The organism is Mesorhizobium sp. 01N446 (genome assembly GCF_056399285.1).
This window is the reverse complement of record NZ_JBFTRA010000001.1, coordinates 1-56002: the sequence shown is the minus strand read 5'-3', so window position 1 is coordinate 56002 and position 56002 is coordinate 1. Positions and strand designations below refer to the sequence as shown.

Below are 56002 nucleotides of genomic sequence, written 5' to 3'. Positions count from 1 at the left end.
GGCCGCACGAAATCGTCGAAATAGCGGATCGCATGGCCGACCAGCTGGTCGAGCTCCGGGTGCGTCTTCGGCGTAACATCCTTGGTATGGCGCGAGATGAAGCCCCACAGCACGTCCTTGTTCTGAGCATTGGAGGCGCTGACCAGGTTGAGCAGCAGCGAGAACGGCACCGGCATGTCGATATCAGGCGGATTGCCGTCATGCATGTGCCAGACCGGATTGCCCAGCCGCTCCTTCCAGTTCTGCCTGGGGTAGGCGGCGAGGAAGGTGTAATACTCGTCCACCGCCCTCGGGATGACGTCGAAATAGAGCTTCTTGGCCTGCCGCGGCCGCTGGTACATGTAGAGCCCGAGGCTCTCGGTCGGGGCATAGGTCAGCCATTCGTCGATAGTCAGGCCGTTGCCCTTCGACTTCGAGATCTTCTGGCCGTTTTCGTCGAGGAACAGCTCGTAGACGAAATGCTCGGGCGCGCGCCCGCCCAGTATGTTGCAGATGCGGTCATAGACCACCGCATTGGTCTGGTGGTCCTTGCCGAACATTTCGAAATCGACGCCGAGCGCTGCCCAGCGCATGCCGAAGTCCGGCTTCCACTGCAGCTTCACCCGGCCGCCAGTGATCGAAAGCGTGGTCTCGGTGCCCTCGTCGTCGAAGGTGATGGTGCCGGCCTTGGCGTCGACATGCTTCATCGGCACGTAAAGCACCCGGCCGCTCTTCGGGGAAATCGGCAGGAACGGGCTGTAGGTCGCCTGCCGCTCGGCCCCAAGCGTCGGCAGCATCACCGCCATGATCTTGTCGTAGCGTTCGGCGGCCCGCAGCAGCATCGCGTCGAAACGGCCCGATTTGTAATACTGCGTCGCGCTGGCGAATTCGTAGTCGAAGCCGAACGTGTCGAGGAAGCGGCAGAGCATCGCATTGTTGTGGTCGGCGAAGCTCGCATAGTCGCCGCCGAACGGATTGGGAACCGAAGACAGCGGCTTGTGCAGATGCTGTTCAAGTGCTGCGCGATCCGGCACGTTGTCGGGTATCTTGCGCATGCCGTCCATGTCGTCGGAGAAGCACAAGAGCTTGGTCGCGACCTTGTCCTGCGTGAGCACGCGGAACGCATGGCGCACCATCGAGGTGCGCGCCACCTCGCCGAACGTGCCGATATGCGGCAGGCCGGATGGACCGTAGCCGGTCTCGAACAGGATCGTTTCGGGAAAGTCGCTGCCCTTGTAACGTTCGATGATCTTTTTGGCTTCCTCGAACGGCCACGCCTTGCTCTCGGCCGCGGCCGCCAGCAGTTCGGGGTTGAGATCGATTATGTTTGATCCCGCCATGTCCTGTTTTCCAAATTGTTCGCCGGCCGGATTGCTTGCTGGCACGGCCGCAGGTGTCGATTTTCAATCGGTCCTCTAGGCGCGCATGGCCGGAGCGTCAACGCGTGCAGCGCTTTTTCCTTGCGGCCTTCTACCGCCGTTCCTACCTTCGAAACCCGTTCAAGGAGTAAAGAATGCCGTTGCCGACCCCGCATGAAGCCCTGATCTACCTGATGGTCATCACCTCTGCCTCCGACCGCGACATGACCGACGTCGAACTGGCCAGGATCGGCGACGTTGTCCGCTCATGGCCGGTGTTCGAGGATTTCAAGCAGGATCGGCTGGTTCCAGTCGCCCAGGCCTGTCAAAAGCAGTTGCACGAGAAGGATGGCCTGGAGGGTGTGCTGGCCCAGGTGGCGGAAGCCCTGCCGGAGCGCCTGCGCGACACCGCCTATGCCGCGGCCTTCGAAGTTGCCGCCGTCGATCTCGAAATGCGGCTGGAGGAAGTGCGGGTGCTGCAGTTGATCCGCCGCCAGCTCGATCTCGACACGCTGACCGTCGCCGCCATCGGCCGCGCGGCCAAGGCGCGGCTGCGTACGCTGACCTGAGAAAATCTGCTTGGCCGGGGTTGTTGAGATTCAGGTCAGGCCGGCATCACCTGAATATCACCAGCCCCTAGAAAAAGCTGACCGGGACCGGATCAAAAAAAACTGACCGGGAAATAGCGCAGGTAGAATTCGGCGAAGGTTCCTTTCATCGAAATCTCCTGCAGCGCGTAATCGATCGCCGCGGCCAGCGTCGGGTTGTCCGCCCTTGTGGCGATGGCCATGCCGGTGCCCAGATATTCGGGCGCCAGATAGGGACCGCCGGCAAAACGGCAGCAGCCGGCCGCATCCGAGCCGCCCAGCCAGAAGGCGAAACGCATGCCGTCACCGAAGGCGGCGTCGATCTTGCCCGCCTTGAGATCGCCGTAGAGGGCTTCCGGTCCGTCGAAGGAGACGATCTGGACCGTGTTGAAATAGTCGCGCAGCATGCGCTCATGCGCCGAGCCGGCGATTACGCCGACGCGTTTGCTGCGCAGCTTGTCGAAGACCGGTTCGGCAAGCGCCTTGTTCTTCGGCGTGATGAAACGCGCCGGAAACTGCAGATACGAGCGCGAGAAGGCGTATGTCTGGCGCGATTGCGGCGTCGCGGCGATGCCGGCGATGATGGCTTCGCCTTCGCCTTTCTCGAGTGCCCCTTCGAGTTCGCCCCAAGGCAAGGCCTGGATCTGGCATTTGTCGGCAATGCCGAGTTCGGCACAGATGGCGCGCGCCAGGTCGATGTGGAAACCGGAAAGCTTTCCCGCGCCGTCGAGGAAGTTGAAGGGTGGAAAATCCGTGGTCGTCAGGAATCGCAGCCGTGGCAATGCCGAAAGGTCGGGCTTCGGCAACCGTTCCTTGGCGTCCCACAACACCGGAACCTGCGGTTCGGCCGCGCGCGCCCCGGGAGCCCATGGCAGCGCCGCGATCAACAGCGACGCCAGGACCGGGAACCTCCATTGGAACGCCACGATAGACTCCGCCGCACTCTTGTTCGCACCGGTTTTGGTACGAAAATGGTACAGGCACAATGGTTTTTGATTTCAACGCGCCAATTTCAGGTTATGCTTTAGCACGTTTGCAAACAGCGGTGGCCGCCTTGGTTGGGGACCGGGGTCGAGAACCACAACCGAGAATGTGCGCGTTGCAATCCGTGGTCGGTGGCCAAATGYAGACAACGCATGGACCATTGATCTCAATGCAAGAGGCAACATGGGGTTGATGTTGCGATGGGTCAATTCGATCGTACGCTGGAATACATAGACCAACTGCAGCACGCCGGAACGGCGGCGGCGGTCTGCGAGAAACTTTTGGGCATAACCTCGGATTTCGGCCTGACCGCACTGATGGCGGGAACCGTTCCGCAGCCAGGCACGCCGACCGGGCAGCAAAAGCAGCATGTGCTGCTTTGCGATTGGCCTGTCGAATGGCTGGAGCGCTACGTGGCGCGCAACTATGTCGACCACGATCCGGTGGTCAGCCACATGAAGCAGCTGCAGGCGCCGTTCCAGTGGCGCGAAGCCGCCCAGGGCATTAGCTTCGACAAGAGCAGCGACGAGGTGATGGGCGATGCCGGCGCCTTCAAGCTGCGCGACGGGCTGGCCTTCCCGCTGATCACGCTCGATGGCCAGATCGTCATGGTGTCGCTGGGTGGCGAGGCCGTGCAGCTGTCGGCGGCCGAGTTCGGCCTTGTGTCGCTGGTCTCGACCTATGCCGTGGGCCGCGCCATGCAAATCCACACCATGGCGACCAAGACCATTGACCATATCGAACTGACCCCGCGCGAGCGCGAATGCCTGCAATGGGCCGCCGTCGGCAAGTCGGAATGGGAGATTTCGCAAATTCTCGGCATCTCCGAACACACGTCGGAGAAACATCTTCTTAACGCCAAAAGCAAACTCGGTGCCGTCAACCGGGTCCAGGCGGTCGCCGAAGCGATAAGGCGCGGCTACATTAGCTAGGTCGGCCGTGCCGACCTAGAATTTCTTGCCTACGTGATCACGCAATTTTCTCGTTGAAGCACGGCCGTATCTTCCTCTTAAACCCAGGAGACGACGGCATGCTTTTTTGTCTTACTACTCAAGAATTGATGGAACGCCCCGACCTTTGGGAGGCCGTCCATCGTCTGCGCTACCAGATATTTGTCGAAGAGATGGGGTGGGAGGACCTGCGGCGCCCGGACGGATTCGAGGTCGATCAGTTCGACCATGACGAGGCGGTGCATCAGATCGTCATCAGAGGCAACGAAGTCGCCGGTTATCAACGGATGTTGCCGACCACGCGGCCCCATCTGCTGACCGAGGTCTTGTCCGACCTTTCCGAAGGAACGCCGCCATCGGGCCCCAACATCTGGGAATTGACCCGGTATGCGGTGGCTGCCGGTTTTCGCGATGGCCGTCGCGGCGTCTCGACCGTCGGCACCGAATTGATCGCCGGCTTCGTCGAGTGGGGGCTGAAGCGCGGCGTCGACAAGGTGATCATCGAGTTCGAGCCGATGTGGGTGTTGCGCGCCTTGCAGCTGCATTTCCTGGCGACGCCGCTGGGTTATCAGCGCACCTACGGCAATCAGCAGGTCGTGGCGACCCTGCTCTCCTTCAACGAGCATACGCTGGACGTGGTGCGTTCGCGCCGCAATCACCATGCTCCTGTCCTGGCCCGGGGATATCCCGACATGTTCGGCCAGAGGAGGGCGTCATGACGTTGGACACCGCCATGAACCCGCACCCGCAACCGGAACTGCGCAACCACACGCTGATCGTCACCGTGTCGTCGAATGACGGCCGGCCGGTGCTCGACAGAAGGGCCTATGAGAGCCTTGCCAGGACATTCCATGAAGCCGCCGACAATGACGAGGTGCGTGTCGTCGTGTTGCGTGGCCTGGCAGGCTGCTTCTGCCTTGGCGGCGACTTTTCCGAATTCCTCGACGCCACCAAGCATCAGAAGCTGATCGCCGCCGTCACCGACATGTTCCGCACGCTGGCGACGTTCCCCAAGCCAATCCTCGCCTGCGTCGACGGCGATGCCGTCGGCGTCGGTTGCACCATCCTGTTCCACTGCGACATGGTGATCGCCTCGAATGAAAGCACGTTCCGGGTGCCGTTCGTCGATTTCGGCCTTGTGCCGGACGCGGCGACCAGCATCCTGGCGCCACAGAAGCTCGGCTATGCCGGCGCCTTCCGCTTCTTTTGTCTCGGCGACACGCTCCACGCCGAGGACGCGAGGGCACTCGGCCTCGTCGCCGAGATCGTGCATGACGGCGTGGAAGAAGCGACACTCGGCCGCGCCAGGCAACTCGCCAAGAAGCCGGTCGCCGCCTTGCTGCAGACCCGCGGCCTGCTCAAGGGCAACACCGGCGCGCTGTGCGACCGCATCGACCAGGAGATATCGCTGTTTCAGCAGGCGTTGCAGGACGACACCACGCTACGTCGCCTGCAGCGGATCGCCCGGCTGGCAGCCTGAACGATCCGGAAGAATCTGCGCCGCGCTGCCCATTGGCCCCGCGGCGCAGTAAGCGTCAGTCTTGCTTGCCGAGGAATGACGGCCCTTCGCCGATGATCTTCTTGTCTTCCTTGCCGACGATATCGAGATCGCGCCCCTCGTAGGGCAGCGACAGCAGGATCCGCCGCATCACCGCCAGCCGGGCGCGGCGCTTGTCATTGGCCCGCACGATGATCCATGGCGCGAACTCCTTGTGGGTGCGCTCGAACATGCTGTCGCGCGCCTTGGTGTAGTCGTCCCATTTGGTGATACCGGCGATATCGATGGGCGAGAACTTCCAGCTCTTCAGCGGGCTGTAGCGGCGATCGTGAAAGCGCTCGAGTTGCGTTTCCCGGCCGATGTTCAGCCAGAATTTGAAGAAGTGGATGTCGTCGTTGACGATCATCCGTTCGAAATGCGGCGTCTCATCGAGAAACTTCTCATGCTGCTCCGGCGTGCAGAAGCCCATCACCGGCTCGACGCCGGCGCGGTTGTACCAGGAACGGTCGAAGGTGACGAATTCGCCTGCCGTGGGGAAATGGTCGACATAACGCTGGTAGTACCATTGTCCCAGTTCGGTCGGGGTTGGCTTGGTCAGCGCCACGTTGCGCGCCGTGCGCGGGTTGAGATACTGGCGCACCACGAAGATCGTGCCGCCCTTGCCGGCGGCGTCGCGGCCCTCGAACAGCGCCATCACCCGCTTGCCGGTCGCCTGCAGCCATGCCTGCGCCTTGACCAGTTCGATCTGCAATTTCTCGAGCGTCTCGTCATACTCGTCGCTCTTCATCTTCTTGTCGTATGGGTAGCCGCCCGCGGTCAGCTTGTTGGCCTCCACCCAGTCCGGAAGCTCGGGATTCTCGATGTCGAACTCCCGCTCCTTGCCGTCGATCTTGATCTTCAACGGACCTGACGTCGGTGTTGCGGGAGTTTCCTTGGCTTTTTTCATCGCGACGAACCCTTTTCAGCTTACGGACTCATGCTATTGGGAGCCTCCATGCCGGTCTAGCAGGAAGTTGCCATACGGCCGGACAGCGCCCGAGAGGGCTATAGGACGCGCGGATGGCTGAGCAAAGCGCAGAGCAGGCAAGTGTGGCGCAAGCCATGGCCATCCGGCTATGGCACAGCCGCTGGCTGCTTGCGGCCGGTGTCGTCGCGGTTCTGACAGCTTTTGCCTTTGCCAATATTTCCGCCTACGTGCTGGTGCCGGCGCTGCTCCTGTTGCTCTTCGCCGCGATGCTGCCGGCCGCGGGCCTGCGCCAGTACGGCGAGAATACCGCGGCGATCGAGGCGATCGGCCTGCAGCGCCTGTCGGGCGAATATCTGGCGGCGGCCGTCGCCGACCCGCTGATCATTTTCGACCGCTCCGCTACCATCGTCCATGCCAACGCCGCCGCCTTTGCGGCTTTCGGCGGCATCGCACCGGGCCTGTCGCTGCCGCTGAAATTCCGGGCGCCGGAAATGCAGTCCCTGCTCGACAGCGTGCTGTCGGGCACGATCGCCTCCGATGTCGTCGACTATACCGAGAAGCTGCCGGTCGAACGGGCCTACCGGGTCAGCGCGTCCTCGGTCGGGCACGGCACCGACCTCTATGTGCTGGTGTTCAAGGATCAGAGCGAAACGCGCAGGATCGACCGCATGCGCGCCGATTTCATCGCCAATGCCAGCCACGAATTGCGCACTCCGCTCGCCTCGATCGCCGGTTTCATCGAAACGCTGCGCGGACCGGCCCGCAACGATCCGGCGGCGCGCGACCAATTCCTGCAGATCATGCAGAACCAGACCGGCCGCATGGCGCGCCTGATCGATGACCTCCTGTCGTTGTCCCGGCTGGAGATGAAGCCCTATCTGAAGCCGGGAACCGAGGTCGACCTGCGCCAGACCGTCGACAGCGTCATCGATTCACTGGCCCCGCTTGCCCGTGAAAACAGCGTCGTCATCGAGCGCGACTTCGCCAAGGGACCTCTCAATGTGCCGGGCGATCGCGACGAGCTGTTCCAGGTGTTCGAGAACTTGCTGGAAAACGCCTGCAAATACGGCCAGTCCGGCGGCCGCGTCGTGGTGTCGATCACACATGCCGATGACGGTTCCGAACCCGGCATCGACGTCACCATCCGGGATTTCGGCCCCGGCATTCCCGAGGAGCACATTCCGCGCATCACCGAGCGCTTCTACCGCATCGACGTCGAAACCAGCCGGACCCAGAAAGGCACCGGCCTTGGCCTGTCGATCGTCAAGCACATCCTGACGCGCCACAATGCCAGGCTGACGATCAAATCCGAGGTCGGCAAGGGCGCTGCCTTCGCGGTTCATTTGCCGACGCACTGATACTGCCCTAGTTTTCCCTGGAACCGTTTCTTTTTTCTGTCATCCGGCTAGCGTATCAGCGGGGATTCGAGGAAACGACTCAAGATCAAGAACCGTGGGAAGGCATTTCATCCATGCAGTCCGTGCACATAATGAGCGCCTATGACGAGGAGCTGAAATACCTGTCGAAGCGTATCGCGGCGATGGGCGGCCATGCCGAGCGCATGGTCGAGCAGGCGGTCGCCGCTCTCGTCAATGCCGATCCGGGGCTGGCCCAGAAGGTCATCAACGACGACGCCGTGCTGGATGACGGCCAGCGCGAGATCGACGACAAGGCGATCATCATCATCGCCAAGCGCCAGCCGATGGCGACGGACCTGCGCGAGATCGTCGGCGCCATCCGCATTTCGGCCGACCTCGAACGGGTCGGCGACCTCGGCAAGAACGTCGCCAAGCGGGTGGTCGCCGTCACCGACGGCCGCCAGCCGACCAGCCTGTTCCGCGGCCTGGAGGCCCTGGCCAATTTGGCGCTGACCCAGCTCAAGGAAGTGCTCGACGTCTACGCCTCGCGCTCGGTCGACAAGATCGGCTTCGTGCGCGACCGTGACGACCAGATCGATGCGATGTACACGTCGCTGTTTCGCGAATTGCTGACCTACATGATGGAAGATCCGCGCAACATCACGCCCTGCACGCATCTGCTGTTCTGCGCCAAGAACATCGAACGCATCGGCGATCATGCCACCAACATCGCCGAGACCATCTACTACATCGTCACCGGCGACCAGATGCCGGCCGAGCGGCCGAAAGGCGACAAGACGGACAAGATCAGCCTTTCGGCGCCGCTTCCGGCGAAATGAACGTTCGTCCACTCGAACGCTAGATCATATTGCGCTAAACTATCCCGGCGTTAAGCTTCTCAGGCCTTGATAAGGTCCTGCGTCCAGGAGGCTGCGATGGAATATGTCCGAGAGTTCAAGCCCGCGGCGCCGACATCAGGCATCATCGCCTCCAGCGTGTACACGGCCGGGCGGCGTATCGCCGACATTCCGATCGAGGAAGCCGGCGAATGGGCCAAGAAATCGGGACACGTCGTCTGGATCGGGCTGCTCGAACCCGATCGCGAGCTCCTGTTGCGCGTCCAGGCGCAGTTCCATCTGCATGAGCTGGCGATCGAGGATGCCGAGCATCCACACCAGCGGCCGAAGATCGAGCAATATGGCGATGCGCTGTTCATCGTCGCCCGCACCGCGCAATTGATCGAAGGACGGGTGACTTTCGGCGAGACGCATCTGTTCGTCGGTTCGGGCTATATCGTCAGCGTCAGGCACGGCCCGTCGACGTCCTACGCCGCTGTGCGCCAGCACTGGGAAAGCTGCCCGCATTCGCTGGCCAAGGGCGAGGATTTCGTCCTTTATGCCATTCTCGATTTCATCGTCGACAACTACATGCCCGTGCTCGAGCAGATCGAGGACGAGGTCGAGGCGATCGAGGACAGGGTTCTTCTGAAGCCGATGACCGGTCCAGACATCGAGCGGCTCTACATGCTGCGCCGCGATCTGCTGCGCCTGCGCAACGCGGCACTTCCGCTGGTGGAAGTCTGCCGCCGGTTGACCAGCGCCGACCTGCCGCAGATCCATTCAGCCATGCATCCGCTGTTCCGCGACGTGACCGACCACATCCGCACCGTCCAGGAAAAGATCGACAGTCTGCGCGAGGTGCTGGCCTTTGCCTTCGAGGCCAGCCTTCTGGTCGGTCAGAGCCAGGAAACGGCGATCTCGAAGAAACTCGCCTCCTGGGCCGCCATCCTGGCCGTGCCGACCGCATTCGCCGGCATCTACGGCATGAACTTCACCGACATGCCGGAACTGAAGATGGAATATGGCTACCCGATTGTGCTCGCCACCATCGCGGGGATCTGCGCGTTTCTCTACTGGCGGTTCCGCAAGAATGGGTGGCTGTGAGGGTAGGCAGTAGGCAGTAGGGCAGTAGGGCAGTAGGGCAGTAGGGCAGTAGGGCAGTAGGGCAGTAGGTTGAGATAAGGCGCTCATCAGCGCGGCTCAAAACATATTGCCCTACTGCCTTACTGCCCTATTCCCTTCAGCGATTGCGTCTCCGCTCCGCCGCCGGCTGGAAGGCCACACGCGCGTGATACTTGCAATAAGGCCCCGTTTCGGCAGCCTCGTTGCCGCAGAAGTTGAAGTCTTCCGACAGCGGATCGCCGTTCGGCCATTTGCAGGTCCGCTCGGTCAGTTCGACGAGCTGCAGGTGCCGTGAGATCGGTACCACGACGTTCTCGACCGGGCGGATATAGTGCCGCACCACCGGCTCGGCGTCGAATTGCGTCTGAAGGGCGGTCGCGCCGATCGATGTCGTGACGTGGCGGGCCGTGCTTGCGGCGCGCGCCACCGACTTCTGGACGGTCGAGCCCTGTGTGGCCTTCTTCTGGCGTGCCGGCGTTGCCGTTGCACGGCCGCGGCCCGACAGCTTCAGCCGATGCACCTTGCCGATGACGGCATTTCGGCTCACCCCTCCAAGCTGGGCAGCAATCTGGCTTGCGCTCAGACCCTCCGACCACAGTTTCCTGAGAAGTTCGACCCGCTCGTCAGTCCAGTTCATGAGACCGCGCTCCTGCTAACCGTGCGCAATCGGAATCCCTTCCCGACCCAGCAACCTTGCTGGGGCAGACACCACATATATCTGGTGATTAGGTCCGCCGCACGAAATCTAGTTATTTCTCGACTACAATTACCTTATGCGCTGACTCGGTGACAAGAGTCCCAAGTGCAACACGAATCGGTTTTTTCGGTTTTCCCCAACTTGCCCGGTCGCTCATGAGCCGGCGTCGAGTTAGGGGGCTTGTCGCGTGCCACTACGCGACGTTTTCGTTGACTTCATGGCCGAAAAACACGATAAGCCGCACAAGGCCGCCGCTTTGGCGGCTTTTTTGATTTTCCGGTACCGGAGACGCATATAATGAGCGGTTCGGCGCTTTACGAGACCTTTGCTCGCGCTCCCCTGGCTTTCGACCATGGGGAAGGAACCTGGCTGGTCACCGACAAAGGCGAGCGATATCTCGATTTTGCCGGCGGCATCGCGGTCAATTCGCTCGGCCACAGCCATCCGCACCTGGTCGCGGCTCTCACCGAGCAGGCGGGAAAACTCTGGCACGTCTCCAATCTCTACGAGATTCCGGGACAGAGCCGGCTGGGCGAGCGCCTGGCCGACGCCACCTTTGCCGACAAGGTGTTCTTCACCAATTCCGGCGCCGAGGCGCTGGAATGCGCGATCAAGACGGCGCGGCGCTACCACTTCGTCAAAGGGCATCCCGAGCGCTTCCGCGTCATCACCTTCGAAGGCGCCTTCCATGGCCGCACGCTGGCGACCATCGCGGCCGGCGGCCAGTACAAATACCTCGAAGGCTTCGGCCCGAAGGTCGAAGGCTTCGACCAGGTCGGCTTCGACGACATCGATGCCGCCGAGAAGGCGATCACGCCGGAGACCGCCGCGATCCTGATCGAACCGGTGCAGGGCGAGGGCGGCATCCGCCCGGTTCCGACGCAGTCGCTGAAGCGGCTGCGGCAGCTTTGCGACCAGCACGGCCTGCTGTTGATCTATGACGAGGTCCAGTGCGGCATCGGCCGCACCGGCAAGCTGTTCGCGCATGAATGGTCAGGCGTGACGCCCGACATCATGGCGATCGCCAAGGGTATTGGCGGCGGCTTCCCGATGGGCGCCTGCCTGGCCACCGACGAGGCCGTGGTCGGTATGACGTCGGGCGTGCACGGCACCACCTTCGGCGGCAATCCGCTGGCCATGGCTGTCGGCAACGCCGTGCTCGATGTGGTGCTGGAGGACGGCTTCCTCGAGGATGTCCAGCGCAAGGCATTGCTGATGAAGCAGGGCCTGGCGGCGATCGCCGACGAATTCCCCGATGTCATTGAAGACATCAGGGGAACCGGGCTGATGCTTGGGCTCAAATGCGCCATGCCCAACACCAAGGTGAACATGGCGCTGCGCGACCAGCATTTGCTGGCGGTTCCGGCTGGTGACAACGTCATTCGCCTGCTACCGCCGCTCACGGTCACCGACGCCGAGATCCACGAAGCGCTCAACCGCATCCGCGCCGGTGCCAAAGGCCTGGCGGATGCCATCGCCGTGGCCGCCGCGAAGTAATTCCGGAAAATTGCCGATGTCAGTTCGCCATTTCACCGATCTGTCCACCGTTTCCGAGGGCGACCTGCGCTTCATGCTGGACGACGCGGTGGTGCGAAAGGCGCGCCTCAAGGCCGGCGAGCGCACCAGGCCGCTCGAAGGCAAGGTTCTGGCGATGATCTTCGACAAGCCGTCGACGCGCACGCGCGTCTCCTTCGACGTCGGCATGCGCCAGCTTGGCGGCGAGACCATCATGCTGACCGGCACCGAAATGCAGCTCGGCCGCTCCGAAACCATTGCCGACACCGCCAAGGTGCTGTCGCGCTATGTCGATGCGATCATGATCCGCACCACTTCGCATGAGCGGCTGCTGGAGCTGACCGAGAATGCCACGGTTCCGGTGATCAACGGGCTGACCGACGACACCCATCCCTGCCAGCTGATGGCCGACATCATGACCTTCGAGGAGCATCGCGGTCCGGTGGCCGGCAAGACCATCGCCTGGACCGGCGACGGCAACAATGTGCTGCATTCGCTGCTCGAAGCCTCGGCGCGGTTCCGCTTCAACCTCAACGTCGCCGTGCCCGAAGGCAGCGAGCCGGCGCAGAAGCACATCGACTGGTCCAAGGCGCATGGCGGCAAGCTGCTCTTCACCCGCTCGCCCGAGGAAGCCGTCGACCAGGCCGACTGCGTCGTCACCGACTGCTGGGTGTCGATGGGCCAGGAGCATCGCGCCCGCGGCCACAACGTCTTCTCGCCCTATCAGGTCAATGCCAAGCTGATGGCGCATGCCAAACCGGACGCGCTGTTCATGCATTGCCTGCCGGCGCATCGCGGCGAGGAAGTGACCGACGAGGTTATCGACGGACCCCATTCGGTGGTCTTCGACGAGGCCGAGAACCGGCTCCACGCCCAGAAGGCGGTGCTTGCCTGGTGTCTTGGGGCTTGAGGTGGCTTGGGCTTTGAAAGGTCTGGGCGCTTGATCTGCGGGGGCGCGATGCCTATCTGCGCCGCATCACGCAAATCAAGCGCGTTTGGACGCATGCACCCCAGGGGGCGGCATGGCCGCGCCCTGGAGCTTTGTCATGTTGGAAACGCATCAAGTGACTGAACATCACCCCAAACTCGGCGAGTTCGGCTATGCCGGCGACGACCATGTCGTGCCGTTCGAGGTCGGCCCGCTCGACGTGCGCGGCCGGACCGTCCAGCTCGGGCCGATGCTCGACGCCATCCTCAGCCGCCACGACTATCCCGAGCCGGTCGCCCGCCTGCTGGCGGAAGCCTGTGTGCTGACGGTGCTGCTCGGCACCTCGCTCAAATTCGAGGGCAAGTTCATCCTGCAGACCCGCACCGACGGGCCGGTCGACATGCTGGTGGCGGATTTTTCGACGCCGTCGGCGCTGCGCGCCTATGCGCGCTTCGATGCCGATCGGCTCGAGGCCTTGATCGCTGCAGGCGAAACGTCCCAGCAGACGCTGCTCGGCAGCGGCGTGCTGGCGCTGACCATCGACCAGGGCGCCCATACACAGCGCTATCAAGGCATCGTCCAGCTCGATGGCGAAACGCTGGAAGATGCGGCGCGCACCTATTTCCGCCAGTCGGAGCAGATCCCGACGGATATCAGGCTGTCCGTGGCCAAGCTGTTGACGCCAGGCCCTGGCGGCGCGCGCGAACAATGGCGCGCCGGCGGCATCCTGGCGCAGTTCCTGCCGCAGTCGCCCGAGCGCATGCGCATTCCGGACCTGCCGGGCGGCGACGGCGATCCGCGCGAGGAGATCCATGATCCGGCGGACAATTCCTGGCAGGAATTGCTGGCGCTGCTCGGCACGATCGAGCCGACCGAACTGATCGACCCGACGATCGGCGCCGAACGGCTGCTCTATCGCCTGTTCCACGAGCATGGCGTGCGCGTCTTCGGCGGCGTTCCCGTCGCCGACCAGTGCTCATGCTCGCGCGACAAGATCCGCGGTATCCTCGAGGGCTTCTCCGCGCAGGAGATCAAGGACTCGACCGAGGACGGCGGCATCCATGTCGCCTGCGAATTCTGCTCGAAGCAGTACGACTTCGACCCGGCGGAATTCGCGGCGCAGTGAAGCTCCTTGCCTTCTCCCCGTTTACGGGGAGAAGGTGCCCGAAGGGCGGATGAGGGGCGGCGCTGACTTTGGCGAATAGCCGTGCGCAGACCCCGTCCTCGACAATCTCATCAGCCCGGCCCTCATTGTCCTGCCGGGCGTTCGTCATTCGAAAAGCCAAGCAGTTGGCTTTTCGTCCGCTGCGCGGACCATTCCTCAACTCCCCGTATAGTGACGGAGAGAAAGACGCTAATTTACCGTCCGCCTGGTTCCCGGCAGATCCAGCGAGAACGCCGGGATGGCGATGTCGAAGGTCTCGCCGCGCTTGTTGCGCATCGTGTAGTGACCCACCATGATGCCTGACGGCGTCGAGAGCGGGCAGCCGGACGTGTACTGATAGCTGTCGCCGGGATTGAGTTCGGGCTGGTCGCCGACGACGCCCGGGCCGCGCACTTCCTCGACCCGGCCGGCGCCGTCTGTGATGTGCCAATAGCGCGACAGAAGCTGCACGAATTCGTCCGACTGGTTGTCGATCGTCATCTGATAGCCCCAGACATAGCGGTTCTCCGAAGGATCCGAGCGATCCTCGAGGTAGAACGGCCTGACCTGCACTTCGATGTTGCGCGTAACGGCGCGGTACATAGGCGGCTCCAAAACAGTCCCATACCTTTCGGCGCTCCCGGCGAGCAGGTCAACGTGCGCGTCTTGTCGCGCCTGGCCTTGAAACGCAGGTGCCGGCAAAGAATGTCATTTAAGTGACACATGACAATGGTGGTGTGCACGAACCGGGCGACTCGCCGCTCTGTCGAACTGTTGAAAACGGCCACATGCAGGCTGTCTCTTCTGGAGTGACCGGATCTCGATGGAACTCACTCTCATAGCCGCCTCGCTTTCGACTGCTCTTATCCTTTCAAACGCCGCGAGCATTCTGCTCGCCGCGTCACAGCTGAAACGGCGCACCGCGATCGCGCGGCCAGCCGGCAAATCGCCGCCCGTGTCGGTCGTCATACCCTGGCGCGGCGTCGAGCCGTTCACGCAGGAGACGCTGGAGCGCGCCTTTTCGCTCGACTGGCCACGCTATGAGTTGATCTTCTGCGTTGCCCATGGAGACGACCCGGTGGTCAGGTTGATCCGCGCCGCCATTGACCGCTTCCCAAAAGTGCCGGCCCGGCTGTTGATCGGCGAAGACCGGTTCAGTGCCAATCCCAAGCTCAACAATTGCGTCAAGGGCTGGGAAGCCGCGCGGCACAACTGGGTCGTCCTGGCCGATTCCAACGTGCTGATGCCGAGAGACTATATCCAGCATTTGATGGCGGCTTGGCGGACGGATACCGGCCTTGTCTGCTCGACGCCGATCGGTTCGCGGCCGGAGGGCTTCTGGGCCGAGGTCGAATGCGCCTTCCTCAACACGCTGCAGGCCCGCTGGCAGTATGCCGGCGAGGCGCTCGGCCTTGGCTTTGCCCAGGGCAAGAGCATGCTATTGAACAAGCCGGTGCTGGATGCCAATGGCGGCATCCGCGCGCTGGCCGCCGAAGCCGCCGAGGACGCCGCCGCGACCAAGCTGGTGAGCGCGATTGGCCTGCGCGTCAATCTTGTCGCGGCACCCTTCGAGCAGCCGCTTGGCAGGCGCACGCTTGGCACGGTCTGGTCGCGCCAGGCCCGCTGGGCGCGTCTGCGCCGCGTCACCTTCCCGCTGTTCTTCACGCCGGAAATCCTGACCGGCGCGGTGGTGCCGCTGGCATTTGCGCTGCTTGCGGCAGCCAGCGCCGGCGTCAGCCTGCCGCTGACGGCCATCGCCGTGCTGGCGGCCTTCTACCTTCCGGAATGCGCCCTGGCCTGGTCCAAGGGCTGGCACCTGTCGCCGCGCACGGTCGCGGCGATGATCGCGCGGGACTTGATGTTGCCAGCCATGTGGGCACGCGGCTGGCTCGGCGGCGCGGTCGACTGGCGCGGCAATGCAATGACCATCGGCACCAAGGCTACGGAGCTGGAAGAGGCTTCGTCGCGCGCCTGAAAGCCAAAGACATCTACTATTTTGCCGCTTTCAGCGCCTGCGCGATGTCTTCCAGCAGGTCGTCGGCGTCCTCCAGGCCGACCGACAGCCTGAGCGTGCCCGGTCCGATGCCGAGTTCGGCGCGCGCCTCTTCGCTCAAATTCTTGTGCGTCGTCGTCGCCGGATGGGTGATCAGGCTCTTGGCGTCGCCGAGATTGTTGGAGATCAGCACGATGTCGAGCGCGTTCTGCAAGGCGAAGGCCGCCTGTTTGCCGCCCTTGACGTCGAGGCAGATCAGCGTCGAGCCGCCCGACATCTGCTTCCTGACGATCTCGGCCTGCGGGTGGTCGGCGCGGCCGGGATAGATGACGCGGGCGATCTGCGGCTGCTCGGCCAGGAAATCGGCGATCTTGCCGGCGCTTTCCGTCTGCTGGCGCACGCGCAGTGGCAGCGTCTCCAGGCCCTTCAGCAGCGTCCAGGCGTTGAAGGGCGACAGGCTGGGGCCGGTGTGGCGGAAATAGTCGTGCAAATTCTCGTCGATCCACTTCTTGTCCGACAGGATCACGCCGCCGAGACAGCGGCCCTGGCCGTCGATGTGCTTGGTCGCCGAATAGACGACGATATGGGCGCCGAGCTGCAACGGCTTCTGCTGCAAGGGCGTGGCGAAGACATTGTCGACGACGAGCCGCGCGCCGATCGAGTTGGCGAGCGACGCGACGGCGGCGATGTCGACCACTTCCAGCGTCGGATTGGTCGGGCTCTCCAGGAAGAACAGCTTGGTGTTGGGCCTGACCGCCTTTTCCCAGTTGGCGATGTCGGTGCCGTCGACCAGCGTCGCCTCGATGCCGTAGCGCGGCGCCAGCGTCTCGACCACCCAGCGGCAGGAGCCGAACAGGGCGCGCGCCGCCACGATGTGGTCACCGGCCTTGACGCTGCACAGAAGCGCCGCCGTCACCGCCGCCATGCCCGACGCCGTGGCGCGTGCGTCCTCGGCGCCTTCCAGCGCGCACATGCGCTTTTCGAACATGTCGACGGTCGGATTGGCGTAGCGCGAATAGATGAAACCGGGTTCCTCGCCCTTGAAACGGGCTTCCGCCGCCTGCGCCGTTTCGTAGACATAGCCCTGGGTCAGGTACATCGCCTCCGAGGTCTCGCCGAAGCCGGAACGCAGGGTTCCGCTATGAACGAGGGCTGTCTGAGGCTTCCAGTTGCGCTTGTTGCTGCTCATCGCTTTTGTTTCCAGACACAAAAAAACCGGTCACGAAAGTCGCAACCGGTCCATACGGCCTCACGGCCAACGGTCCTTTAGCGACTTGTTTAACGTGGCTGCAAGCCGACCGGCCAAATCACCACGGGATAACGATCCTTTAGACCCGTACCACGCTTGCGTCAATTGCCGGCTTCATTAAGAGGTTTGTACCAAGCAGGTTTCGCAAAGGTGTCCCACGGTTTTGCGACAAGACCTGCGCCAAGAAATGGTCGCCCAGGAGCGAAGCTTTGCGGCAGACAGGCATTCTTCCCGATCAGGACATCGCGGCGCTGTTCCAGTCCGGTGCGCTGAAGTCGCGACGTGCTCTTGATCCCGACCAGATCCAGCCGGCCAGCCTTGATCTCAGGCTCGGCGACAAGGCCTGGCGGGTGCGCGCGTCCTTCCTGCCGGGTCCCAACCATAACGTTTCGGAAAAGCTCGACAGGCTGAAGCTGCACGAGATCAATCTGGCCGAAGGCGCGGTGCTGGAGACTGGCTGCGTCTACATCGTGCCGCTGCTCGAAAGCCTTGCCTTGCCGGCAGAGATTTCCGCTTCGGCCAACCCGAAGAGCTCGACCGGGCGGCTCGACATCTTCACCCGTGTCATGACCGACCGCGGCCACGAGTTCGACAAGATCGCCGCCGGCTACAACGGTCCGCTCTATCTCGAGGTCAGCCCGCGCACTTTCCCGATCGTCGTGCGCACCGGCTCGCGCCTGTCGCAGATCCGCTTCCGCACCGGCAACGCGCTGCTCTCGGAAGCTGAACTGCATGAATTGCACCGCGCGCAGACGCTGGTTGCCACCGACCCGCCGAATATTTCAGGCGGCGGCATCGCGTTGTCGATCGATCTCAAGGGCGATGGTGACGGGCTGGTCGGCTATCGCGGCAAGCACCACACCGGTCTTGTCGATGTCGACAAGCGCGCCGCGCAGGATGTCGTCGATTTCTGGGAACCGATCCACAAGAGCGGCGCCGGCGAGCTGGTGCTTGACCCCGACGAATTCTACATCCTCGTCAGCCAGGAAGCGGTGCACGTGCCACCACTCTACGCCGCCGAGATGACGCCTTTCGATCCGCTGGTCGGTGAATTCCGCGTCCACTATGCCGGCTTCTTCGATCCGGGTTTCGGCCATTCGGCGGCTGGTGGCACCGGCAGCCGGGCGGTGCTTGAGGTGCGCAGCCACGAAGTGCCGTTCATCCTCGACCATGGCCAGATCGTCGGCCGGCTGGTGTACGAGCACATGCTGAAACGGCCGCAGTCGCTCTACGGCACGGATCTCGGCTCCAACTACCAGGCACAGGGCCTGAAGCTCTCCAAGCACTTCCGCGCCGCACGCTGAGCGCCGATTGCCGCCGGGCAAGATACTTGCCTGCGCCGGAAGAGGCGATCACCGACCTGACCAACGGCCGGCTTGATGCCGTGATTTCGGACAAGTTCGTGCTGGTGGACTGGCTGAAGAAGTCGAGCGACGGCTGCTGCAAGCTGGTCGGCGACGTCAAGGGCACCGAAACGCAAGCCGGCATTGCCGTGCGCCTCGACGACACCGCCCCTGCGCGACTAGCTAAACGCAGCCATCGATGCGCTCGTCGCCGACGGCACCTACTAGAAGATCCAGGCCAAGTATTTCGACTTCGATATTTATTGAGAAGCTGCCAATATCTCCCCCCTCGTGGGGAGATGCCCGGCAGGGCAGAGGGAGGCGCGAAGGATCGCGACCTCTCCTAAGAGCGTCAGGAATAGCGGAAGGCACAGTTGCTTCCATTGCTACGCTGGCGGGACAACGCCCCCCTCTGGCCTGCCGGCCATCTCCCCAAGAAGCGGGGAGATCACGCTCTCAAAGCGCCTTCACCGCCACCTTCACCGGCTTTTCGATCTCGAGCGGGTTGCGCAGCGGCAGTCCGAAATCGCCGGCCTCGATTTCGAACACATCGCCGGCCTCGGTCTTGACGCCGTCGGCGAAGGACAGCGTCGCGGTGCCGAACATATGCACATGCACGTCACCGGGCTGGCGGAACGCCGAATATTTGAAGTGATGGTGTTCGAGATTGGCGATGGTGTGCGACATGTTCGCTTCGCCCGACAGGAACGGCTTTTCCCACAGCGTCTTGCCGTCGCGCACGATGCGCGAGGTGCCGCGGATGTCGGAAGGCAGGTCGCCGATCAGGATCTCGGGCCCGAACGAGGCGTTGCGCAGCTTGGAATGGGCGAGGAAGAGATAGTTCACCCGCTCGGTCACATGGTCCGAAAACTCGTTCGACAGCGTGAAGCCGACGCGGAAGGCGGCGCCGTCGTCGCCGATGACATAGATGCCGGCGATTTCGGGTTCCTCGCCGGCGTCCTTGGCGAAGGCCGGTGACATGAGCGCGGCACCCGGCGCCACGGCCATCGTGCCGTTGCCCTTGTAGAACCATTCCGGCTGCACGCCGACCTGGCCCTTGGCGGGCTTGCCGCCCTCCAGACCCATGCGGAACATCTTCATGGAATCGGTGAGCTGCTCCTCGCCATCGGCGCTGAGCTTCTTGTGCATGGAATCGCGCGTTGCGGCCGAGCCGAGATGCGTCAGGCCGGTGCCGGTGAGATGCAGGTGCGCCGGATCGGGGTGATTGATCGGCGACAACAGCCGCCCCTTCTTGTAGGCGGCATCGAGATCGACCGTCTCGCCGAGCCCCTTGCGCTCGATCAGGGTGGCGAGGCCGACGCCGGTGCGGGCCGCCTCCATCGCCAGCGAATAGACGCTGCGGGCGCCGTTGATGATCCGGGTCTTGCCGCCATTGCGGGCAACGACGCGGATGGTCTCGGCGTCATCGAGAATCTGCGAGATCAGCATGATCAATCCTCTCTCATGTGCCTTGGCATGGCTGCCGCCGCGGCAAACCTTCCCAAGCGCGGCTGGGACGTCGCCCATGCCACGGGTGAAATTCTCCGTTCGGATTGCGCTCGCGGGGCTTGGTTCCTTGAGGGAACTTCTTCGTGCCTGCTGGTTGCCGGCAGCGCCGCGATGTGACCCGTATGCCTTCCTCGTTGCCTCGCCGGAGCGGTTCGGCCCGCTCCCGGTATTTTGTTTCAGGCCTTGTTCTTGTTGTAGACGTCGAAGATCACGGCGCCGAGCAGCACGAGGCCTTTGACCACCTGCTGCCAGTCGACGTTGACGCCCATGATCGACATGCCGTTGTTCATCACGCCCATGATGAAGCCGCCGACCACGGCGCCGATGACCTGGCCGACGCCGCCCATTGCCGAGGCGCCGCCGATGAAGACGGCGGCGATGACGTCGAGCTCCGAGCCCAGACCCGCCGCCGGCACGGCCTGGCCGAGACGCGCCGCGATGATCAGGCCGCCCAGCGCCGACAGCACACCCATATTGATGAACACCAGCAGCGTCAGCCGCTCGGTGTTGATGCCCGACAGCTGCGCCGCCTTGGGATTGCCGCCCATGGCATAGATGCGACGGCCGATCGTCATGCGCTTGGTGACGAAGACGAACAGCGAGATCAGCACGCCCATGACGAGCAGCACCACCGGCAGGCCCCGGTAGCTGGCGAATTCATAGACAAGGAACAGCGCCAGCGCGCTGGCGACCAGCGTCTTGACGACGAACAGGGGGAACGGCTCGGCCTCATAGCCATGGCGTTCGCGCTTGCGTCGCGTCCTCACCCCGAAATAGGCATAGGCAACCACCGCGATGAGGCCGAGCACGATCGTCGTCATGTGCAGCGTCAGGCCGCTGCCGATGATGGTCTTGCCGGCGGCATTCACCGTCGGCGGGATCAGCGTCAGCGGGCCGATCAAGTCCGGGATGAAGCCGGAGCTCAGTGCCTTGAAGTCGTCGGGAAGTGGGCCCACCGAGGACCCGCCGCCCAGCAGCGCCTGGCAGATGCCGCGGAAGATCAGCATGCCCGCAAGCGTCACGATGAAGCTCGGTATCCGGTGATAGGCGATCCAATAGCCTTGCGCCGCGCCGATCAGGCCGCCCACGATGAGGCAGACGATCGAAACCACCAGCGGATTGCTGAGCGGTCCGAGTTGCCAGATGACCATCATGTTGGCCGCCAGCGCGCCGATGAAACCGGCGACCGACCCGACGCTGAGGTCGATATAGCCGGAAACGATGACCAGCAGCATGCCGAGCGCCATCACGATGATGAACGAATTCTGCTGCACAAGATTGCTGAGGTTGACCGGCTTGAACAGCGTTCCAGACGTGGTGAACTGGAAGAACAGCATGATGACGATCAGCGCGATGATCAGGCCGTATTCGCGCAGGTTCGTCGTCAGCGCCGAGACGGCAATGCGTGGACGCTGTTCTTCGGCGACATTGCCCTGCGGGGCGGGGGCGCTTTCGGTGCTCATGCTGCTTTTCCTTCTCCCCGAACGATGGCACGCATTATTTTTTCCTGGCTTGCGTCCGCCGCGGGCATTTCGCCGACGATGCGGCCTTCGTTCATGACGTAGATGCGGTCGGTGATGCCGAGCAATTCCGGCATTTCCGACGAGATGACCACGATTGCCTTACCCTCCGAGGCCAGACGCGCGATGATCGTGTAGATTTCGTACTTCGCGCCGACATCGATGCCGCGCGTCGGCTCGTCGAGGATCAGAACCTCCGGGTCGGCGAACAGCCATTTCGACAACACCACCTTCTGCTGGTTGCCGCCGGAAAGATTGCCCGTCATCTGATAGACGCTCGAAGCACGGATATTGGTCTTCTTGCGATAATCATTGGCAACGGCGAGTTCCCGCAAATCGTCGATCACGCTGTGACGCGACACGCCACCGAGATTGGCAAGCGTTATGTTGTGCTTGATATGGTCGATCAGGTTGAGACCGTAAGTCTTGCGGTCCTCGGTCACGTAGGCGATGCCATGTTCTACCGCCTTGCTCACGGACGAGACATCGATCGGCTTGCCCTTGAGCTGAACCTCGCCGGTGATGCGACGGCCATAGGAGCGGCCGAACAGGCTCATGGCGAATTCGGTGCGGCCGGCGCCCATCAGCCCGGCAATGCCGACCACCTCGCCCTTGCGCACGTTGATGTCTATGCCTTTGATCACCTGCCGCTCGGCATGGATCGGGTGATAGACCGACCAGTTCTTCACTTCGAATACGACATCGCCAATGTTGGGCTCGCGCGGCGGATAGCGGTCGTCTAGCGAGCGGCCGACCATCGAGGTGATGATCCGGTCCTCCGAAATGTCCTGCCTGGCCAGCGTGTCGATGGTGCGCCCGTCACGGATGACCGTGACCTTGTCGGCGACCCGGTTCACCTCGTTGAGCTTGTGCGAGATCAGGATCGAGGTCATGCCCTGGCGCTTGAATTCGAGCAGAAGGTCGAGCAGAGCCTGGCTGTCCTTCTCGCTGAGCGACGCGGTCGGCTCGTCGAGGATCAGCAGCTTGACTTCCTTGCTCAGCGCCTTGGCGATCTCGACCAGCTGCTGCTTGCCGACGCCGATATTGGTGATCAGCGTCTTGGGGTCCTCCTTGAGGCCCACCTTCTTCAACAGCGCGCTGGTGCGCGCCTCGTTGGCGTCCCAGTCGATCACACCGAATTTGGCGTGTTCGTTGCCGAGGAAGATGTTTTCGGCAATCGACAGCATCGGCACCAGGGCAAGCTCCTGATGGATGATGACGATGCCCTTGTGTTCGCTGTCATGGATGCCTTTGAACTGGCATTCCTGGCCTTGAAAAATGATCTGGCCGTCGTAGGTGCCTGCGGGATAGACGCCCGACAGCACTTTCATCAGCGTCGACTTGCCGGCGCCGTTCTCGCCGACCACGGCGTGGATCTCGCCTTCCTGGACGCTGAGATTGACGTTCGACAACGCCTTCACGCCGGGGAACGTCTTGGTGATGTCGCGCATCTCCAAAATCGTCGATGTCATCAGGGCAAGCTCCTAGACTTTCTTGTTTTTACGCAATTCCCAGGGGCGCTACGCTTTGGAAAACCGCTACGCAATTTTCCTGGAATTGCTCTAGGCCGGCAGAAACAATACCGGGGTCGCTTGTGAACGAAAAGGGGCCCTGCGTCACGCAGGACCCCCAACTTTATAACAGAGATTACTTCAGGTCTTCGGCCTTGATGTAGCCGGAGTCGACGACCAGCTTCTGGTAGTTCGACTTGTCGACTTCATGCGGCGTCAGCAGGATCGAGGGAACGACCTTGACGTCGTTGTTGTAGGTCTTTTCGTCGAGGCCATCCGGCTTGCCGCCCGACAGCACCTTGTCGACCAGGCCGACTGTGGCCTTGGCCAGGTCGCGCGTGTCCTTGAACACGGTCGAGTACTGTTCGCCCGTGATGATCAGCTTGACCGAGGCGGTCTCGGCGTCCTGACCGGTCACGATCGGCCAGGGCTGAGCGGCCGTGCCGTAGCCCACGGCGCGCAGCGAGGCGGTGATGCCGCGCGACAGGCCGTCATAGGGCGACAGAACGCCATCGACGCGGCTGCCGTCCGAGTAGTTGGCCGACAGCAGATTGTCCATGCGCGCCTGGGCGGTGGCGGCGAGCCAGCGCAGCGTGCCGACCTTGTCCATGCCCATCTGGCCGGACTTGATCTTGATCGAGCCGTCGTCGATCAGCGGCTGCAGGACGGAAATCGCGCCGTTGTAGAAGAAGAAGGCGTTGTTGTCGTCGGGCGAGCCGCCGAACAGTTCGACGTTCCACGGCTTGGTGTTCGGGAAGCGTTCCTTGAGGCCCTTGACCAGCGAATTCGCCTGGATCACGCCGACGCCGAAATTGTCGAAGGTGGTGTAGTAGTCGACATTCTTGGTCTTCTTGATCAGGCGGTCATAGGCGACGACGACGACGCCCGCGTCAGCGGCCTTCTGCAGCGCATCCGAGAGCGTGGTGCCGTCGATCGAGGCGATGATCAGCGCCTTCGGGCCTTTGGTGATTTCGTTTTCCAGCTGGCTGAGCTGGTTGGGGATGTCGTCCTGCGCATACTGCAGGTCGACGGTGTAGCCGAGAGCCTCGAGCTGGGACTTGACGGCGTCGCCGTCATTGATCCAGCGCTGCGAAGTCTTGGTCGGCATCAGCACGCCGACGAGACCCTTGTCGGCCGCGTGCGCCGAATAGGTCATGGCAGCGATGCCAAGCGCCGCGACTGCGGCCAGTGTCTTGATGATTTTCACGTAACTCTCCCTGGTTGATGGACGCAGACCCCGGGGGTCGCGGGCCGCGCAATCGTGCAGAAGCGCCAAGGCACTGCTGCCGTCATATCGATCTCCGGTATCCTCCCATGGCCCCGAGCCGCTGATTTCAATCGATACGATTTTATCGTCGGCGACCGTTGCGTCTCGGAACGGGCTGACGTTGCCGCCCTTTTGCCATAACTGTCAAATGCGATCTTTGATGGTTGCTATACCGCAGGTGGTATATGTTATGACGCGTGGCGGGTGGCTGGCAGACGCCAGCGGGGCCGCGAGCAGAGGCAAGGAAAAACCATGGCGGCGTTACGGAATCCGGCTGCGGGTTCAAATGGTTACAACGAGACTCCAGGCGATGGCGAAACCCTGCTGCGCAGCGGTCTCAGCCTGCGCCATATGCGCATGATCGTCGCGCTCGACGATCATGGCCGGGTGAGCGCGGCGGCGCAGGTCATGAACATTTCGCAGCCGGCGGCATCGCGCATGATCGCCGAGATGGAGGCGGTGCTCGAGGTCAAGCTGTGCGAGAGGCTGCCGCGCGGCATCACGCTGACGCCCTACGGCAAGGCGCTGGCCAGGCGTGCGCGTTCGATCCTGCTGGAGATGCGCGAGGTCGATCGCGAGATTTCCGAGCTCAAGGCAGGCAAGGGCGGTTCGGTGTTTCTCGGTGCCGTTACGGCGCCGGCGATCGAACTGGCGGTGCCGGCGATTCGCGAAATCCGCCGCATCTATCCACGCATCGAGATCACCATGCAGGTCGAGACCTCCAATGTGCTGGCGCGCGAGCTGATCGCCACGCGCCACGATTTCATCATTGCGCGCATCCCCGACGATCTCAATCCGCGGCTGTTCGAATCGCGTGTCATCGGTGTCGAGAAAGCCTGCCTGATCGTGCGTCGGGGCCACCCGCTGACCATGGGCAGCGTGGTGCGGCTGGAAGACACCGCCGCCTATGACTGGGTTTTCCAGTCGGGCGGCTCGCCCTTGCGTCAGGCAATGGAGAGCAATTTCCTCAACCGCAACATCGCGCTGCCGGACCGGATCCTCAACACCAGTTCGCTGCTCCTCACGCTGGTCATGGTCGCGCAGTCCGATGCCATCGCGCCGGTCTCGGTGCAGGTGGCGAAATTCATCCAGAATCCCGACGGACTCGCCGGCGCCATCGACGTCGTCCAGACCGAATTCGACATCGAAGTCAGGCCCTACAGCCTGATCACGGTCAGGAATCGCGCGCTGTCGCCCGCCGCCAAGATGCTGCACGACTTCATCCTGCGCGAAGTGGGGTGATGGAACAAGAAGTGCAGTCGCGCGTTCAGCCAAATCGGCATGCTCGCTGGAGCCCGTTTTGGGCGAGGGAACGAGGTGCCGGTGTCAACAACTCGGGAGGTTTTGATGGAACGTCGGTTGTTTCTCACTGGAATGCTAGGCGTTGCGGGGGCCGCGGCGTTTGCGAGCCTAGCCGGACCCGGCCGCGCGGTTGCCGGCGTTCCCCAGGGCAATGGAATTCTCGATGAGCTGGACAAGCAGGATGCGGCTGTCTTGGAAGGCGATGACGGCGTCGAAGTCGAGCAGGTCTCCCACCGTCGTTGGCATCATCGCTACGACGGAGATCGCTATTATGGAGGCAGACGGCGCCGTCGCGGCTGGAGACGGGTTTGCCGTCGCTACTGGCGCCATGGCCGCCGCCATGTGCGTTGCTGGCGAGAGCGCGTGTGGCTCGGGGTCTGGCTGTGACGAACCGTTGACGAAAGGCCGGCCACCGCGGCGTGGATGCGCTCGCGGATGGCGGCCGAACGGCTTACATAGCGCTTGACGATCAACGACCTCGTCTCAAGCCATCATCCAGGCGATCTCTCGCTCGCGTAGGCCGGCGAGACAGAACTCGGTCGCCGCGGGGCGCGCAGGTCATGGAAATGCAGGTCGCCGTCCGGCCAAGTCGCCGGGAGTTGAACGCGTATTTGCCGGCATGTTGACCCTGACGCACAATGGCATTTCGCTGATTGTCGCAGGCGTTTATGGGAAGCTTAAGGGTTCCGCCGCTCACATTCCGGCCAGCGCCAGCCCTAACTGGTCAGCGCCATCCGAGTTCGACGTTGCTTATCGGCCTTGCCGCAATCCGCTCTTTCAACGCGCCAATCCTCATCGCCAATTCTGGCGAAAAGCGCTCGTGTGTCTCAGCGACGATCAGGTCTATTTTTGTTTCAACCCCAGCATCAAGAATAGCCTCCAACACCTCGGCCTCTGTTCCTTCGATGTCGAGTTTAAGGATGGAAACCTTCTGCGGCAGTGCATTGATGTAGGCCACAAGGTCAACAACTTCGACGCTCGTTGTGGCTTCATCGTGCACGTTGCGCCGATCAAGCGATGACCATTCTGTTTGATAGATGGCACCTGTTCTGACGGCTGCGGTTTGAAAGAAAGGTGCGTGGCCGGCTCTCGCGCCGACCGCCTTGTTTTCGATGGTCACCTTGTCGTTGCCGGAGAACCTTCTTTGAAGAATCGCCAGCGCTGTCGGGTCCGGCTCAAATGCGATCACTCGCATGCCCTGGCCTACAAAATATGCCGTTACATCGCCGACATTGGCACCGGCATCGATAATGAGGGAATTGGCCGGGAGGCGCCGCATCAGAGATATGAGCTTGAAGCACGCCCGATTAAACGAATGGCGGCTACGGCGCTTGTATTTCCTGTAGGCATGCCACCTCAACCACATTTCAAAAAAGCTGCTTGGAAATGCAAACATAGTCGTAAGCTACCGGTTTTATCTGGGGTAAACTGCAGGGCCGCCTAGGCGCACAGCGTCAACTTTCTCTGTCGACAGGAAATTCCTGTTACGCAAGTACCAGAAAATGCGCGTCGCCTCTGAATGGATCCTGTCGGCCATTCGCTTGTTTACATGGGGTCTGGGCGTAAGCTGGATCAAGCTCAAAGGTTTCTCCGTCCCAACGAAAACTGCTTGGGCACAGAGAGCCGGCATCAATTGGTAGATCGTGTTGCGCGCGGCAGTCATCTGACTTGGGCTGAAAAGGGCGACATCGACTGGCGCCTTAAAGCGTCCCGTGTTTCTGAACAGGCTGTGGGCGGCTCTTTTGGAAATCACGTAGCCGCACGAACCTAAGTGTTGCCCGAGAAGCCGCCTTGCCGAGTACCCGTTTCTGACGGGAACATGCCGGCTCCCAAGCCTCACTCGGCTGAAAAATGTTTCCAGCTTGATGATATCAGCGCCTGGCGGGATCCAGGTATCATCGGCCAGAACGCCGCCAGCGTCGTGGCTAAAAACAACGTCGTCCTCGAAGATCGCGCCATATTGGTCGGGACCATCCGCGATGGCTTTCCAGCAGCGGCGGTGACTGAGAAAGCAACAGATTTCCGTTTCGGTCAGCGGCGGGGAGGTAAACGGAACCCCGTTCATGGCGTCGACACCAGCGACGCGCTCGAAATCAATCCCAATACGAGAAAATTCCGCTGTAGCCGCGGCCAGCCGATCAACAGATCGGTCAAGATTAATGACCAAACATTTCATTGTCGCCCCCGCGACCTAAAAATAAATTATCGATAGCCTATACTGTAGCTATTCCAGACGGCCCACCAATTGGGCAGCAATAGCAGCATAGATATGAGAGCACCAGTCAAGCCCCTTACAATTTCACCCTGCCTTCCTCCAACATGTGCAAAAGCTGTGAGGAAGGCACTGGCTGGCCCCAAATCAGCCCCACGATAAAGAACAGACGGGGACCGATCGTGTAAAACTCGGTGTAAAACGGCTCAATTTGATAGGTCGTAAAATCAGGGTCAAAACCCTTGGACACAAGCTGGAGCGGGTAGCGGGAATCGAACCCGCGCGTTCAGCTTGGGAAGCTGACAGGCTACCATTACATCATACCCGCGCGTGCCCTCGTTACCATGAGGTTCGGCCTTCGGGCAATCGCAAAGCGATGCCTCGAACAAACGCTTTCACGCTTCCCTCGGCGCTGGCCGCGATTCCTATTTTGCCTTGGCGACCTTGTTGCTGGCGGCGAAGCTTGGCCAGTATTTCGAGATGGCGAGTGTCGCGCCGGCGGACGAGAAATGACCGTAGTCGAAGTAGAGGAACTGCCTGGTTCCCGCGTCGGCATAGGAACAGCCGGCCGCGTCGCACAGATAGGCCAGCGGGTCGATGAAAGTTGCCCCTTTGACGAAGGGCAGTACCTGCTTGTTGATGTCCGGATCCATCGCCATCGGCCAGGATGTGTTCGCGACGTGCTCGCGTCTTGCGAAGAAAGCGATTTTCTGGACGTCGGCGATGAACTCCGGAGACTGGCCGATGACATAGACCTTGACGCCCATGTCGCGCAGCCGGTCGACCGTCTTCTGCAGCCCGTCGAAGCCCCTTGCCTGGTAGTCGGTCCATCGGCCGCTCAGGATCACCGCCTGGATGTTGGCATCGCGGATGATCGACAGCGCCCGCTCGTTGAAGCGCGTGCAGGCCGGCCGGGCATAGGAGAAGTAGCTCAAATTGGGCGGGCAGCCGGCATAGGTGTACTGGATGACGTTGGCCTGGATTTTTTCAGCATTGGCTTCCAGCCCCGACACATAGTGCGCGGCGAAGGAATCGCCCCACAGCAGCACATTGGTGGGAAAGCCATGCGTTCGGGTGCAGTCGGCCAGGTTCCAGTTGTCGATCCGGCTCGCGCCCTCGTTGAAACAGACGCCGTTGCGCCAGTCACCCACCAGCACCCGTTCCGTCGAGAAGTCCGGGAACCGTTGCGGAAAGCCCTTGCCCAGCGCGCCGGCCAGGCCGCCGACGCACAGCAGGGCGATCGCCGTCGCCGAGAAGGCGAAAATGGGCAGAGGGGCCGTGAAGGCCCGCTTCTGGCGGAAGGGCTGCTCGACATATTTCCACGAGAACGTCGCCAGCGCGACGCTGGCCACGATCATCGCCATGATCGTCGGCACGCCGATGGCTTTGAGCGAGAGATAGTGGACGAACGAATTGATCGGCCAGTGAACGAGGTAGAGCGAATAGGAGATAAGGCCGATCCAGACCAGCGGGGTGAGCCGCAGCACCTGCGTGGCGACAGGGGCCGGCCTGTCCGCATGCGGCTGGCCCGCATAGATGAGCAGCGCCGTTCCGATGCAGGGAAACAGGGCATTGTAGCCCGGAAACGGATCGCTCTCCGAAATCGTCAGGAAGCCGTAGGCGATCAGGCCAAAACCGGCCAGGCCGACCAGTTCCGTCAGCGGACGGCTGGCCAGCGCCGGCGGCCTTCGCAGCATCAGCATGGCGCCCAGCGCCAGTTCCCAGACGCGCGTCGGCAAGAGGTAGAAGCCGGCGGTCGGCGCCAGCGTGGTTGCCATGACCGCCAGGGCAAAGCTGCCGATGGCAATCGGCAGCAATATCGTCAGCCAGCGCTTCGAGGCGTATCGGTAGATCAGATACACCAGGATCGGCGCGAAGATGTAATACTGCTCCTCGACCGACAGCGACCATGTGTGCAGCAGCGGCCGCAGCTCAGCGTCGATGGAGAAATAGTTGGTCGTTTTCCAGAAATAGATGTTCGACCAGAAGGTCGAGGCCGCGATCACGCTGAGACTGTACTCGTGGAGATCCGAGGGCAGCAGGATGAACCAGGCGGCGATGCTGGCAAGCACGATGACGAAGGTCAGCGCCGGCAGGATGCGCCTTGCGCGGCGCCAGTAAAAGCGGCCGATCGAGAACTGGCCGCGCTCGAGATCGTCGAGCAGGCTGCCGCTGATCAGATAGCCCGATATGACGAAGAAGATGTCGACACCGGTGAAGCCGCCGGGAATGGCCGATACGCCGAAATGGAAGAGCACGACCGGCAGCACTGCAATGGCCCGCAGGCCATCAATATCGCGCCTGTAGTTCATTCGGCCGGTCCGTACGCCGTGGCCCGCGGCAGCCCTGCGGCGGAACCTGACATGCTCCTCATGCGGCTACGTCCCCGTCGTTCGAAAATCGTGACTCGTGGGTTTCCACGGACTGTGCTCTGCAGCATAAGTTTGCTGCACTGCAATATCCGTGTCAAGCCGGATGCCAAGCCTTAGAGCGCTGACGAAACCGGTTTGGGGGCTGTAAATCAGGCGCCGGGAGGCAGGTAGATCACGGCGTCGTCGTCCGCATAGGCCCGTTTCCAGCCCAACTCGGCGAAGAAGGGGATGCGGGTGTCGTCGGCCGTAAGCAGTGCCCAGCCGATGGCGTATTTCTTCAGCTGAGCCTCGAGCTGGGGTTTTCCGTCGCTGTGTCCCGTCGCGTCGTCGGCTTTCGTGAAGCCGCCCAGGAACAGCTGGTCCGTCCTGCCGTCGACATAGGTCTTGATGCCGTGGAAAATCAGCGTGCCGCCGAAATTATAGGAATTCAGCACATTGCCGGAAAGCTGGTGATCCCTGGCGTATGCCAGCGCACCGCTGGCCGCTGTCTTCGGGCTTGGCGCAACCTGGTAGGCACTGCCGAGGATGAAGACCGCGCCGACCAGCAGGACAGCCATCGCGCCGCAGATCGCGTAAAACCGGCTGGCGAGGAGTTTTTCCAGTCCGTCACGCTTATCCGCCAGCCAGGTCGTGGTCGAGAGCGAGGGGTATTGCCGGGCGATCTCGACCGCGATCACCAGGGGGATCAGCAGGAAGGGCAGGTAGACGAACCGCAGATGGGCAAGATAGACATGCAAGGTAAAGACGATGAACACGGCCTTGGCCCAGCCGATCCGCAGCCGCGATATCAAAAGTCCGAAAAGCGCCAGCAGCATCGCCGCTTCCTGGAAGATCTGCTCCTGGGCATTGAACGCCCGCCACTCCAGGATGAGTGGCACCGCCTCGTTGCCATAGGCCACGGTGAACGTCGCCAGTATGGCTTTCACCCCATAGGGATGCATCAGGCTGACCAGGGGGCAGAGCAGGCCGAAAGCGACCCATTTTGCCAGCAAAGCGGGTTTCGACAGACCCGAGCGCGCCAGCAGGTCGAGCCCGGCAAAGGCAGCGATGACGAAGCTCAGGGTGAACGTGGCATGCAGGTTGGCCCACAAGACCACAAGCACGAGCAGCCACAGCGGCGGGGCTCTCTCTTCCCGCGCGGCGCGAAACAGCATTGCCGTCCAGACGACGATGATCGGCAAGGTGAAGACGTGTGGGCGTGCCGTATAGATCGGGGCGATCAGGAAAGCCGCGGCGAAGGCCAGCGCTATCGCCAGTATCGGCTTCAGCCATGCGCTGAGGAACCATCCCGTCAGGAAGACGGTGAGGCCGACCGTGGCGATGATCAGTGTGACGACGCCATTCCAGCCGCCCGCGCGATAGGCGAGGCCCAGAAGCACCTGTCCCAGCCATTCCTTGGCGATCCAGGGTTGGCCGCCGAATGTATAGGAATAGGGGTCGACGACGGGAAACGTCCGGTTTTCCAGAAAGTCCAGTCCGACCTTCACTTGCCACCAGCTGTCGGGATCCTGAAGCATCGCGCTGGCAAAAGTGGCGAGCAGATAGGCCACCAGGCAGGCGCAGAGAAGGCAGAGCATCAGCCTGATGCGTAGCGCGTCCCCGAGCGACGGCGTCGCCGTCGCTAGTGCAGCGGCCTGGTTCATGTCGCGGCTCCGAGCGACGGCGTCGCCGTCGCGATTGCTGTGGCCTGGTTCATGTCGCGGTTCCTGGCCATTTCGCGGCGTCGGAGGCATCCGTGCGGCCAACGAAGACGAACCGGGCCGAGCCAAGATAGAAAATGACCGAGTAGAGGCAATTTCCCGCCAGATGGACAAACGGGTTTTCGATGAATCCGGCGGATATGGCGGCGATCACGACGCTGAGGTTGGCGCCGTAGGCGACGACAAAGGTGATCGCGTAGCGAGCGACAGCACCGGGGCGAAAACCACCGGCTCGTCCGAACGTCCACTGGCGATTGAGGAAGAAGCCGAGGGTAAGGCCCGCGGCATAGCCCGCCGCATTGGAGACGATATCGCCGAGGCCCAGCGCCAGCCCGGCCAGGATCAGCGTATAGCCGAGCGCCGTGTTGAGAAGCCCGACGGCGCCAAAGCGCAGCATCCGCGAGAGATCAGAGGGAAGAGCCGACCGCATCCTGCCCATGCCGTTCCCGTTGCATCCGCTCGACCTTCGCCTCAGCCACGCGCGGCTCTTTTCGCCATCTCCTGCAGGCGATGGACGGGCAGGTCGCCGTCCTTGGCCGGCTGGTCGCGCGAAACGATTTCGTTGACGAAATACAGCGGCCGCCGCTTGGTCTCCATGTACATGCGGCCCAGATACTCGCCGAAGATGCCGAGCACCAGAAGCTGGACACTGCCCAGGATCAGCATGATCGCGGCAAGGCTCGTCCAGCCGGGCACCACGTTGCCCCTGGACCATTCAAGCAGCGTATAGCCGAGCACGACCAGGCCGAGCAGACCGAACATCATCCCCAGCATCGAGGCAAACCGCAATGGCACGATCGAAAAGCTGGTCATCGCGTCGATGGCCAGAAGAACCATCTTCCTCAGCGGATAGTGGGTGGTGCCGGCAAAGCGCCGCTGCCTTTCATAAGGGAAGGCGACTTGCCTCAGCCCAATCCAGCTCACCATGCCGCGGATGAACCTGTAGCGTTCGGGCATCGCGTTCAGATGGTCGAGCGCCCGGCGGCTCATCAGCCGGAAGTCTCCGGAGTCCGGCGCGATCTCGACATCGACCATTCGCCCGAGCAGGCGGTAGAACATCGAGGCGGAAGCCAGCTTGAACCAGCTTTCGCCGTCGCGCTTTATCCTCTGGCCATAGACGACATCGAAGCCTTCATCCATCTTCGCCATCATCGCGCCCAGCAGTTCGGGCGGATCCTGGAGATCGGCGTCGAGAATGAGAATGCGCTCGCCGCGGCAGAACTCCAGCCCCGCGCTCAAGGCGATCTGGTGGCCATAGTTGCGGGCAAGGTCGATGGCGACCACATGGTCGTCCTTTTCGGCCAGTTCGAAAATGGCCTCGCGGGTGCCGTCGGTCGCCCCGTCGATGACAAGCACGATCTCGTAGGAAGGGCTATGCTCGAGGCATACGGCGCTGACGCGTCGATGAAGCTCGGCCACGCCGTCGCGCTCGTTGTAGCATGGCACGACGACCGACAGCTTGACCGCGCGGTGCGCGCCGATTTTTCCCGTTCCCACCAAAGCCTGGCTCCCGCTCTTGCAATGGCAATAGCGGCAATTGGTTAGAAAACAGATAAATCGGATGGGGACTGCCGGGCCGACCGCAATGGGCTCAGCACCGTCACGAACGCACCGGCAATTCCATGCGGATGCGGGCGCCGCGCCATGAGCCCGTCAGGATGCGGATCGTCCCGTCATGCAGCAGCGCGATCTGCCGGGCGAGGTTCAGTCCCAGCCCCGCCCCGCGCGACTGCGGCTGCAAGCGGTAGAAGGGCTCGAAGACGTTCTCGCGCTCTTCCGCGGGAATGCCCGGGCCTTCGTCGCGCACCTCGATGCCGCCGATCCCGTCGATGGCGATCGTGATCGTGCCGCTGCCGCCGCCATGCTCGATTGCGTTGCGCACGAGGTTGGCGAGTGCTCGCTCGATCTGCAGCACATTGACCTCGACATGTGCCTTGCCAGGCGATGGCTCGAAGGCAAGGTCATAGCCGGCCTCGATGGCGAGCGGGGCGAAGTCGGCGGCGACCCGGCTGACCAGGTCGGCAAGATCGACGATCTGGCGCTGGTCCGACGGCCGGTCGAGCAACTGATGGTCGAGCAGTTGCTGGGCAAGATGCGACAGGCGTTCGATGTCACGCAGCAGCCGCGCGCTTTGCGGCTCCTGTTTCAGGAGTTCGGCGCGTGTGCGCAGAATGGCGATCGGCGTGCGCAGTTCATGCGCCGCGTCGGTGAGGAAGCGGTTGTGGCGGTCGTAGCCCTGGGCGAGGCGGCCAAGCGCCTCGTTGAAGGCATGCACCAGCGGCGCGATTTCCTGCGGCACGTTCTTGACCGGCAGCTGCATGGCGCGGGTGCCGATATCGATGCGCGTCGCCTGGCGGACCGTTTCGACAAGGCCGGCAAAGGAGCGGCGCACCACGGCCGGCGTCGTCACCAGGGTCGTGGCTCCCATGACCAGGACGATCGGCAAGAGCAGGATGATGATGATGACCGCGAGAGCCGGCAGCGCCTTTTCCCAGTTTCTGCTGCCGTCGGGATGCCTGGCGACGTCGACAGTGGCCGAAATGCTGAGCTCGAGCCCGTCAGTTTCTCGCGACGACCTCGTTCCGGCGATGATCTGTACGGTGCCGGCCCTGGTCGCGGCCTTTTCGAGATAGGCCTCGGGCCTCAGATCATCTTCGGAAAATCCGATGGTGGCGTGATCGGCTTCGCCCAGCAGCTCGCCAAAATTCCTGGCGTAGACGTCAGGTACATTGCCGAAGCGCACGCTCTGGCCGCTGTCGTCGCGAACGATGTACCAGACATTGGGGAAGCCCTCGCGAAAGCTGGCAAGCTCCTCGGTCTCCTGGACGATCAGTTTGCCGTTGCCGTCACGGCTGACCGCTCCCTTGATGGCGGCAACGGCTGCCTCGTTGTCGATCAAAAGGCGCGGATTGGCGATCCACAATGCTGCCGCGCAAAGCACGATGAAGATAAGCAGCGTCGCCGCCTGCAGCAGGATCAGCCGTCGGACCAGGATCCATTGCAGCGAGCGCGTCCGCGGCTTTTTCACGAGGCCGCCCGCAAGAGATAGCCAAGGTTGCGGATCGCCCGGATCTCGATGCCGGCGGCGACATCGTCGAGCTTGCGGCGCAGCCGCGAAATGTGTGCATCGAGCGCATTCGACCCGATCTCGTCGTCGAGCGCGTAGACAGCCTCCTCCAGCGCGCTGCGCATGACGGTCCGCCCCGGCCGGCGGATGAGCGTTTCGAGCACCAGCCTTTCACGCCGCGGCAGATCAAGGGTTCGATCCTCGACCAGCGCCTCGCGGTGGCGGAAATCATAGGTCAGGCGGCCGACCATCGTGTGGTTGGCGCGCGAGGTGAACGCGCGCCGGTGCAAGGCATGAAGCCGTGCGACGAGTTCCACCGTGGCGAAGGGCTTGACCATGTAATCGTCGGCGCCGGCATCGAGCCCGGCGACCCGGTCGTCCAACCCGCTCATCGCCGTCAGGGCGATGACAGGCACATCCAGATGCAAGGCACGCAGGCGCGGTATGAGGCTGAGACCGTCGCCATCCGGCAGCCTGCGGTCGAGCACCACCGCGTCGTGATAGCCCAGGCGGGCCATCGCCTCGGCATCGGCCAATGTCGCGGCATGGTCGACGATGATGTCCACACGCTCGAGAGCGGCCTTCAGCACGGAGGCCATTTCCGGTTCGTCCTCGATCAACAGGACGCGCATGCGTATTCTCCTTTATCCGCGGCCTGTCTGGGCCTAGGGCCGCGGCAGTTCATTCGCATTCGAGCTTTGGCTGGCGGAAATTGGTGATGAACCAGCGGCCGCCGGAAGCGCGGGCGTAGAATGTGTAGAAGCATTCCTGACGCTCGATATAGCCGGGCGTCTCGGTCTCTTCATAGACGGTTCCGTGTTTTGTCTCGCGAACCTCGCCGCTCGAAGTCCCGGAAACAGCCGACGTCGACACCTTGCGCCACTGATAGGCGCGCTGGCCCTGGCCAAGATCGACGATCGCCGTTGGCGGGCCATAATCGAGGACGACCGATTCGACCGGCTGCCCGACATAGTTTTTCATGATGTCGGAGGCACAGCCCGCGAGCGCGATTGCGATGAAGAAGACCTTCGAGGCCCGTATCAGGAGGCTGGCGCCAGGCGTGGACATATCGGAACAGATTCCCAGAGTGAAAATTCACGCGCGGACCTAGATCGCGAAGATTGCATCGACATTGCAGCGAGGCACGGGAACGGCGCCATTGCGGAAAAAGCCGGCCGGCCTGGCCGGCGCATATCGGGACACCGGATCGCGCGATGCACGGCGGCATCGCGCGATCCGGTTCGCCTGATCTAGAACCGGTAGTTGATGCCGGCCTTCAGTTCATGGCTGCCGATCGTCGTCTTCGACGTGCCGAGAGCCGATGTCGTCTCGACCCCGGGGGTGCGGACATAGTCGTACTCGACCTTGGCGGACAGCCCGCCGGCGAAGCCCTGCTCGATGCCCGCGCCCAGCAGGTAGCCGACCTTCCATCCATCGGCGCTGCTGACGTTGTCGCTCTTGTCGAATTTGGTCAGGGCAACGCCGCCGGTGCCAAACAGCAGCGTCTGGTCGAAGCTCAATCCTGCCTTGGCCTTGGCGGCGCCGCGCCATTTCTCCTTGATCTTGCCGCCCTGGACGTCGTGTTCGGCGCCGCCCAGATAGGAGCCTTCGATCTCGGCGCCGAGAACGGCGGGACCCATCTGCCGATTGTAGCCGGCCTGGACACCGCCGCTGAAGCCATTCCGGCCCGCAAACGGGTTTGGCATTCCGGTGAATGCCGTGCCGCCGTGGACGCCGACATAGGCGCCGCTCCACTGGAAGGCGGGCGGGTCATTGTAGGTGGGTGAAAGGTCGGCGGCCATCGCCGGCCCGAGAAGGCAAAAGGCGAGGCTCGCCGCCGTCAGGACGATCTTTACTCGAGAGGACACAGCATTACTCCAGCACAAACGCGCATCCAGCAATCGACACGCAGGTTAACTCCCGGGGAGCTTGGCCTTGGGGTGGCCGGGCTCCGGTTTGGTGTCTTCCAGGGATGGCTGCACGGTCCTGAAGCTGGCGTTCGCCAGCTGGTGGTAGGGGGTCGGAGCGCCGCGCAACCAATCACCTGAAAGACGCCGACTGTCTCGCAGGTGAAAATTGCACGCACATTGCGCAAAATTGGAAAATGACGGTTTTGTGCTTTATTTTCAACAAATTGAAATGATTCTGTTTACCTATATTTAAGAATTTCAGGCCGTCTGAAGCTCGGGTCTCTAACGCCTGTTGCGGGTTTTCCCGGGTACAAACCGCGCCGGCTTGATGGATGGCCGCCAAGCACGTATCTCTGGGCGTGCCCTTGAGTCCGGGCATCTCAATGGGGAGACGACCTTGTCCACACTGACGCGCTTTCTCGGCGACTCCCCGCTCAGGGTGATCCTGAAGCTGCTGGTGGTGTCGTTCCTCGTCGGCCTTGTCATGAATGCCTTCGGCTGGTCGCCGATGGATGTCTTCTACGGCATCCAGAAGTTCTTCATCGACCTGTGGAACCTGGGCTTCCACGCCGTTGACCGTTTCCTCGGCTACATCCTGCTTGGTGCCGCGATCGTCGTGCCGGCTTTCATCCTGCTCAGGATCGCCAACTATCGGAAGTAGCGCTGTCAAAGGCGGCGTTCATCCTCAAAAAGCCGACAGCCCGCGAAGTGCGCCGTATGCGGCCGGGGCCGAGACCCCTCATGCCCCGCAACGGGCTATGCCGGCATATCGCAATCACCGTAGGCACCTTCTGGATCGTTGGCTGAAACGCGATCACATCGGTTCAGATCATAACCATTTGCCTCGGTGAGGAAAATCAGAAGATTCCAAGAGGATATCCATAAATTCTGATAATATGACTGAATAGATTTCATAACTATTTGGCGTACTATTGTGTTTTCAAGCAGATGAGAGCATCATCAGGGGTCAGGCGGAGTAAGGTCTGCAGAGATAGGCCTTAATCGGAAATTTCAGAAAATTGGAAGCAATTGTTTCCCATCGGACCCGCAGGGTGCGCAGAATGAATTTGATGAGTGGCGATCGGCGATAGGACAGGTCTTGCTTTTCGCCACGTTTTTTCAATTCGGGTGGAGGGAAGAAACCATGGCAATAGATCTTACGAAGCCGCTCTCATGGAAGAGCGCCAGCCACGACGAGCAGCGGATGCTTGCTGCGCTGCAGGGTAATATCCTGAAAGGTCACGGTCGGTCCGCTACCGTGAACATCTTTTTCAAGATAGCAGCCCCCAAGAAGCGCGAGATGCGAGCTGCACTGCGTGAGATCGCCAACTATCACGCCACCAGCGCCTACCAGCAGCTGCTCGAAGCCGATAATTTTCACGCAACCGGCAAGTCGGGCAAGCCGTTTGTCTCGGTTTTCCTTTCCGCCACCGGCTATTCCGCGCTTGGAGTGGCCTCCGGCGCCGTACCATCCGATCCCAGTTTCAGAACAGGCATGAAGGCGGCCGTATTGGGCGATCCGCCTGTTGCCTCCTGGGAGGCGCCGTTCCGAGGCAAGATCGATGGAATGGTTCTTGTGGGCAGCGAAAATGATACGGCCCTGCGGCTGAAACGCGATGCGATCGCGACGCTCTTGACGGGCGCGGGAGCCACGATCGTCAAGGAGCAGCACGGCAAAGCCATTTTCAACAAGGCCAATGATGGCATCGAGCATTTCGGTTATGTGGATGGTCGTAGCCAGCCTTTGATGCTTGTGGAAGACAGCGCCAAGGAAGCGCGCGACGCAGGAATCGCCGAATGGGATCCTGAGGCCCCTCTCGACGTTGCCCTTGTCCCGGACCCAGGTTCCGCCGACGGAATAAGTTTTGGAAGTTACTTTATCTTCCGCAAGCTGGATCAAAACGTCCGCCTGTTCAAACGCAAAGAGCAGGAATTGGCAACCGCACTGGGCTTCACCGGTGAAGATCGTGAATTGGCCGGAGCAATGGTGGTGGGGCGGTTCGAGGACGGCACCCCTGTGACGCTCTCGGACGAAGCAAAGGCGGTCAATCCGCCCAACGACTTCACCTATAACAATGACCAAGGTGCCCGGTGTCCGTTCCAGGCTCATATCCGCAAGGTCAATCCGCGCGGCACCGGCGGCTTTGAAACGCCGGAAAACGAACGCAAGCATCTGATGCCGCGCCGCGGTATCCCATATGAGGACGTTCCCCGGCAGGTTCACCCTTCGGATATTCCTGACAGCAAGTCGCTCGCGGAATTTGATACGAAGGTAGGTCCGCTACTGCCAACCGGCGAGGTGGGGCTTCTCTTCATGGCCTATAATCGCGAACTGGCCACGCAGTTCGAATTCACGCAGCAGACTTGGGCCAACAATCCTACCTTTCCCGCGGGCGGGCAACCGTCGAAGCTCGACCCCATCATTGGCCAGGGCCCTGTCGCTGGGCAACATTGGCAAAAAGAGTGGGACAACCTGGCTGCTGGAGACGCAACGCTGTCATTTCAGGGTTTCGTCAAGATGCAGGGAGGCGAGTACTTTTTTGCTCCCAGCCTGACATTCCTCAGAAGCTTGTAAACTACGTCTTCGGCTCGCGAGCTTCAGGTCGACGACATGGTGCATCAAGCCACGCTGGACGCGACCTCGAACAGGATGGCGTGCCGCGCGGCAAGGGCCGGCACATCGGTGGAATAGCCGCCGCCGATGACGCCGCAGACGGGAATGCCGAGCGCGCGAAAATGGCCGATGACCATCTCGTCGCGGGCGCGCAGGCCGTCATTGGAAAGCGCCAGCCTGCCAAGCCGATCCTCGGCATGGACGTCGACGCCGGCATTGTAGAAAACGATGTCCCAGCGCGCCCGCGCCGACAGCTCCGGCAGGATGGTGGCCAGCCTCTCCAGATAGGCGGCATCGCCTGTGCCGTCGGGAAGCGCGATGTCGAGATCGGAGGCGATCTTGCGCACGGGATAGTTGCGCTCGCCATGCATGGAGAAGGTGAACACAGCTGGTTCGTCGCCAAGAATGTCGGCGGTGCCGTCGCCCTGATGCACGTCGAGATCGACGACCAGGATGTTTTGTGCGGCGCCCTCGTCGAGCAGCACCAGCGAGGCGACGGCGACATCGTTGAAGGTACAGAAGCCGGCGCCTTGCGCGCGCCGAGCATGATGGCTGCCGCCGGCGGTGTTGCAGGCAATGCCGTGGCGCAAGGCGAGCCGCGCCGCCAGCATCGTGCCGCCGGTGGCAAGCTGTGCGCGCAGCGAAACGCGCGGGCCGACCGGAAAGCCGATCTCGCGTTCGATTTTTTCCGGCACCGAACAGCTGATGACCTGGTCGACATAGCCGGCCGCATGGGCAAGCCTGAGCCATGATGCCGGTGCCGGGTCCGCGGTGTTGAGCGCCCCGGGCCCGGCCAGGCCGCGTGCCCGCAAGGCCTCCATCAGCAACGGGTACTTGCTCATCGGGAAGCGATGGTTGGTGGCGAAGCCGGCGTCGTAGTCGGGATGGTGGACGATCTGCAGGGGCATGGACGGAATTCCGGCGGCTTCGCGCCAGACCGGGATTTCGGTTGGCCATCGTGGGAAGAATGATTGCGCGGTGGCCGGAAAATGGGGCACATCGGCTCTTCGATCAAGCCGCAAATCCGCAAGGCAGCAATCCCTTGGACAAGGGCGCAATTCCAGTCGACGCCAGATCTTTTGTCGTCACCAACCGTTCCGTGCTCGCCATAGCGGTGCCGATGACGCTCGCCTATCTGACGACGCCGATGCTTGGGCTGGTCGACACGGCTGTTGTCGGGCAGTTCGGCGACGCGGCTTTGCTCGGCGGCCTTGCGGCGGGCGCGCTTGTTTTCGACGTCGTCTTCACCAGCTTCAATTTCCTGCGCTCGGGCACCACCGGCCTCGTCGCCCAGGCTTTCGGGCGTGGCGACGCGCTCGAGGAACAGGCCGTGTTCTGGCGCGCCGTGCTGATCGCGGTCGTCGCCGGCATCGTGCTGGCGGCGCTTTCGCCGCTGATCGCCATCGGCGGCCAGTGGTTCATGGGCGCCGAACAGCGCGTCAGCGAGGCGATGGGCGTCTACATCAGGATCAGGCTGCTTGCCGCCCCGTTCTCGCTGATCAACTATGCCATTCTCGGCTATGTGCTGGGGCGTGGCGAGGGCGGGCTCGGCCTTGTGCTGCAGCTGGTGCTCAACGGCATCAACATCGGGCTCTGTTTCCTGCTTGGCCTCAGGCTTGGCTGGGGTGTCGCCGGCGTCGCCTGGGCAACCGTCACGGGCGAATTCCTGGCCATGCTGCTTGGTCTCGCCATCGTGGTCCGCCGCTTCCGCGCGGCCCCGCCCTTGCCGCGCCATCGGCTGCTCGACATGGCCGCCTTCCTGCGCATGCTGTCGCTCAACCGCGACATCATGATCCGCTCCTTCTCGCTGCTTGCCGCCTTCGCACTATTTACCCGCCAGGGCGCGCAGTTCGGCACGGTGACGCTGGCCGCCAATGCGGTGCTGATGAATTTCTTCCTCGTTGCCGGCTATTTCCTCGACGGTTTTGCCACCGCCGCCGAACAGCTCGCGGGCCGCGCCGTCGGCGCGCGGGCCGAGCAGCCCTTCCGGCAGGCGGTGCGGCTGACCCTGTTCTGGGGGTTCGGGCTGGCCGGCGCCGCGACGCTGGTGCTGCTGTCGGCCGGCGCCAATCTGGTCGCCATCGTCACGACCTCGCAGGAGGTCCGCTCGGTGGCCGACACCTACTTGCCCTGGGCGGCGTTCACGGCGCTCAGCGGCGTGCTGGCGTTCCAGATGGATGGCGTCTTCATCGGCGCGACCTGGTCGCGTGACATGCGCAACATGATGCTGCTGTCGTTCCTGGTCTTTGCCGTCGCGCTGCTGACGCTGGCCCCTGCCTTCGGCAATCACGGCCTGTGGGCGGCGCTGCACGTCTTCCTGCTGGCGCGCGGCTTCAGCCTGCTGACGATTCTGCAATTTCGGGTGCGCACGGCGTTCAGCTGAGCGGCTTGGACGCCCACCGATCAAGGTGCCTGTCGCGCAACTCGCGGATGGATTTCAGCCGCTCCGTCTCGCAAAAGCGCGCCATGCCGGCGACGATCCGGCCCGGCAGTGCGGGTCCGGCATAGATCATGCCGGTGTAGAGCTGCACCAGATCCGCACCCGCACGGATCTTCTCCAGCGCGGCCTCCGCGGAATCGACTCCGCCCACGCCGACAATGACGATGTCCGGACCAAGCAGCTTGCGCATCTTCGCCAGCACGATGGTCGAGCGTTCGAACAGCGGTTTTCCCGAAAGCCCGCCGGTTTCGCGCGCCGCATTGCCGCTGCGCAGCGGCGGCCGCGAAATGGTGGTGTTGGAGACGATGACGCCGTCGATCCGTTTTTCAACGACCTCGGCGGCGATGTCCTCCAGCTCGGCCTCGACCAGATCCGGCGCGATCTTGAGGAAGACCGGCGGTTGGGCCGCGGCCGACGCACGCGCAGCCATGACTCGCGACAAAAGTTCGCCGAGCTGCTCGCGCGCTTGCATGTTGCGCAGGCCGGGTGTGTTGGGCGAGGAGATGTTCACGGTCAAATAGCTGGCGTAGCGCGCGAAAAGCGCGACGCCGCGCTCATAGTCGCCGATGCGGTCGGTGCTGTCCTTGTTGGCGCCGATATTGACGCCGACAATGCCAGGGCGCCCCTTGCGGCCGGCAAGGCGTTTTTCGGCCGCCGCATGGCCCTCATTGTTGAAGCCCAGCCGGTTGATCACCGCCTCATCCGCCGTCAGCCGGAAGATGCGCGGCTTCGGGTTGCCGGCCTGCGGCAGCGGCGTCATCGTGCCGACCTCGGCAAAGCCGAAACCGAGGCCAAGCAGTGCATCGGGCACCTCGGCGTTTTTGTCGTAGCCGGCCGCCATGCCGAGCGGGTTGGGGAAATCGAGGCCGCAAAGGCTGATCTTCAGCCTGGTGTCGCGCACCGTCCGCGCGCCGGCCGGCAGGCCGCATCGCAGCGCTGCGATCGACAGGCCATGTGCGGTTTCCGGATCGAAGGCAAACAGCAGTTTTTGGCCGAACCGGTCGAGCACGCTCATTCATCCTCCAGCGGCGGGAATTGATGCACGCCATCGGCGCCAAGCGGCAGCGGCTTGACCCACAGCACGGCGTTCAACTCCAGCACGCCATAGAGATGCGGAAACAGCGCTCCGCCGCGCGAAACCTCGTATTTCAGGGCGTCGCCCAGGCTGGCGTCGTCGATGGCGGCCAGCAGAAGGTCTGTCTGGCCGGAAAAATGCTTTGCCGCGGTTTCCCGGACCTGCGCTGCCGTGGAGAAGTGGATGAAGCCGTCGGCGACGTCGATCGGCGCGCCGGTGAAGCGGCCATTGGCTTCGGCCTCGCGCCAAAGTGCTTGCGGGGTTATCTTGTAGATAAACTGAGACATGGTTGCGCTATAGTCCGAACCAGTCGTGCGGGGAAGGCCACGCCAAGGGTCTTCCCCATTTCCGGCGCAAACATGCGATATTTCAGGCTTTGGCCATGGAGGACAACATGCGTCTGCAACACATCTTGATCCCCGCCGCGCTCGTTTCATTGGTAGCGGCCTCCGCCTATTCGGAAGAAACCGACCGCTACCGGTTGGAAAAATCCGCCAACGGCTATGTCCGCATGGATACCCAGACCGGCGCGATGTCGATCTGCGAGGAACGTTCGGGCCAGCTCGTCTGCAAGGTGGCGGCCGACGAACGCGCTGCTTTCCAGGACGAAATCGACCGCCTGCAGACCTCGGTGAAAGCAATGGACGAGCGCGTCACCAAGCTCGAGAATTCGCTCTCCGCCCGGCTGGAATCGAAACTGCCGAGCGAGGAGGATTTCAACAAGACGATGAGTTACATGGAGCGCTTCCTGAAGGGCTTCATGGGCATCGTCAAGGAAATGGACAAGGATAACGGCAACGGCGCGCAGCTCAATTCGCAGAAGACCTGAGGGCCATAGGCAAGGGAAAACACGGCGCCCTGGTTTTGCCGCTTGAAAACAGCGCGCGGCCCCTCATAATCGTCCGACTGGTCCCGAAAAGCTTAAAAATCATCGACGGGATTCGGGGAGGAACATTTGCCGTCAGGCTATTCTTTCGTTATCGCCGACGATCACCCGCTGTTTCGCGGTGCGCTGCGCGAAGCGCTTGCCGGCATCGGCAATGTCGCGGCCATCCACGAGGCCGGCGATTTCGAAAGCGCCAAGGCATTGGTTGTGGCTAATGAGGATGTCGATCTGGTGCTGCTCGATTTGTCGATGCCGGGCGCCAGCGGCCTCTCCGGCCTGATTTCGCTGCGCGGCATCCATCCGGCGGTGCCGCTTATCGTGGTCTCGGCGCATGACGATCCGGCGACCATCAGGCGCGCACTCGATCTTGGCGCATCCGGCTTCATCTCCAAATCGGCCAGCATGGAGGAGATCCGCAACGCCGTGCAATCGGTGCTGGCCGGCGACATCGCCGCGCCTGTCGGCGTCGATCTCGGCGTCGAGCGCGATCCCGAAATATCGGACCTGATCAAGCGGCTGCAGGCGCTGACGCCGCAGCAGACCCGCGTGCTCGGCATGCTGGCCGAAGGCTTGCTCAACAAGCAGATCGCCTATGAGCTAGGCGTCTCCGAGGCGACCATCAAGGCGCATGTCTCGGCCATCCTGCAGAAGCTCGGCGTCGACAGCCGCACCCAGGCGGTGATCCTCCTGTCCAAGATCGGCAGCGACCCGTTGCAGACCAACAACTGAGTGCCGGCGTCGCCCGTTCAATCGGGACACTGAACCTCTGTCTGGACCCTTCGGGCGTTGAAGCTTACAAAGCTGATGGCGGCCATGATCCAGACGCCGATGCCGCCATAGAGCATCACCAAGCCAAAGCCGTTGCGCAGCGCATCGTGGACGACTGCATCGGCAAGACCGGGGTTGGGATTTCCGGCCGCGATCCCGTCGGCGAAGAGACGCAGCTGGCTGGCGTCGAGGTCGGGCAGTGCTGTGCCCAGATACGCCAGCACGCCGCTCGCCAGGATGAAGCCCATCACCGCTATGTTCACCGCCAGCGAAACCATGCGGGCGCTCATGTCGATGCCCGAGGCCATGCCCGCCCTGTCGCTCGAAACGGAGCCGGTCGTCGTGTTGGTGACGGGCGTGTTGGTGATGCCAAGACCGGCTCCGGCGATCAGGCAGCCGGGCAGCATCGTCAGCCAATCCGGCCGCCCGGCGGCGCTGCCGAGCTTCATCACGATGAAGCCGACGCCGATGATGGCGAGCCCGGCCGGAATGATGATGCCGGGCTGGTAGCGCAGCGAAAGCCGCTCCGCCAGGGGCGGCATGACGAGCGTCGGCAGCGTGTAGGCAAGCAAGGCAAGACCGGTGGAGACGCTGTCATAGCCCAGTCCGGCATGGAACCAGATCGGCAGGTAGATCATGAACGGCCAGTAGGAGAGGTTCATGGCGGCCGAGCCGACGATCGCGCCGGAGAACGGCCGGATGCGGAAGACCGAGAAATCGAACATCGGCCGTTTGCTGACCCGCTCGGCGATGAGGAAGGCGATGAAGCTCGCGGCCGAGATGCCGAGGATCGTCAGCGCGGCCGGACTGGCGAAACCAAGGTCCGGCCCCTGCGTGATGTAGAAGACCAGGCAGAAGACCGACGGCGCCAGTGTCACGATGCCCGCCAGGTCGAGCTTGCCCGCCTGCGGGTCCTTCGATTCATGGACACCGGTCAAAGCCAGCACGAAGGCCACGGCCGCTGCCGGCACATGGATGAGGAACACCCATTCCCAGCTCGAGGCCGCGACGATGCCACCGCCGATGATAGGCCCGAAGCCGAGGCCGACACCGAAGATGACGCCCCACCAGCCCCAGGCGACGGCGCGCTCACGCCCTTCCCTGAATGCGTGCGACAGCACGGCGAGCTGGCAGATCAGCATCGCGCCGCCGCTCAAGCCCTGCAGGAACCGGGCGATGATCAGGGTCGACACATCGTCCGCCAGGCCGCAGATCAGCGACGTCAGGCCGAAGGCAGCGATGGAGACCAGGAAGACGCGCTTGCGTCCGTAGCGGTCCGCGATGGTGCCGACCGCCATCAGCACGGTGGTGACCGCGATCGTGTAGGCGTTCATCACCCATTGCAGTTGCCTGAAATCGGCGTGCAGCTCTTGCTCCAGTGTCGGCAGGATGGTGGGCACGCTTGAAATCTCCAGCCCGAACATCAGGCATGCCAGGCATGCGGCCAACAGAACGACGATGCCTCGACGGGTCAGGGCAGTGGGCATGATCAAACCTTTCGACTTCTTGGGCAGGACGAGTCGGTATGACGGCCGCCCCGCTCAACCCAGACTAGGTCAGGCTTGATCATTTTAGAATTGCATGGTTGGCTATTTCAGAGACAACAATATGAGATAACTGACATGACGCTGGACGTAGATGCGGTGAAAGCTTTCGTCGCCGTCGCCGAGTTGCGCAGTTTTACACGCGCGGCCGAGGCGCTTGGCAGCACGCAAGGCGCAATCAGTGTCAAGCTGAAGCGGCTGGAGGATCGGGTGGGGCAGAAGCTGATCGAGCGGACGCCGCGACTGGTGCGCCTGTCAGCGCGTGGTGCGGTGTTCCTCGAACCGGCGCGCGACTTCCTCGCCGCGCACGACCGGGCCGTCGCCAGCCTCGCCGCCGTTCACCGCCACTTTCGGCTGGGCATTGCCACCCATGTCGGCGGGGCCGAAGTGCCGACCTTGCTGGCGCGCCTCAATGCGCATGATCCGGCCTTGACCATCGAGGTGCGGCTCGATGATACGCGCGAGTTGATCGCGGCGTTCGATCGTGGCGACCTCGATGCCGCGATCGTCCGTCGCGAGGACGACCGCCGCGACGGCGAGGTCCTGGCACCCGAACATTTCGGCTGGTACGCCACGCCGGATTTCGTCTACCGCGCCGGCGAGCCGCTGCGGCTGGCCGCCTCCGCGCCTTCCTGCAGCATCCGCGACGTCATCACCGGCACGCTCGATGCGGTAGGAATACCGTGGACGCAGGTTTTCCTCGGCTGCGGCTCCTTCGCCGTTGCCGAGGCCGTTTCCGCCGGCCTCGCCGCCGGGGCCTTCTCGTCTCGCCTGGTTCCGCCCGGCACCATCGAGGTCAGCCGTAAATTCGGCCTGCCGCCGCTGCCGGCGTCGGAGATCATGCTCTTGTCCACGCTCTCGGACGCTCAATCGCGCGATGCATTGCGCACCCTTGCCATGGCGTTTCGCGAGCATCGTCCGTCGCCCGCGGCCAACGGCGCGAAGCCCCGGTTCCGCAATTCGCAGATGGTCGACAGCCCCGTCTGAGGCAGTCGACCCGCGTCTGCGCGACGGCGCCGAACGAAAGATCTCAGCGATAGTTTTCGACGGCTGAGCCCTGTTGCGGCGTGGCATCATCCTCGGTCGGCCGCGAAGGATTGCGCGCCCGGCCGATGGCCGCGCCAAGGCCAAGCGATGCGATCGCCACCAGCGGGATGCCGGCGATCCAGGGCAGGCGCGGTGCCAGCGCGTAGAGCGCCGTCCCGATCGAAGGCCCAAGCGAGTCCTTGAGGTCGACCGCCACGGACGAAGCCGCCATGTAGGAGGCGCGCCGTGCGGGCGGTGCCAGCGCATTGACGGCGGTCGGCACCAGTGGCCCGACCAGCATCTGCGCGATGGAGCACAGGCTGACGGCTCCGATCAACGCCAGCATCGCCGGCGAGGCGGCCAGCAGCGCGAAGGCGAGTATCGTCGCGAGGCCGGCACCGACCGTCAGCCACAGCGCTGACCGTGCCTCGACCATGCGGCTGACCAGCATCTGCAGGCCGACCGTCAGCGCGGCGGCGTAGGCGAACAGTGCGCCGACGCCGGATGGCGCCAGCGTCCCGGCATCCTGCGCGTAGAGCGGGATCACCGCCTCGATCCAGTTGCCGGCGACCTCGAACAGCACGACCCAAAGCAGCAGCTTGGCCAGCCGGCCGTCGCGGAACGCCGGAAGCAGCGCGGACAGACCTTCCTCCTCGTCTTCATCGCCTTCTTCGTCGTGGCGATCGTCGCCGGCAGCGCGGCCGATGCCGATCGTCTCGTTGAGGGCGAAGAGCATCACGATGCCGCCCAGCGCAAGCATCGTGCCGCCAGCGAGGAAAACGCTGCGCAGCGACACGAGCGCAAGCAGGGCGCCGCAGGCCGGTCCCAAGATCTGCCCGGCGCTTGAACTCACGCGCGCCAGGCCGAACCAGCGTGGATGTGCGGATGGCGCGGTCACATCGGCGATCGCGGTCAGGATCGTTGGATGAAGCACGGATTCGCACATGCCGGTCAGAAGCAGCACGATCGCGGTAACGGCGACGCCATGCACGAAGAACAGCGCCAGGAAGCCTGCGCCGACGCCGAGCGACGAGGCAATCAGCACCGGTCGCCGGCCGATCCGGTCGGCAATACCGCCGATCAGCGGTGCCGCCAGCAGTTCGCCGCCGGCATAGCAGCCGAACAGCAGGCCGATCGCGCCGACGGGAATGCCAGCCTCGCTGCTTGCCCAGAGCGGAAAGAAAGGCATCAGCGCGCCATCGGCGAAACCAGCACAGAAGAAAAGCAGAAGCCCCAACAGGGCTGGGCGCGGGGGAGCGCGAAAGAAGGAAGGAAGCGTATCGATCATGACGTCACCTGCGCGTGGTGGCCTCGACTGTCATTGTCGAAGGCCCGGGGTTTGCGCGTTGGTTGACGTAAACGCCTACGGTCGCGTGGAGCGACAGGAAGATTTGAGCCGCATGGTTGAAACCCATGCGGCGATGGAAGCGTTCAACTGAGCCGCACGGACAGTTCGACGTCCTCGCCAAACGGCGTGGACATGTAGCCCGATGCCGGCGAGCGCACCCGCTCCAGGTATTCGGGCGAGAGATCGGCATTGTCGGCGATGACCAGCGCGCCTGGCCGCAAGCGGCTCTCGACCAGGCTGAGGATCTCCGGGTAGATCGCCTTGGCGCCGTCGAGCAGCAAAAGGTCGATCGTCTCGGGCAGGTCGCCGCTTAGCGTTTCAAGCGCGTCTCCCTCGCGGATCTCCACCAGGTCCATGAGGCCGCCCTCGGTCAAATTGGCCTTGGCCCGCATCACCTTGGACGGTTCGAATTCGGTGGTGATCAGGCGGCCGCCGCCATTGTCCCTGAGCGCTGCCGCAAGATAGAGCGTCGAGATGCCGAACGAGGTGCCGAACTCGATGATGATGCGCGCGCCGCTGCTGCGCGCCAGCATGTAGAGCAGCGTGCCGGTCTCCGGCGAGATCGCCAGCCAGAGGTCCTTCAGCCGCCCGTAGAAATCGACATATTCGGTCTTGCTGTTGAGCAGGCGCGCCCGCTCCTCGTGCGAGAGTGCGGCCGCTGCGGGACTGGTCGCGGCATTGGCTTCTTCGAAGAGGCGAGCGAGCAGGGGTGCCAGCGGGGCGTCGGTCAGCGTCGTCATGAAAACTCTCCGGTCGAAAATGACTGCGTGCTTGTGTCATGCTGAAAATACGAATAATCCTTCAGGTTTCCAATTCGCATTGCCGAGCCAAGACATGACGGGACGCCTAAGCCACTCGATTTCCTCACGAAAACAGCCAAAGCAGGCTCGCGCCGCGGACCTTGTCGAGGCGATTTTGCAGGCGGCTGTTCAGGTTTTGGCGAGCGAAGGCGCACAGCGTTTCACCACCACCCGGGTGGCGGAAAAGGCCGGCGTCAGCGTTGGGTCGCTCTATCAATATTTCCCCAACAAGGCCGCACTTCTGTTCAGGCTGCAGAGCGATGAATGGCGCCAGACAGGTGGCCTGCTGCGCACCATACTCGAAGACGACCAGCGACCTCCGCTTGAACGGCTGCGTGCCCTTGTCCATGCCTTCATCCGCTCGGAGTGCGACGAGGCCGCGGTGCGCGTGGCGCTCAATGACGCCGCACCTCTCTATCGTGACGCACCGGAGGCGCACGAAGCCAGAGCCTCGGGGGAACGAACCGTCCAGACCTTTCTGCGGGAGGCATTGCCCGAGGCCCCGGAGGCCGTCCGCGCCCTGGCCGGCGATCTGATCAAAACGACACTCAGCGCGGTGGGGAAGGATTTTTCGGAAAGCCCGCGAACACCAGCCGAGATCGAGACCTATGCCGATGCGATGGCCGACATGTTCTGCGCCTACTTGGGAAGCCTGGGCCACAGGGCTGACGTCGCCGGCTTCGTCCGGCCGGCCCGTTGACGTCACTCGGCGGCAGATGCCAGCAGCCTGACCCTGGCCATCATCGAGCGCAGCACCGCGGGTTTCAGCGGCTTGTTGATCACCGCAATCTCGAGCCCTCCTGCCGCCGCCCGCACTTCGTTGGAGCGGTCGGCGGTGACCAGCACCGCCGGCAGGTCGTCGCCATGGATGGCACGCAGCCGTGCGATGATGTCGAGACCGGTTTCGCCGTCGAGATGGTAGTCGGCAAGCACGATGTCCGGGCGGTGGGGTGCGGCCTTCTCCAGGTCCCGCGAGCCGGATACCGTGTCGACGTTGCATCCCCAGCCTTCGAGCAGGAGCCGCATGCCTTCGAGGATGCGAGCGTCATTGTCGATGCAGAGCACATGCAGCCCGGCCAGCGAAGCCGTGGTACGGGCGGGAGCCTTGGTTTCGACCTCGCGGCGCGGCTCCTGCACCGCCGCGACGGGCAGGATGACGGAAAAGCGCGTGCCCTTGCCCGGATTTGAGAAAATTCGGATTTCGAGCCTGAGCACCCGGGCGATGCGGTCGACGATGGAGAGGCCGAGGCCAAGGCCCTCTGCTTCGCGCGCGCCTTCATCCAGCCGCGTGAACTCATGAAAGACCGTGTTCAGCTTCTCGCCGGCAATGCCGATGCCGGTATCGATCACCTGGATTTCCGCCAGTTCACCGCGACGCCTGACGCCAACCAGGATGCGGCCGCTGCGGGTATATTTGATCGCGTTGGAGACGAGGTTCTGAATCAGGCGGCGCAGCAGATTGCGGTCGGTCACCACCGTCAGCGACGATGGCATGATCGTCAGGCCGAGCCTTTTCTCCGCGGCCATGGGCCGGAAATCATTGCCGATCTGGCGCAGCAATCCGTCGAGGCTGAAGGCAGTGTCGTCCGGCTTCATCGCGCCGGCATCGAGGCGCGAGATGTCGAGCACGGCGCCCAAAATGGTCTCGACCGATTCCAGCGAGGATTCGATGTTGACCGCCGCCTTGCCGGCCGGACCCTTGCCGGCCTTCTCGATCAGCGACGAGCAATAGAGCCGGGCGGCGTTCAGCGGCTGCAGGATGTCGTGGCCGGCGGCCGCAAGGAAGCGCGTCTTGCCGAGATTGGCCTCCTCGGCAAGCATTTGCGCCTGCGCCAGTTCTTCGTTGACCCGGGTCAGCTCGATGGTGCGGGTTTTCACGCGCTGCTCCAGCGATTCATTGGCGCGCTTCAGCGCCAGATCCTGCTCGACGCGTCCGGAAATGTCGGCATAGGTGGCGACGATGCCGCCATCCGGCATCTCGTTGGAGCGCAATTCCAGGATGCGGCCGCTGGTCTTCAGCTCCATCTGCCAGGGGCTGACGAAACTGGTCAGCCGGTTGAGCATCGTCACCCGCTGGTCGGCGGGAATGTCGCCGCGCTCGGCGAGATGGCGCAGGATCTGGTCGAGCGAGACGCCGACCTGGCCCATCTCGTCGGGCAGGTCGAACAGCGTCCGGTACTGTCGGTTCCAGCAGATCAGCCGGAAATCGCGGTCGAAGACGGTGATGCCTTGCTCCATCTGGTCGAGCGCGATCTGCAGCAGGTCGCGGTTGTGCTGCAGCGCCTCGGTGGCGTCGTCGAGCAGACGGAAGGCATCGCGGGATTCGCGGTCGTGGCGCCGGAACAGCAGCGACAGGATCAGCCGCGCCGAGGAGGAGCCGACGGCGCTGGCCAGAAGCTGCTCGGAGAAGCGGATGACGTCCATGCTCGCCTGCTCCTTGCCGTGCAGCGAGGCGCCGTTGGTCTTCTCGAACGACTGGAAGGAGCGCTCGGTGCGCTCGACGCCGAGATAGCGCGAGATCGTGTCCTTGAGGTCGTTGACGGTGATGGCGGTACGGAAGCGGCGCAGGCTCGGCATCGGGCCGGCGTCGCGCGGCACGAAGATCGACGCCTGGATGCGCTCCAGCGGCACCGACGCGCGCGACAGCGAGCCAAGGACGAAGAACAGCGTGTTGATCGACAGGCTCCACAACACGCCGTGGTTCAGCGGTTCGGCCACCGTGCCGAACAGCGCTTGCGGCCGCAGCGCCTCGAAGCCAAACAGGCCGTGCACGACGATGTCGGTGTCGGGCGCGACAAGCGAGGGCAGGAGCAGCGTGTAACCCCAGACGAGGATGCCGGCGACCATGCCGAGTGCGGCACCCCTGCCATTGGCGCCGCGCCAGATCAGCCCGCCGATCAACGCCGGCGCGAACTGCGCGATGGCCGCGAAGGACATCAGGCCGATCGACGACAGCCGCGCTGAGTTGGTGCTCTCGCGATAGTAGAGAAAGGCGATGAACAACATGATGAAGATCGCACCGCGCCGCACATTGAGGATGAGCGTCGACCAGTCCTCGTTCTCGGAGGTCGAGGTCTTGAGCAGGCGGCGCACGAACAGCGGAATGACGAGGTCGTTGGAGATCATGATCGACAGCGCCACGCTTTCGACGATGACCATGGCCGTTGCCGCCGATAGCCCGCCGATGAAGGCGGCCATGGCGAGTACGTCGTGGCCGCTGAACAGGGGCAGCGACAGCACGTAGAGGTCGCTGCTGGTGCCGGTGCCGACCAGCGACAGGCCGGCGAAGGCGATCGGCAGCACGAACAGGTTGATCGCCACCAGGTAGAGCGGAAACACCCAGGTCGCGGTGCGCAGCTCAGCCTCGCCGCGATTCTCGACGATGGTGACGTAGAACTGCCGCGGCAGCATGATGATGGCAAAGCCGCTCAACCCCGTCAGCACCAGCCAGGTGGCGAGCGAGGTGTTGTAGCCCATCGCCTCGCGCACCTGTGCATTCTGCGCCAGCTTGGCGAACATGTCGCCCGGGCCGCCGAAGATCAGGAAGGTGACCATCAGGCCGATCGCCAGGAAGGCGGCGAGCTTGACCACGGTTTCGACCGCCACCGCCAGCACCAGCCCATCCTGGTGCTCGGTGGCGTCGGCATGGCGGGTGCCGAACAGCACCGCAAATAGGGCCAGCAGCATGGCGACGACCAGCGAAATGTCGCTGACGAACGGATCGAAGGAGGGTGGCGATCCCGTATAGTGCTCGACCATCAGGCTGACCGAACCGGAAATCGCCTTCAGCTGCAGCGCGATATAGGGCACCGCCCCGATGGTGGCGATCAGCGTGGCGATCGCCGCGACGGTAAAGCTTTTGCCGTAGCGCGCGCCGAGGAAGTCGGCGATCGAGGTGATCTTCTCGGTCTTGGCCAGCCGCACGATGCGGTTGAGCAGCGGAAAACCGAACACGAACACCAAAACCGGGCCGGTATAGATGCCGAGGAACTCCAGGCCGCGCTCTGAGGAGAGCCCGACCGAGCCGAAGAAGGTCCACGAGGTGCAGTAGATCGCCAGGCTGAGCGCATAGATGAACGGCCGTGCCCGGCCGGGCCCTGAGATGGCCGAGCGGCGGTCGCCCAGGCTGGCGATGGCGAACAGCAGCGTCACATAGGCGATCGCGATGATGACGATGAACAAGCCTTGCACGCCCGGAATTTCCTCCTTTGCCGTTTTTTGTTCGGCTTATGCGAACGCAATCACAGCTTGAGCCCTATGTCCATTGCGGCTTTGGCAGCATGAGCGGGCGCAAGATTCAGGAGGAAGTTCGTATTGCCGTGACGGAAGGAGAAAGCAGTTGCTTTCTCCTTTTTGCCCATGTTGCAACTTCAGGTTTTTGTTATGTTGTCGCCGGGTCGATGCCGCAAGGACGGAACGGCAGCGCGGCCGGTCATGACAAGGAGGGTCGAATGCTGAAAGAATTCCAGGAATTCATTTCCAAGGGCAATGTGATGGACTTGGCCGTCGGCGTCATCATCGGCGCGGCTTTCGGCAAGATCGTCGATTCCCTTGTCAACGACATCATCATGCCGATCATCGGCGCGATTTTGGGCGGCCTGGACTTCAACAACTACTTCTTTGGGCTGTCCTCTGCCGTCAACGCGACATCGCTTGCTGACGCCAAAAAGCAGGGCGCCGTTTTTGCGTATGGCAGCTTCATCACTGTCGTGCTGAACTTCATTATCCTTGCCTTCATCATCTTTCTGATGGTCAAGGCGGTGAACAATCTACGCCGGCGGCTCGAGCGCGAAAAGCCGGCTGCCCCGGCCGCACCGCCGCCCGCCGATGTCGCGCTGCTCACCGAAATCCGCGATCTGCTTGCGAAACGATAGTTCAGCCAACCATTGCTGGACCAAAACCCCGGTCGTTCGCGGCTGGGGTTTTCTGTTTTCGTATCTGGTAAAGAGCGGCAACTCCAAGGGAAAACGGATCTGTCCATGAGCCTGATCGATAGCTTTCGCGCCGAAGCCCGCGCCGCGCCGGAAAGCGGCATTGTCGCCGTCGTCAACTACGGCCGCCTGCGTGAGGGCCTGATCCCGCTGTGGGCCGGCGAGGGGGATCTGCCGACTCCCGCCTTCATCACCGATGCCGCGTCGAAGGCGCTGGCCGGCGGCGAGACGTTCTACACCTGGCAAAGGGGCATCCCTGATCTCAGGCAGGCGCTGGCGCGCTATTACGCCAGGCATTTTGGCAAGACGTTCCCGGAGGAGCAGTTCATCGTCACCGGATCCGGCATGCATGCCATCCAGATGTCGCTTACCGCTCTCGCCGGCGCCGGCGACGAGGTGATCTATCTGTCGCCGGCCTGGCCGAATTTCGACGCCGCCGCCGCCCTGTCAGGCGCCGTTCCGGTACCGGTCACGCTCGATCATTCCGGAAATGGCTGGTCCTGCGACGTCGAGAAGATCGCCGCGGCGATCACGTCGCGCACCAGGGCGCTGTTCATCAACACGCCGTCGAACCCGACCGGCTGGACCGCCGATCACGAGACCTTGCAGGCGATCCTTGACCTGGCGCGAGCCAGGAACATCTGGATCATTGCCGACGAGATCTATTCGCTGTTCCACTATGGCCATGGCCGTGCGCCATCCTTCCTCGACATCGCGACGGAGGAAGACCGCATCCTGTTCGTCAACTCCTTTTCCAAGAACTGGGCGATGACCGGCTGGCGCGTCGGCTGGATCAAGACGCATCCGAGCCTCCAGCAGGTGTTCGAGAACCTGATCCAGTATTCGAATTCCGGCGTTGCCCAGTTCATGCAGCGCGGTGCTGTTGCCGCGCTCGATGAGGGCGATGGTTTCGTCGCCGAGCAGGTGGAGCGGGCGAGGAAAGCGCGCGACCTGGTCTGTGGCATTCTCGGCGCCACCGGCCGTGCGCGGTTTACCGTGCCGCAGGGCGCTTTCTACTTGTTCTTCACCGTCGACGGCATCACCGATTCCCGGACCGCGGCCTTCGACATCGTCGACAAGGCCAATGTCGGCCTGGCGCCGGGCACCGCCTTCGGCCCCGGCGGCGAAGCCTTCCTGCGGCTATGCTTCCACCGCCGCCTCGACCAGCTCGAGGAGGCCGCGCACCGGCTGGCGAAATGGATGAAGACTGTGTAGCCGAGCCGCCGCCGAAACCCGAATTGAAAATCGCTCCGACGAGTCAGCTGGCGTGGGTTTCGAGAACCGGCGCGCAGCGGACATTCAGGTCCGTGAGCACGCGCATGACGCCGAAGATCGGGTTCGATCTTCGAAAAGGGTCATGCGCCAAATGGAAATTGCTGCAGCGTCCTTTGCTCGTCCGATGGACGCGCGGCGCTGTAGAAGCGCAGAAACCCGCGTCAGATGGCCGCCGGAGTAGAGTTTCAAACGGGCTTCAGCCGCCCGACTTGGGCACCAGCAGGGGAACGATCCGATCGCTCTTGGCCACGGCGGGCCGTCCTGTGGAGCCGTAGGGGATGCCGAGCGCATCCCAGGTCTCGACCAGCGCGTCCTGCAGTCCCGCGATCAGCGTGTCGGAATGGAATGGCGTCGGCGTGATGCGCAGGCGCTCGGTGCCGCGCGGCACGGTCGGGTAGTTGATCGGCTGGATGT

At 62.9% G+C, this 56002-nt stretch carries 51 protein-coding genes, 1 tRNA gene, 1 pseudogene and 1 riboswitch (1 of these 54 cut by a window edge); of the genes and pseudogenes, 23 read left to right on the top strand and 30 right to left on the bottom strand.

The genetic code is table 11. The features are described 5' to 3' along the window. Positions 1-1319: the 5' portion of a lysine--tRNA ligase gene (locus AC1DPX_RS00265; protein ID WP_477233804.1), read on the bottom strand. The gene continues 328 nt to the left of window position 1, outside the view; only the first 1319 of its 1647 coding nucleotides appear in the window; it begins with the start codon at positions 1317-1319; the stop codon falls past the left edge of the window. 173 nt (positions 1320-1492) lie between these two features. Between AC1DPX_RS00265 and AC1DPX_RS00260 the strand changes: the two genes are divergently transcribed. Then, a complete protein-coding gene (locus AC1DPX_RS00260; RefSeq protein WP_202356282.1) occupies positions 1493-1906 on the top strand; it encodes a tellurite resistance TerB family protein in 414 nt (137 codons plus the stop codon). A gap of 92 nt (positions 1907-1998) precedes the next feature. On the opposite strand, the gene AC1DPX_RS00255 is transcribed toward AC1DPX_RS00260, so the two are convergent. Beyond that, entirely contained in the window at positions 1999-2811 is an 813-nt protein-coding gene (locus AC1DPX_RS00255) for a transporter substrate-binding domain-containing protein (protein WP_446721227.1), read from the bottom strand. A 297-nt stretch (positions 2812-3108) separates the two neighbouring features. Between AC1DPX_RS00255 and AC1DPX_RS00250 the strand changes: the two genes are divergently transcribed. The 3 genes from AC1DPX_RS00250 (at position 3109) to AC1DPX_RS00240 (ending at position 5338) form a co-directional block, all read left to right on the top strand. After that, positions 3109-3840 (top strand): helix-turn-helix transcriptional regulator, encoded by a 732-nt coding sequence (locus AC1DPX_RS00250; RefSeq protein ID WP_095771882.1) that lies wholly within the window; start codon positions 3109-3111, stop codon positions 3838-3840. Positions 3841-3938: 98 nt separating this feature from the next. Then, on the top strand, positions 3939-4577 hold the full coding sequence (locus AC1DPX_RS00245) for an acyl-homoserine-lactone synthase (protein ID WP_202356280.1): 639 nt from the start codon (positions 3939-3941) through the stop codon (positions 4575-4577). Continuing rightward, positions 4574-5338 carry an enoyl-CoA hydratase-related protein gene (locus tag AC1DPX_RS00240; protein WP_244730619.1) on the top strand — a complete coding sequence of 255 codons (765 nt, stop codon included), beginning with the start codon at positions 4574-4576 and terminating at the stop codon, positions 5336-5338. Before AC1DPX_RS00245 ends, AC1DPX_RS00240 begins: the two co-directional genes overlap by 4 nt. Positions 5339-5393: 55 nt before the next feature. Here the strand turns inward: AC1DPX_RS00240 and ppk2 are convergent, their stop codons facing one another. Continuing rightward, positions 5394-6302, bottom strand: a complete 909-nt coding sequence (ppk2, locus tag AC1DPX_RS00235; protein WP_477233802.1) for a polyphosphate kinase 2 — start codon at positions 6300-6302, stop codon at positions 5394-5396. Positions 6303-6415: 113 nt separating this feature from the next. Here ppk2 and AC1DPX_RS00230 point away from each other — a divergent pair, with 113 nt between their 5' ends. From AC1DPX_RS00230 to AC1DPX_RS00220, 3 genes are all read left to right on the top strand, one after another. Further along, positions 6416-7681, top strand: coding sequence for an ATP-binding protein (locus tag AC1DPX_RS00230; RefSeq protein WP_477233800.1), 1266 nt, complete (start codon positions 6416-6418; stop codon positions 7679-7681). A gap of 113 nt (positions 7682-7794) precedes the next feature. After that, complete coding sequence (phoU, locus tag AC1DPX_RS00225) at positions 7795-8520, top strand: phosphate signaling complex protein PhoU (protein ID WP_202356277.1); 726 nt, start codon at positions 7795-7797, stop codon at positions 8518-8520. Positions 8521-8616: 96 nt separating this feature from the next. Continuing rightward, the gene (locus AC1DPX_RS00220; RefSeq protein WP_477233798.1) at positions 8617-9624 is read left to right on the top strand and encodes a magnesium and cobalt transport protein CorA; all 1008 of its coding nucleotides are present in this window, start codon (positions 8617-8619) and stop codon (positions 9622-9624) included. A 136-nt stretch (positions 9625-9760) separates the two neighbouring features. Here AC1DPX_RS00220 and AC1DPX_RS00215 read toward each other — a convergent pair whose 3' ends face one another. Continuing rightward, positions 9761-10279: a GcrA family cell cycle regulator gene (locus AC1DPX_RS00215; protein WP_202356275.1), complete on the bottom strand. Its 519-nt coding sequence runs from the start codon at positions 10277-10279 to the stop codon at positions 9761-9763. 357 nt (positions 10280-10636) lie between these two features. On the opposite strand from AC1DPX_RS00215, the gene AC1DPX_RS00210 reads away from it, so the two are divergent. The 3 genes from AC1DPX_RS00210 to AC1DPX_RS00200 all read left to right on the top strand — a co-directional run bounded on the left by AC1DPX_RS00210 (position 10637) and on the right by AC1DPX_RS00200 (position 13908). Next, positions 10637-11836, top strand: a complete 1200-nt coding sequence (locus AC1DPX_RS00210; RefSeq protein WP_202356274.1) for an aspartate aminotransferase family protein — start codon at positions 10637-10639, stop codon at positions 11834-11836. A 16-nt stretch (positions 11837-11852) separates the two neighbouring features. Further along, the gene (gene argF / locus AC1DPX_RS00205; RefSeq protein ID WP_202356273.1) at positions 11853-12764 is read left to right on the top strand and encodes an ornithine carbamoyltransferase; all 912 of its coding nucleotides are present in this window, start codon (positions 11853-11855) and stop codon (positions 12762-12764) included. A gap of 112 nt (positions 12765-12876) precedes the next feature. Further along, on the top strand, positions 12877-13908 hold the full coding sequence (locus AC1DPX_RS00200; RefSeq protein WP_202356272.1) for an Hsp33 family molecular chaperone: 1032 nt from the start codon (positions 12877-12879) through the stop codon (positions 13906-13908). 228 nt (positions 13909-14136) lie between these two features. Here AC1DPX_RS00200 and apaG read toward each other — a convergent pair whose 3' ends face one another. Further along, on the bottom strand, positions 14137-14529 hold the full coding sequence (apaG, locus tag AC1DPX_RS00195) for a Co2+/Mg2+ efflux protein ApaG (protein ID WP_477233796.1): 393 nt from the start codon (positions 14527-14529) through the stop codon (positions 14137-14139). Positions 14530-14749: 220 nt separating this feature from the next. Between apaG and AC1DPX_RS00190 the strand changes: the two genes are divergently transcribed. After that, complete coding sequence (locus AC1DPX_RS00190) at positions 14750-15901, top strand: ceramide glucosyltransferase (RefSeq protein WP_477233794.1); 1152 nt, start codon at positions 14750-14752, stop codon at positions 15899-15901. A gap of 16 nt (positions 15902-15917) precedes the next feature. Here AC1DPX_RS00190 and AC1DPX_RS00185 read toward each other — a convergent pair whose 3' ends face one another. Further along, positions 15918-17108 (bottom strand): O-succinylhomoserine sulfhydrylase, encoded by a 1191-nt coding sequence (locus AC1DPX_RS00185; protein WP_477233792.1) that lies wholly within the window; start codon positions 17106-17108, stop codon positions 15918-15920. Between the two features lie 57 nt (positions 17109-17165). Further along, a riboswitch (SAM riboswitch) is annotated at positions 17166-17243 on the bottom strand. Positions 17244-17377: 134 nt separating this feature from the next. On the opposite strand from AC1DPX_RS00185, the gene AC1DPX_RS00180 reads away from it, so the two are divergent. Then, on the top strand, positions 17378-18472 hold the full coding sequence (locus AC1DPX_RS00180; RefSeq protein WP_477233790.1) for a 2'-deoxycytidine 5'-triphosphate deaminase: 1095 nt from the start codon (positions 17378-17380) through the stop codon (positions 18470-18472). A gap of 26 nt (positions 18473-18498) precedes the next feature. Further along, the gene (locus AC1DPX_RS00175; RefSeq protein WP_477233788.1) at positions 18499-18858 is read left to right on the top strand and encodes a hypothetical protein; all 360 of its coding nucleotides are present in this window, start codon (positions 18499-18501) and stop codon (positions 18856-18858) included. Positions 18859-18967: 109 nt separating this feature from the next. Here the strand turns inward: AC1DPX_RS00175 and araD1 are convergent, their stop codons facing one another. The 4 genes from araD1 to chvE all read right to left on the bottom strand — a co-directional run bounded on the left by araD1 (position 18968) and on the right by chvE (position 24258). Then, a complete protein-coding gene (araD1, locus tag AC1DPX_RS00170) occupies positions 18968-19960 on the bottom strand; it encodes an AraD1 family protein (RefSeq protein WP_202356268.1) in 993 nt (330 codons plus the stop codon). Positions 19961-20196: 236 nt separating this feature from the next. Then, positions 20197-21483 carry a multiple monosaccharide ABC transporter permease gene (mmsB, locus tag AC1DPX_RS00165; RefSeq protein WP_202356267.1) on the bottom strand — a complete coding sequence of 429 codons (1287 nt, stop codon included), beginning with the start codon at positions 21481-21483 and terminating at the stop codon, positions 20197-20199. After that, positions 21480-23012, bottom strand: coding sequence for a multiple monosaccharide ABC transporter ATP-binding protein (gene mmsA / locus AC1DPX_RS00160; RefSeq protein ID WP_477233786.1), 1533 nt, complete (start codon positions 23010-23012; stop codon positions 21480-21482). Before mmsA ends, mmsB begins: the two co-directional genes overlap by 4 nt. 175 nt (positions 23013-23187) lie before the next feature. After that, positions 23188-24258, bottom strand: coding sequence for a multiple monosaccharide ABC transporter substrate-binding protein (gene chvE, locus AC1DPX_RS00155; RefSeq protein WP_202356265.1), 1071 nt, complete (start codon positions 24256-24258; stop codon positions 23188-23190). 312 nt (positions 24259-24570) lie between these two features. On the opposite strand from chvE, the gene AC1DPX_RS00150 reads away from it, so the two are divergent. Then, on the top strand, positions 24571-25560 hold the full coding sequence (locus AC1DPX_RS00150; RefSeq protein WP_202356264.1) for a LysR family transcriptional regulator: 990 nt from the start codon (positions 24571-24573) through the stop codon (positions 25558-25560). Positions 25561-25728: 168 nt separating this feature from the next. On the opposite strand, the gene AC1DPX_RS00145 is transcribed toward AC1DPX_RS00150, so the two are convergent. From AC1DPX_RS00145 to AC1DPX_RS00090, 12 genes are all read right to left on the bottom strand, one after another. Further along, entirely contained in the window at positions 25729-25950 is a 222-nt protein-coding gene (locus tag AC1DPX_RS00145; protein WP_477233784.1) for a hypothetical protein, read from the bottom strand. A gap of 394 nt (positions 25951-26344) precedes the next feature. Continuing rightward, complete coding sequence (locus AC1DPX_RS00140) at positions 26345-27016, bottom strand: FkbM family methyltransferase (RefSeq protein ID WP_202356262.1); 672 nt, start codon at positions 27014-27016, stop codon at positions 26345-26347. Positions 27017-27034: 18 nt separating this feature from the next. Beyond that, on the bottom strand, positions 27035-27796 hold the full coding sequence (locus AC1DPX_RS00135) for a glycosyltransferase family 25 protein (RefSeq protein WP_477233782.1): 762 nt from the start codon (positions 27794-27796) through the stop codon (positions 27035-27037). Positions 27797-28086: 290 nt separating this feature from the next. After that, positions 28087-28160: transfer RNA gene (locus AC1DPX_RS00130), tRNA-Gly, on the bottom strand. A 97-nt stretch (positions 28161-28257) separates the two neighbouring features. Further along, positions 28258-30144: an acyltransferase family protein gene (locus AC1DPX_RS00125; RefSeq protein ID WP_477233780.1), complete on the bottom strand. Its 1887-nt coding sequence runs from the start codon at positions 30142-30144 to the stop codon at positions 28258-28260. Between the two features lie 209 nt (positions 30145-30353). Further along, positions 30354-31847 carry a hypothetical protein gene (locus AC1DPX_RS00120; protein ID WP_477233778.1) on the bottom strand — a complete coding sequence of 498 codons (1494 nt, stop codon included), beginning with the start codon at positions 31845-31847 and terminating at the stop codon, positions 30354-30356. A gap of 49 nt (positions 31848-31896) precedes the next feature. Then, on the bottom strand, positions 31897-32343 hold the full coding sequence (locus AC1DPX_RS00115) for a GtrA family protein (protein ID WP_477233776.1): 447 nt from the start codon (positions 32341-32343) through the stop codon (positions 31897-31899). A gap of 32 nt (positions 32344-32375) precedes the next feature. Next, the gene (locus AC1DPX_RS00110; protein ID WP_477233775.1) at positions 32376-33401 is read right to left on the bottom strand and encodes a glycosyltransferase family 2 protein; all 1026 of its coding nucleotides are present in this window, start codon (positions 33399-33401) and stop codon (positions 32376-32378) included. A 103-nt stretch (positions 33402-33504) separates the two neighbouring features. Next, positions 33505-34932 carry a sensor histidine kinase gene (locus tag AC1DPX_RS00105; protein ID WP_477233772.1) on the bottom strand — a complete coding sequence of 476 codons (1428 nt, stop codon included), beginning with the start codon at positions 34930-34932 and terminating at the stop codon, positions 33505-33507. Further along, positions 34929-35603 carry a response regulator transcription factor gene (locus tag AC1DPX_RS00100; protein WP_477233770.1) on the bottom strand — a complete coding sequence of 225 codons (675 nt, stop codon included), beginning with the start codon at positions 35601-35603 and terminating at the stop codon, positions 34929-34931. The genes AC1DPX_RS00105 and AC1DPX_RS00100 overlap by 4 nt, the downstream gene beginning before the upstream one ends. Before the next feature lie 49 nt (positions 35604-35652). Continuing rightward, positions 35653-36039 (bottom strand): hypothetical protein, encoded by a 387-nt coding sequence (locus tag AC1DPX_RS00095; protein WP_202356254.1) that lies wholly within the window; start codon positions 36037-36039, stop codon positions 35653-35655. A gap of 182 nt (positions 36040-36221) precedes the next feature. Beyond that, positions 36222-36839 (bottom strand): outer membrane protein, encoded by a 618-nt coding sequence (locus AC1DPX_RS00090; protein ID WP_477233768.1) that lies wholly within the window; start codon positions 36837-36839, stop codon positions 36222-36224. Positions 36840-37278: 439 nt separating this feature from the next. Here AC1DPX_RS00090 and AC1DPX_RS00085 point away from each other — a divergent pair, with 439 nt between their 5' ends. Together AC1DPX_RS00085 and AC1DPX_RS00080 are read left to right on the top strand one after the other, a co-directional pair. Next, entirely contained in the window at positions 37279-37542 is a 264-nt protein-coding gene (locus AC1DPX_RS00085; protein WP_202356252.1) for a DUF6460 domain-containing protein, read from the top strand. A 483-nt stretch (positions 37543-38025) separates the two neighbouring features. Beyond that, positions 38026-39456, top strand: a complete 1431-nt coding sequence (locus AC1DPX_RS00080; protein WP_477233766.1) for a Dyp-type peroxidase — start codon at positions 38026-38028, stop codon at positions 39454-39456. Between the two features lie 44 nt (positions 39457-39500). On the opposite strand, the gene AC1DPX_RS00075 is transcribed toward AC1DPX_RS00080, so the two are convergent. Further along, positions 39501-40403, bottom strand: coding sequence for a histone deacetylase family protein (locus tag AC1DPX_RS00075; protein ID WP_477233764.1), 903 nt, complete (start codon positions 40401-40403; stop codon positions 39501-39503). Positions 40404-40537: 134 nt separating this feature from the next. On the opposite strand from AC1DPX_RS00075, the gene AC1DPX_RS00070 reads away from it, so the two are divergent. Then, entirely contained in the window at positions 40538-41878 is a 1341-nt protein-coding gene (locus tag AC1DPX_RS00070; RefSeq protein WP_477233761.1) for an MATE family efflux transporter, read from the top strand. On the opposite strand, the gene AC1DPX_RS00065 is transcribed toward AC1DPX_RS00070, so the two are convergent. Both AC1DPX_RS00065 and AC1DPX_RS00060 read right to left on the bottom strand, forming a co-directional pair. Next, positions 41871-42950, bottom strand: a complete 1080-nt coding sequence (locus tag AC1DPX_RS00065) for a quinone-dependent dihydroorotate dehydrogenase (RefSeq protein ID WP_477233759.1) — start codon at positions 42948-42950, stop codon at positions 41871-41873. The genes AC1DPX_RS00070 and AC1DPX_RS00065 overlap by 8 nt on opposite strands. Further along, complete coding sequence (locus tag AC1DPX_RS00060; RefSeq protein WP_202356247.1) at positions 42947-43297, bottom strand: DUF952 domain-containing protein; 351 nt, start codon at positions 43295-43297, stop codon at positions 42947-42949. Before AC1DPX_RS00060 ends, AC1DPX_RS00065 begins: the two co-directional genes overlap by 4 nt. 107 nt (positions 43298-43404) lie before the next feature. Between AC1DPX_RS00060 and AC1DPX_RS00055 the strand changes: the two genes are divergently transcribed. Both AC1DPX_RS00055 and AC1DPX_RS00050 read left to right on the top strand, forming a co-directional pair. After that, positions 43405-43839 carry a hypothetical protein gene (locus tag AC1DPX_RS00055; RefSeq protein ID WP_202356246.1) on the top strand — a complete coding sequence of 145 codons (435 nt, stop codon included), beginning with the start codon at positions 43405-43407 and terminating at the stop codon, positions 43837-43839. A gap of 126 nt (positions 43840-43965) precedes the next feature. Further along, positions 43966-44625, top strand: a complete 660-nt coding sequence (locus tag AC1DPX_RS00050; protein WP_202356245.1) for a response regulator transcription factor — start codon at positions 43966-43968, stop codon at positions 44623-44625. 17 nt (positions 44626-44642) lie between these two features. Here AC1DPX_RS00050 and AC1DPX_RS00045 read toward each other — a convergent pair whose 3' ends face one another. Then, entirely contained in the window at positions 44643-46151 is a 1509-nt protein-coding gene (locus tag AC1DPX_RS00045) for an MFS transporter (protein WP_477233757.1), read from the bottom strand. A 135-nt stretch (positions 46152-46286) separates the two neighbouring features. Here AC1DPX_RS00045 and AC1DPX_RS00040 point away from each other — a divergent pair, with 135 nt between their 5' ends. Further along, entirely contained in the window at positions 46287-47195 is a 909-nt protein-coding gene (locus AC1DPX_RS00040; RefSeq protein WP_477233755.1) for a LysR family transcriptional regulator, read from the top strand. Between the two features lie 43 nt (positions 47196-47238). Here the strand turns inward: AC1DPX_RS00040 and AC1DPX_RS00035 are convergent, their stop codons facing one another. Together AC1DPX_RS00035 and AC1DPX_RS00030 are read right to left on the bottom strand one after the other, a co-directional pair. Then, entirely contained in the window at positions 47239-48522 is a 1284-nt protein-coding gene (locus tag AC1DPX_RS00035; RefSeq protein WP_477233753.1) for an MDR family MFS transporter, read from the bottom strand. Between the two features lie 143 nt (positions 48523-48665). After that, on the bottom strand, positions 48666-49322 hold the full coding sequence (locus AC1DPX_RS00030; protein ID WP_477233751.1) for an O-methyltransferase: 657 nt from the start codon (positions 49320-49322) through the stop codon (positions 48666-48668). 94 nt (positions 49323-49416) lie between these two features. Here AC1DPX_RS00030 and AC1DPX_RS00025 point away from each other — a divergent pair, with 94 nt between their 5' ends. Beyond that, positions 49417-50082, top strand: a complete 666-nt coding sequence (locus tag AC1DPX_RS00025; RefSeq protein WP_202359555.1) for a TetR/AcrR family transcriptional regulator — start codon at positions 49417-49419, stop codon at positions 50080-50082. A 2-nt stretch (positions 50083-50084) separates the two neighbouring features. Here the strand turns inward: AC1DPX_RS00025 and AC1DPX_RS00020 are convergent, their stop codons facing one another. Continuing rightward, positions 50085-53573, bottom strand: coding sequence for a PAS domain-containing hybrid sensor histidine kinase/response regulator (locus AC1DPX_RS00020; protein ID WP_477233749.1), 3489 nt, complete (start codon positions 53571-53573; stop codon positions 50085-50087). A gap of 260 nt (positions 53574-53833) precedes the next feature. On the opposite strand from AC1DPX_RS00020, the gene mscL reads away from it, so the two are divergent. After that, positions 53834-54256 (top strand): large conductance mechanosensitive channel protein MscL, encoded by a 423-nt coding sequence (gene mscL, locus AC1DPX_RS00015; protein WP_202359554.1) that lies wholly within the window; start codon positions 53834-53836, stop codon positions 54254-54256. Between the two features lie 105 nt (positions 54257-54361). Continuing rightward, positions 54362-55528 (top strand): pyridoxal phosphate-dependent aminotransferase, encoded by a 1167-nt coding sequence (locus AC1DPX_RS00010; protein WP_477233747.1) that lies wholly within the window; start codon positions 54362-54364, stop codon positions 55526-55528. Positions 55529-55784: 256 nt separating this feature from the next. On the opposite strand, the pseudogene AC1DPX_RS00005 reads toward AC1DPX_RS00010, so the two are convergent. Beyond that, a pseudogene (locus AC1DPX_RS00005) lies at positions 55785-56002 on the bottom strand (5-aminolevulinate synthase); the annotation flags it as partial.

What these genes read in the sequence shown, in the direction of transcription:
- AC1DPX_RS00135 (WP_477233782.1), bottom strand. Translation starts at nt 27,796, where the DNA reads ATGAAATGTTTGGTCATTAATCTTGACCGATCTGTTGATCGGCTGGCC.
- AC1DPX_RS00035 (WP_477233753.1), bottom strand. Translation starts at nt 48,522, where the DNA reads ATGATCGATACGCTTCCTTCCTTCTTTCGCGCTCCCCCGCGCCCAGCC.
- AC1DPX_RS00095 (WP_202356254.1), bottom strand. Translation starts at nt 36,039, where the DNA reads ATGTCCACGCCTGGCGCCAGCCTCCTGATACGGGCCTCGAAGGTCTTC.
- AC1DPX_RS00145 (WP_477233784.1), bottom strand. Translation starts at nt 25,950, where the DNA reads ATGGCGCCAGTAGCGACGGCAAACCCGTCTCCAGCCGCGACGGCGCCG.
- AC1DPX_RS00115 (WP_477233776.1), bottom strand. Translation starts at nt 32,343, where the DNA reads ATGGGCAGGATGCGGTCGGCTCTTCCCTCTGATCTCTCGCGGATGCTG.
- AC1DPX_RS00100 (WP_477233770.1), bottom strand. Translation starts at nt 35,603, where the DNA reads ATGCGCGTCCTGTTGATCGAGGACGAACCGGAAATGGCCTCCGTGCTG.
- araD1 (WP_202356268.1), bottom strand. Translation starts at nt 19,960, where the DNA reads ATGCTGATCTCGCAGATTCTCGATGACGCCGAGACCATCCGCGTCGTT.
- AC1DPX_RS00045 (WP_477233757.1), bottom strand. Translation starts at nt 46,151, where the DNA reads ATGCCCACTGCCCTGACCCGTCGAGGCATCGTCGTTCTGTTGGCCGCA.
- AC1DPX_RS00260 (WP_202356282.1), top strand. Translation starts at nt 1,493, where the DNA reads ATGCCGTTGCCGACCCCGCATGAAGCCCTGATCTACCTGATGGTCATC.
- AC1DPX_RS00060 (WP_202356247.1), bottom strand. Translation starts at nt 43,297, where the DNA reads ATGTCTCAGTTTATCTACAAGATAACCCCGCAAGCACTTTGGCGCGAG.
- AC1DPX_RS00080 (WP_477233766.1), top strand. Translation starts at nt 38,026, where the DNA reads ATGGCAATAGATCTTACGAAGCCGCTCTCATGGAAGAGCGCCAGCCAC.
- AC1DPX_RS00065 (WP_477233759.1), bottom strand. Translation starts at nt 42,950, where the DNA reads ATGAGCGTGCTCGACCGGTTCGGCCAAAAACTGCTGTTTGCCTTCGAT.
- AC1DPX_RS00150 (WP_202356264.1), top strand. Translation starts at nt 24,571, where the DNA reads ATGGCGGCGTTACGGAATCCGGCTGCGGGTTCAAATGGTTACAACGAG.
- AC1DPX_RS00125 (WP_477233780.1), bottom strand. Translation starts at nt 30,144, where the DNA reads ATGAACTACAGGCGCGATATTGATGGCCTGCGGGCCATTGCAGTGCTG.
- AC1DPX_RS00245 (WP_202356280.1), top strand. Translation starts at nt 3,939, where the DNA reads ATGCTTTTTTGTCTTACTACTCAAGAATTGATGGAACGCCCCGACCTT.
- AC1DPX_RS00240 (WP_244730619.1), top strand. Translation starts at nt 4,574, where the DNA reads ATGACGTTGGACACCGCCATGAACCCGCACCCGCAACCGGAACTGCGC.
- AC1DPX_RS00030 (WP_477233751.1), bottom strand. Translation starts at nt 49,322, where the DNA reads ATGACGACGCTGACCGACGCCCCGCTGGCACCCCTGCTCGCTCGCCTC.
- AC1DPX_RS00230 (WP_477233800.1), top strand. Translation starts at nt 6,416, where the DNA reads ATGGCTGAGCAAAGCGCAGAGCAGGCAAGTGTGGCGCAAGCCATGGCC.
- phoU (WP_202356277.1), top strand. Translation starts at nt 7,795, where the DNA reads ATGCAGTCCGTGCACATAATGAGCGCCTATGACGAGGAGCTGAAATAC.
- mmsA (WP_477233786.1), bottom strand. Translation starts at nt 23,012, where the DNA reads ATGACATCGACGATTTTGGAGATGCGCGACATCACCAAGACGTTCCCC.
- mscL (WP_202359554.1), top strand. Translation starts at nt 53,834, where the DNA reads ATGCTGAAAGAATTCCAGGAATTCATTTCCAAGGGCAATGTGATGGAC.
- AC1DPX_RS00140 (WP_202356262.1), bottom strand. Translation starts at nt 27,016, where the DNA reads ATGTTTGCATTTCCAAGCAGCTTTTTTGAAATGTGGTTGAGGTGGCAT.
- apaG (WP_477233796.1), bottom strand. Translation starts at nt 14,529, where the DNA reads ATGTACCGCGCCGTTACGCGCAACATCGAAGTGCAGGTCAGGCCGTTC.
- AC1DPX_RS00040 (WP_477233755.1), top strand. Translation starts at nt 46,287, where the DNA reads ATGACGCTGGACGTAGATGCGGTGAAAGCTTTCGTCGCCGTCGCCGAG.
- AC1DPX_RS00025 (WP_202359555.1), top strand. Translation starts at nt 49,417, where the DNA reads ATGACGGGACGCCTAAGCCACTCGATTTCCTCACGAAAACAGCCAAAG.
- AC1DPX_RS00210 (WP_202356274.1), top strand. Translation starts at nt 10,637, where the DNA reads ATGAGCGGTTCGGCGCTTTACGAGACCTTTGCTCGCGCTCCCCTGGCT.
- AC1DPX_RS00075 (WP_477233764.1), bottom strand. Translation starts at nt 40,403, where the DNA reads ATGCCCCTGCAGATCGTCCACCATCCCGACTACGACGCCGGCTTCGCC.
- AC1DPX_RS00250 (WP_095771882.1), top strand. Translation starts at nt 3,109, where the DNA reads ATGGGTCAATTCGATCGTACGCTGGAATACATAGACCAACTGCAGCAC.
- AC1DPX_RS00120 (WP_477233778.1), bottom strand. Translation starts at nt 31,847, where the DNA reads ATGAACCAGGCCGCTGCACTAGCGACGGCGACGCCGTCGCTCGGGGAC.
- argF (WP_202356273.1), top strand. Translation starts at nt 11,853, where the DNA reads ATGTCAGTTCGCCATTTCACCGATCTGTCCACCGTTTCCGAGGGCGAC.
- AC1DPX_RS00055 (WP_202356246.1), top strand. Translation starts at nt 43,405, where the DNA reads ATGCGTCTGCAACACATCTTGATCCCCGCCGCGCTCGTTTCATTGGTA.
- AC1DPX_RS00190 (WP_477233794.1), top strand. Translation starts at nt 14,750, where the DNA reads ATGGAACTCACTCTCATAGCCGCCTCGCTTTCGACTGCTCTTATCCTT.
- AC1DPX_RS00215 (WP_202356275.1), bottom strand. Translation starts at nt 10,279, where the DNA reads ATGAACTGGACTGACGAGCGGGTCGAACTTCTCAGGAAACTGTGGTCG.
- AC1DPX_RS00220 (WP_477233798.1), top strand. Translation starts at nt 8,617, where the DNA reads ATGGAATATGTCCGAGAGTTCAAGCCCGCGGCGCCGACATCAGGCATC.
- AC1DPX_RS00200 (WP_202356272.1), top strand. Translation starts at nt 12,877, where the DNA reads ATGGCCGCGCCCTGGAGCTTTGTCATGTTGGAAACGCATCAAGTGACT.
- AC1DPX_RS00010 (WP_477233747.1), top strand. Translation starts at nt 54,362, where the DNA reads ATGAGCCTGATCGATAGCTTTCGCGCCGAAGCCCGCGCCGCGCCGGAA.
- mmsB (WP_202356267.1), bottom strand. Translation starts at nt 21,483, where the DNA reads ATGAGCACCGAAAGCGCCCCCGCCCCGCAGGGCAATGTCGCCGAAGAA.
- ppk2 (WP_477233802.1), bottom strand. Translation starts at nt 6,302, where the DNA reads ATGAAAAAAGCCAAGGAAACTCCCGCAACACCGACGTCAGGTCCGTTG.
- AC1DPX_RS00185 (WP_477233792.1), bottom strand. Translation starts at nt 17,108, where the DNA reads ATGAGCAGCAACAAGCGCAACTGGAAGCCTCAGACAGCCCTCGTTCAT.